Source organism: Desulfovibrio sp. (genome assembly GCF_019424165.1).
Classification (GTDB): domain Bacteria; phylum Desulfobacterota; class Desulfovibrionia; order Desulfovibrionales; family Desulfovibrionaceae; genus Desulfovibrio.
Genome location: NZ_JAHZAA010000010.1, coordinates 8,940 through 64,983, shown reverse-complemented (window position 1 = coordinate 64,983; position 56,044 = coordinate 8,940). Strand labels below are relative to the sequence as shown.

The following is a 56,044-nucleotide window of genomic DNA, read 5'->3' as shown; positions in this document are numbered from 1 at the left end:
CGGAGGCTTCAAAGTTTTTGAAGGCAAAAGAGATATTCATATAATCCTCCTTTTGATGGCGGCTGCCGGCATGGCAACCTCGAGGTCCCGCCCTTGGGCGGGCAGCGAAAAACCGCCGGTTTACGGCTTTTTTTCGCAATCTTGCGCGTCATCCGCCGTGGCGGCGGCCGGAACAGACGTTCCGTGACGCGGCGGAAAGATCAGAAATGCTCCTTACGCCTGGAGGATGAGGGTATGTCAAGGGCGGTGCGGTATTTGGCCACTGTTCGCCGGGCAATATTGACCTTGAGGCGTTCCTTGAGCATTTCGCCTATGCGCTCGTCGCTGAGAGGCGATTTGGCGTCTTCTTCGGCAATGAACTTTTTAATAAGCGCCTTGACGCTTTCGGAGCCGACCTGGCTGCCGTCGTCCAGCTCAAGCCCGCTGTTGAAGAAAAATTTGAGTTCAAAGATGCCGTGCGGCGTAGCCACGTACTTATTGGTGGTGATGCGGCTCACGGTAGATTCATGCATGCTGATGTCGTCGGCAATATCCTTGAGGATAAGGGGAGCCAGCCGTGTGACGCCTTCTTCAAAAAAAGGCTGCTGATGACGCACAATGCTTTCCATCACCTTGTACAGTGTGCGCTGGCGCTGGTACAGGCTCTTGATCAGCCACGTGGCCGAGCGCATTTTTTCCGTACAGTATTCTTTTTCCTTGTCCGAAGCGGTCCCCATATCCATCTGTGTCAGGTTGGAAAGCTGTAATTGCGGCAGGCCGTCTTCGTTGAGCAGGATGATAAATTCATCGCCCATTTTATACACGAACACGTCCGGGCTTACGTAGGCCGGTTCACCGCCGCCAAAACTGGCTCCGGGCAGGGGGTCAAGGCTCTGGATGATGTCGAGGTATTCCTTCAGCTCATCCATATCCAGCTTGAACTTGCGCAGCAGGGGCTTGTAGCGCTTGGCTTCAAGGTCTTCAAGGTGCGCGTTGACAAGTTCGAGCAAGATGGGGTCGCGGTCATATTTGAGGCTTCGTATCTGCACCAGCAGACATTCGCGGGCATCGCGGGCAGCTACGCCAACGGGATCAAAGAGCTGTACCCGCTCAAGCACGGCCAGTGCCTCGGCGGGTTCCGTCCGGGCCATCTGGGCGACCTCTTCAATGCTGGCCTGCAGATAGCCCGCAGAAGACAGGTTGCCGATAATGATTTCGCCGATGTCTTTCTGGGCCTCGGTAAGGGAAGAGAGGCGGAGTTGCCAGAGCAGATGCCCTTCAAGGGTGGGTTTGGCGGAGTAGCGGGCTTCAAGGGGGGAGATGTCTTCCGCGGCTTCGTATTCGCGCGGCTGTACAAGGCGGGGAGTGCTGGCGAACTCGCCAAGGTAGTCCTCCCAGTCGGCATCCTTGGCAAGATCCTTGTCGTACACTTCCTCCGTACCGCTTTCCCGCCGGTCTTCCACATGGTCCTGCGCGGCGTCGTCTCCTTGGGATTCTTCAAGAAAGGGGTTTTCCAGCAGCTCCTGCTGCACGGTCTCCAGAAGCTCCAGACGCGAGAGCTGAAGCAGCTTGATGGCCTGCTGTAATTGCGGGGTCATCACCAACTGCTGAGCTAGTTTTAATTGCTGTCGAAGTTCCAGTGCCATGTGCGTTTTCCGCCTTGAAAAATCCAGAAGCCTTATATTTGTGGTTACAAGTAGTGTGCCATAGTGGCAAAAATTACGCAATAGCCAGAGGTTGCACTATCAAAAGTAAGAAAGCACGGTTAGTTGGATCAAACTTTGCATAAAGGGCCGCCGTCTTTTTGTCTCCAGGCGATTCGCGTGAAATATGCCGTGAAAATTCATTTTTCTCAGTGTGTTGTTACGCTTTTAAACACGCCTGCAAATAAAAGCGCGGGCCAGAGGCCCGCGCGAAGGTAGCAAAGAGGGAAAGACCTCACGCCGGAGATCAGACCTTGGCGTGCTTTTTAGCCGCGCCGACGAATTCCCGGAACAACGGATGGGCATTCATGGGGCGGGACTTGAATTCGGGGTGGAACTGGCAGCCCAGAAACCACGGATGTTCCGGCAGTTCGATGATCTCCATCAAGGAGCCATCGGGCGAAGTGCCACTGAATATCATGCCTTTTTCCGCCAGAGCTTCCTTGAACTCATTGTTGAATTCATAGCGGTGGCGATGGCGCTCTTCAACCATATCGGTCTTGTACGCTTCAAAGGCGCGCGATTCGGGCATGACCTTGCAGGGGTAGGAGCCAAGGCGCATGGTACCGCCCTTGTCGCTGCCGGCATCGCGTTTTTCGACGTTTCTGGTGCGGAAGTCGTACCACTCGGTCATGAGGTAGATGACCTTGTGCTTGGAGCGGTGGTCAAATTCTTCGGAGTTGGCATCGGCCATATCCGCCATGTGGCGGGCAAATTCGATAACCGCGCACTGCATGCCGAGGCAGATGCCGAAGAACGGTATCTTGTTTTCACGGGCAAAGCGGATGGCCGCGATTTTGCCTTCCACGCCGCGATAGCCGAAGCCGCCGGGAACCAGAATGCCGTCACAGCCCTTGAAATGCTCGGCAGCGTTGCTGTCGTCCACATTTTCAGAATTGACGTAGCGCAGATCTACCTGAACACGGTTGGCAATGCCGCCGTGAATGAGGGCTTCGTGCAGGCTTTTGTAGGCTTCTTTCAGGTCTACATACTTGCCCACGATGGCAACCGTGACCTTGCCGTGAGGATTGTCGCTGTCGCTGACAAGTTTTTCCCATGCGTCAAGCTGGGCATTGCGCGCAGGCAGGCGCAGCATGATGGCCACTTTCTGATCAAAGCCTTCCGCATAAAATTTGAGCGGCACTTCATAGATATTGTTCACGTCCACCGAAGAGAACACGGCATCCTGATCCACATTGCAGAACAGGGCGATCTTGCGGCGCAGTTCTTCAGGGATGCTCTGTTCGCAGCGGCAGAGGATGATATCGGGCTGAATGCCGATGGAGAGCAGTTCCTTTACGCTGTGCTGGGTGGGCTTGGTCTTGTGCTCACCGGCGCTGCGCAAGTAGGGAACCAGGGTCAGGTGGATGTTCAGGCAGTTGTCGCGTCCCAGTTCGGAGCGCAGCTGGCGTATGGCTTCAAGAAAGGGCAGGCCCTCAATATCACCCACAGTGCCGCCTATTTCAATGATGGCGACGTCCGGAGCATCCTCGCCTTCGGCCAGGGAAAGAACCACAGCTTTGATTTCATCCGTAATGTGGGGGATGACCTGTACAGTGGCCCCCAGGTAGTCGCCGTGACGTTCCTTGGCGATAACCTGGTTGTAGATGGCCCCTGACGTGGTATTGTTCTTCCGCGACATGGGCACATTGAGATAGCGCTCGTAATGCCCCAGGTCCAGGTCGGTTTCAGCCCCGTCATCAGTGACGAAAACCTCACCATGCTGGAAAGGGTTCATGGTGCCGGGGTCAACGTTAATATACGGGTCGAGCTTCTGTATTGTTACCGAAAGGCCACGGGTTTGCAGCAGCGCGCCCAGCGAGGCGGCCGCCAGGCCCTTGCCCAAGGATGACAGTACTCCGCCCGTCACAAAGATAAATTTAGTTTTCATGGCCTCCACCTTGATTCTTGATCGCTTTTTGGTACAACCCCGAGTTCATAGCCCAAAATGATTTTTTTGGCTAGCATTGACTATCGAAAACAAGGTACGTAGTGTGATATTCCCTCTTCAGCGTGCGCGGGTACGGCCTGGCTTTACCGGCGGCTCTTGGGGTGCGGGCTCATTGCGGCCCACGGGCCGCGCGGTGCGCGCCTGGTACGCACTTGCCCGCACTCTGAAAGATCTGCTGCAAGCCAAGGAGGCTTTACCCGCATGGGCACGGTCAATACACTGGTCATCACCGGTTACGGAACAAATTCTCATCTGGAAACGGCCCATGCGGCCCGTCTTGCTGGTGCAGACAGGGCTGATGTGGTCCATTTTTCAGACATCGTAGCGGCCAAGGTGCGTCTGGCTGACTACCATTTTCTGGTTTTCCCCGGCGGCTTTCTGGATGGTGATGATTTGGGGGCGGCTCAGGCCGCGGTAATGCGCTGGCGTTATCTGAAGGATGCGCAGGGCGTTCCCCTGCTGCAGAGTTTGCGCGACTTTCTGGATGAGGGCAAGCTCATTCTCGGAATTTGTAACGGTTTTCAACTTTTGGCCAAACTGGGCCTGTTGCCCGCCCTTGGCGGCGTGCGTTTTGAGCGCCAGGTTTCGCTGGGCCATAACGATTCCGCCCGTTATGAAGACCGGTGGGTTCACCTTTTGCCCAATGCAAAAAGCCCCTGTGTTTTCACAAAAGGCATGCCCATGCTGTGCATGCCTGTGCGCCACGGTGAAGGCAAACTTGTACCCCGTGATGAAGACTGCCTGCGCCGCCTGCAGGAAGAGAGCCTCATCGCCCTGCAATACGCGGACCCCGAAACAGGGCAGCCTACGCAGGAATATCCGCTCAATCCCAACGGTTCGGCCCTGGCCATTGCCGGCCTGACCGATCCCACGGGCCGGGTGCTTGGCCTTATGCCGCATCCGGAAGCCTTCCATCATGTGACCAACCATCCCGCCTGGACGCGCGGTGAGCTGGACCCGCCCGGAACGCTTCTGTTCGTCAATGCCGTGCGTTATCTGCGTGGGCAGTAAGCGTTTTTACGGTAAGGACCATTTTCAAGGTTTTTAGGGCGGCTCATGTTTCCAATGCCCTGATCGTTTTCATTTTGCCGCCTGCGCGGCATGTGGCAGAGGGAGCCTGTCAGGGGGTAGTACCCCTGACAGGCTCCCTCTGCACTCCTTCCGGAACACCGCAAGGTCATCAACTGTCATGCAGCCGTGAGGGCAGTGTGGCTTCTGTTGTGGGAGCTTTGGCCTTTCCGCGGTGGCCTGCCTTCCTCGTGCTGCGCAATGGCAACAGCGAGACCGGTCGATGATCTGGAAAATAAACAGCAAGATACAGTGCCCACCCGCTCTCTTGTAACCATCTGAGGCATAAGCCAGGGGCGGTTACAAGGGGGAATTGCCCTGAACAAACAAAATCCCCTGGCTTTGCCAGGGGATTTTGTTTGTATGCAGTGGTGCCTTTGCTTGCGGCCACGAAGGATTCGTTTTTTAACTTTTGCCGTTGTGGAACATGTTTTGCACACTCTTGCTCAACGAGGACATGGCTTCGTCAAACTCGTGTTGCAGGCTGTCCATAAGTTCGCGTACAGACGTAATCTTGTTTACACGCGACACGTTTGCGCCGCAAAAGGCAAAACCGCGCTCAAGGTTGCCCTTCATGGCATTGATAAGCGCCTGGGCAATGCAGTAGGGAGTTTTTTCCTGTTCGCATGTGTGCACGCAGTGGAAGATGCACTTGAAGGGCTTTTTGTTGCCTTCGCGGGCGGCATGGATGAATCCGTTGTCCAGGGCGCGGCCGGGCATGCCCACCGGGCTTTTGATGATGGTGATGTCTTCAGCCGTGGCCGCCAGATAGGACTGTTTGAAGCGCTCGTCGGCATCGCATTCGTGGGTAGCCACAAAGCGGGTTCCCATCTGTACGCCTGAGGCTCCGAGGTCGAGAAATTTTTTGATATCCGCGCCGGAGTACACGCCGCCAGCGGCGATAACGGGAACGGCCTTGCCGTACTTGTCTTCAAAAGACTTCACGGCCTCCACCACTTCAGGAACCAGCACCTCAAGGGAGTGGGCCGGATCGTGCAGTTCTTCGGCCTTGAAGCCGAGGTGGCCGCCCGCCTTGGGACCTTCAACCACAAAGGCATCGGGTACATAGTTGAAGCGGGATATCCATTTTTTGGCAATAACCGACGCTGCCCGGGCCGAAGAAACTATGGGCACGAGCTTGGTTTTGAATTCTTCTTTTTTTTCTTCGCAGGCCTGAAAAAGGTGCTTGGGCATATCCAGGGGCAGCCCTGCACCGGAAAAGATGATGTCTGCCTTGCTTTCAATGGTAGTGCGCACCATCTGACTGAAAGTGGTCAGTGCCACCATAAGGTTGACGCCCACGATGCCGCTGGTCATCTGGCGTGCTTTTTCGATTTCGTTGCGCAGCGCGCGCAGGTTGGCGGTCAAGGGGTCCTTGGCCACGTCCGGTTCTTTCATGCCGATCATGGCTCCGGCGATAACGCCGATGCCGCCCTGATTGGCCACGGCCGAAGCCAGGCCTGAAAGTGATATGCCTACACCCATGCCGCCCTGGATTACAGGGATCTTGGCGGTGAGATTACCTATTTTAAGTGCGGGAAAAGACATTTCAAGACCTCCGTCCTGACTTGTAGGACAAGCCCACCCGCCCCCGTTGGTGGTTCTCAGGCATGCCCCGTATGGAAATTAGGCGAAACAATAGCCGTAAAATCCTCAAGACGCAACAGGTGAAACGTCTCTTTTGTGAAGCGCGCCAAGGGTCCGGCACTTATACAGAACATAAGCCCGCATAGGGACACCAGCGGCAATGCTTGTCCGGGCGTGCCGCAAAGCAGGGCGAATATTCCATATGCAGCAGGGGCAGAGCCAGTGCTGTGCGGCAAAAGCCAAGAGCCGCATCAAGGTCTTCGTCCACAAGGCCGCCGAACAGGGGATGCTCCCTGCCGTCATCGCGCAGCTCCACCAGGGCCGCATCGCTCAGAGGAGTCATGCCGCTGGCCTGTGCCATGGCCAGATAGCAGGGAAGCTGTAAGCTCGGCAGGCGTTCCCGCAGTTGGCTGAAGAGCTCTTCCAGTTGTTGCAGGTGGCTTTCACCGGCTTCTTGCGCAGGGGTCAGGGTGTCGCACAGTTGACCGGCACGGGAAAAAAAGGCCAGGTCTGTCCACAGGCTGCCATCAAGTTTTTTAATGCCGCCGGTTTTGTAGTCCAGCACGTAGAACAGCCCGTCACGCTTGTCCACGCGGTCCATTGCGCCCACAAAAGCATAATCGCGCCCTGCCAGCCGCAGGGGGACCTTGAGTTCTTTTTCCAGTGCCATGATGGTCACGTTGGCGGGCTGGTTTTCAAGAAAGCGCATAAGCCGCATGGGCGCGGCTTCTTCCAGCATCAGGCAACTGTCGGCGGGCAGCAGTTTGCGCAGGCCGTGCGCCTCAAGCTGTTCATAAAAACGGGCGCGGACCGTTTCGGCAGAGATATCGCCGGACCGTACCGTTTTATTCAGATACGGTTCGTAAAGGGCCTTGAGCGTGTCATGAATGCAGGTTCCCACGGCGGCGGGATCATCTCCCTCATTGATTTCCTTGGGGGGGCGCAGCCCGCACAGATACTGCCATGCAAAACGCAGGGGGCACTGAAGGTAAACGTCCAGTCTGGTGGCGGACAGCGGCTCGCGCAACAAACGCGCCAGCGCATCATTCATGTCGGCGCTGCGCTCAAGCTGTTTTTCCTCCGATGCTGCGGCGCGAACTTCGCATGCGGCGGTTTCCAGCGGCGGCTCACCGGGGGCAAGCACGGCCCCGCGGGCCTGTTCTTCCTGCCAAAGCAACTGCTCCACAAAACGGCTGCGGCTTTTTTTGCCGTCAAAAAGGCTTGAACGGCTGATGCCCTCCTGCCAGAAAAAAGAAACTTCCTGCGCTCCGGCACACAGGCGGTAAAGGGTGTGCGCGGCGGCCCTTTCGCGGCGGCGGGAATCGGGCAGGCCCAGAACCTGCCGCAAAGAATCCGGCAAAAGAGGATCCTGCGCGGGATTGCCGGGCAGCCTGTCGTCCGTGGCGTCCACGATGAATACACGCCCGAAATGCAGCAAGCGCGTTTCAAGCATGCCGAGAACCTGCAACCCCGTGAGAGGATCGGCCTCAAAAGGCACGCGCTCCTGCCCGAGAACCTCGCGGGTCATGCCGTGCAGGGTGGTCAGGGGAAAGGGCGTGCGGGCCAGCAGGTTTTCACGCAGAACAGGCACGGTCTGGCGCATGAGCCGGTACATGGCCTCGGCGTCCAGGGGAAAGTGCTTCCACAGATCGTCGCCCCGACAGCGCAGGAAGGAGCACAGACCATGCAGCACACGGGCCATGTCTTCTGTGGTTACGGCCCCGGCTGGCGCGCGCACAAGAGCATCCAGTGTTTCTTCAAGCAGGTGGGCCAGTGCTTCGGGCAACTGCCCCCGACACTCCAGAATAACCTCATCCAGGTCCACAAAGCGGGTTCCCTCGCGGATGATGCGCTCCAGCGGCCGCAGGGCGTCGCGCAGCAGCAGGGGCTGCCCGTACGCATCGCGGGTACGCAGCATGTTTACGTATGGATGGCGCAGGCACTGCAAAAGATGACGCCAGTAGTAGCGGCCTTCATCGCTTCTGGTAGCCTGCAGGCGCAGCAGGCCATCCAGCAGGCGGTTCAGCGGGGACCGCTCCAGCGGATAGCCCATGGACACGTTGACGTCTTTATGCGGCAGATGGTGCAGCACCGGCATGAGCAAAGAGCTGTCCGTAAGCACAATGGCCGTGGAATGCGCAGATTCCACAGGGCTGGAGCTGCCGTTGTTTTCAGTGCCTGTGCTCTTTTCCGTCCCGCGGGCAGTCTCGTCGGCGTGTTTCAGGTCGCGGCGCAGGGCGGCAAGCTGTGAATGACAGTCATAACCTGCAAAAAAACGGTATTCGGGACGATGATTTTTTTCATCTTCATCAAGTTGCAGGGCGGCGTTCGCCCGTGCTTTCCAGCGGCGCATCCACGTGGCAAGCTCCTCACAGGCCCAGTGCGGGCGGCCGTTTTCAGCAAGGGCCGGATCGCCATGCAGGCAGATGCCCGCCCCGGCCTGCCAAAGGCGGCGCAGCAAATGGTCTTCGCCGCCCGTGAGCAGATAAAAGCCCGCCACCAGTACGGGACGGCCATCCTGGGGGCGCAGCAGCGGAGGGATGGGGGCATCGCCGCGCGCCAGGTTGAGAAGGTCAAGGCCGGGCGTCGTCCAGTTTTTTTCCAGCAGGGCGGATTCATAAACGTGGCTGATGCGGCCAAGAGCGCCCAGCAGGGCGGCCGCAGGCGCGGCTACTTCATCCTCAACATGGGCAAGATCCCTGATTTCCACCATCTGCCCGTACATTTCTTCCAGCAGGGCAGCCAGGCGCAGCCCCCAGGGCAGAAAGAGGGCCATGTCCATACGGGCAAAACGGGCGGCAAGCGTTTCGTCATCGCGCGACAGTGTGTTGACACAGGCATGCAGCAGGGCAACGCGGTCCAGCGTATTGGCTGTGTGCAGGGGGGCGGCGCTGCCTGAGGACCGCCAGATGCCCACAGCATCGGCCAGGGGCAGAACCTTGGGCAACAGGCCCGTATAGCCATCTGCGGCGTAGAGTTGCGCCATATACCGCCAGGGGCGGTTGTGCGGCACAATAATCAGGGCGGAACCGGGGCATCCGCCCGTGATTTCGTACAGATGCTCCTTGAGGGCAGGCAGAAAGGGGCGCTGCCAGGGAAAAATCAAAAAAGGCGAACTACTCATGGAAATAATCCTCTGCGGGCAAAAGACCGTCGCAGTGAGGGGTCAGTTCCGACGCGCCGTCCGGCGTCACCAGGCGAAAACGGCGCTGGTCAAGATACACCAGCAGGCCCATGACGGGGGTATTGGTATTTTCGCGCCCCAGAAGCAGACCACCAAGATATTTGCGTACCTGCTCCACATGCGCGGCTTCGGATTGCCCGCTTTTATAATCAATGACCAGCAGTCCCCAGGGTTCGTGGACCAGCAGGTCCATGCGCAAAAGCTGCCCCTGGGCGGTCATTATGGAATGCTCGGGCCAGCCGTTGGCGAGCCAGCGCGCGCTCTGCGGCTGGCTTGCAAACCAGTACAACGCTTCAAATGCGCCGTGGCGCAGGGCCGCATCATCGGGAACTGGCAACGGGTAATGCCGCAGGCCGAAGTTCAGGGCCGCCTGGGCGTCTTCACGCAGGCTGCCGGTAAGGCGCAGGTGTTCCAGGCAGAAATGCAGCAGGTTGCCCCTGTCTTCAGGTTGAAAATCAAAAGCGGCCATGGGATTGCGAAAAATCTTCAGGCGTGGCAGCCACTGCATGGGGCGCCAGTCTTCAGCATCATCCGCCGTATGTTCCGGGGAAGAAGCGCCGTATTCCTGATCTGCACCAATGGAGGGGGTGTGGGCGGAGGCAGGCGCGGCAGCGGGTAACATCCCCGGCGCATCGGCTGTGCCGTCCGCTTGCTGCATGCCGTCCGTCGGGGATATGCCCGGGCCTGCCGTGTGGCCGCAGACGGGGCTGGCTGGCAATGTGCAGTCTGCGCTTATATCCGTATCCATAGCCGCATGCGCGTGGCTGCCCTGTGGCGCGTCAGCGGACGGGGGCAGGCTGCCCAGGGCATAGGGAGGCTGTAGCCCGGCGCGTTCCCAGAGAATATCCAGCCCCGCAAGTACCGGTGACTGTCTTTTGGCCGAAGTGCGAAAAACATACAGGGCGTCTCTTGCACGGGTAAAGGCAACGTAGAGCAGGTTCAGGCTCTCTCTGGCCTGACGGGCCAGATCTTCATAGTAGGGGCGGCCCAGCGCTTTCTGGTTGCGCACCATCATGCTCAGCCCCTGGCGTTCCGTACGCAGGGGCTTGTCCGAGGCGGAAATGTTCAGCGCGGTAAAGGGGACGAAAACCACCGGAGCCTCAAGCCCCTTGGATTTGTGCACGGTCATGACCCGCACGGCGTTCATGTTTTCCGGCATGGGAACCTTTTCTTCCTGGCTTTTGGCATTCCAGTGCTCCAGAAAGGTGGAGAGCGTCGCAAGTCCTTTTTCTTCAGCGCTGTGCAGCACTTCCATAAAGCGGCGTAAAAAGGTTGCCGCCTCGGGAAAGCGCTGTTCCACCTGAAGACGCGCATACCATTCAAGCACAGTGTCGTAGGGCGTCATCAGGCCGGACTGGCTGAAAAAAGGCGCCAGCAGGCTCTGCCATACATGCGGCCAGCGCTGGCGAAAACTCTGGTACAGAAAGCCTTTTTTCTGACGGGCGCACCAGCCGTGCAAGTCGGTATGCGCAAGCTCGGCAGCTTCGGGATGGCCGTGAAAAATCTCTCCGGTAAGGACGGTCAGCAGGGCGATATTGTCATCGGGGCTGTCAAGAAAGGCCAGCAGGGCCACGGTCTGGACAATGAGGGGATGGGCCGAGAGCAGCAGGCTGTTTTCAGTAATGACCGGAATGCCCAGCCGTACCAGATGGTCCGCAATGCGGGCCGCTCCGTCATTGCTGCGTACCAGCACGAGCACGTCCGACCAGGGGCGCTGTGGGGCCACATCATCAAGCAGGATGCGGCCCAGGCGGTCAAAAACGGCTTCGCGCAGCATTTCAGAGGAATCCGCCGCAATATCTTCCACCTGCACAAGGCCCCCGTCAGGTGTGTGCTCCGGGCATTCCTGCCGGGTTCCGGCAAAAGCGCCGAGCAGGCTTGTTACAGAGGCGTCCATTATTTCCGCAGTCAGGTCGCCAGGCATGTCGCCCGGCAGAAGGGCGCTCATGACGGCCCTAGCCGTCTCCGCCTGCTCCAGAAGGGAAAAAAGGGCATTGTTATGCTCAACCACCTGACGGCGGCTGCGCCAGTTGAACGGCAGGCTGTCGCGGGCCGTGGTGGCGGCCACGGCGGCAAGCCCCCTGTCTTCAAGGATGCCGTCAAAAAGTTCCGGGTCGCCGTCCCGCCAGCCATAGATAGATTGCTTTACATCACCCACCCAGGTGAGGGACCCCCCACGTGACAGAGCTTCTTCCACCAGGGGGCGCAGCGCCCGCCACTGCTCCTGGCTGGTATCCTGAAACTCGTCCACAAGGTAGTGGGTAAGGCGCGCGCCAAGGCGACAGAGCGTTTCCGGCACACCGTGAGCGCCGGACAGCACTTCATGCGCCATATGAGGAACAAGCAGGCCGGGGAGCGTGCCTTCCTGTTCCTGATTATGCAGGAAGGCGTCCGCCAGAATACGCGCCATGCGTATGGACGGCTCAAGGCGCAGGGCCTGCCGCAAAAGTTGCCCGTCCTGCATGCAGGCCTGGGCCGCCAGAGAAAAAGCAGTATAGGCGTGCTCCACTTCGGGGCCGGCAGCAGCGCCTTTTTTAAAAAGCTGGACCGCGGTGTCTTTGGTTAAAAAAGCCGAATGCTTATGTTCTCCACCAGCCCAGGCAATGACGGCTTTTTCCGCATTGGCAAGCCAGGGCAGCCGCGCGGCTGCGGCTGCCCGCAGCAAGTTGTCGGCAGCCTGTCTGGCGGCCCGGCTGAGAGCAATCAGCTTCTGCTCAAGCTCTTCATAAGAAGAGAGTTCTCCGTATCGGCCCAGCAGGGCGCTGTCCAGAAGCGGGCGCAACTGGTGCAGCAGCTTTTCGCCTGCCAGAAACCCCTTGCTTTGCCCGTGGTGAACCATGGCCCGGCAAACCTGCCGCAAAAGGCCGCGCATATTTTCATCCCCTTGCCAGGCTTTTTCCAGCAGGAGGTCCAGATAGGGCGTAAGCGCTTCTTCGGTGGCGAAGACGGGCTGAAAGTCCGGATGCAGGCGAAGGTCCAGAGCGGCGGCGCGCACGATAAGGTGCAGCAGACTGTCGATGGTGCGTATGTTCAGCGCGCTCATATCGCGCATGATGGCATCCACCCAGCGTCCGGCTGAAGCAGAATCAAGCTCCAACCCTTGCATGGGCTGTCCCAGGGCCGCGCTTTTAAGCTGCCGGATGACGCGTTCGCGCATTTCGGTGGCGGCGGCATTGGTAAACGTGACAGCCAGTATGTCGCCCCAGCCGCAGGGGCCGCTGCTGCTCAGGGCGCAGGCCGGTGAGGCCGCCGCGCCGGGAGCGCCGCAAGCCACAAGGCGCTGTAAAAAACAGCGTGTTAATTCATAGGTTTTTCCGGACCCGGCGGAGGCTTTGACCTGACGCAGATGCTGCATGAATATTCTCGTGTTTTCGCACCGGGCCGTTTGGCTCCGGTATATCACCACATGGGTTGCGGCCCGGGCCGCAGCCTGGATACTGCTGTATGGCTGCCGTTCTTGCACGTCCGCCCGTACTTCCTGAAGAAAAGACGTGCCGGAAAAGCAGCGTGGCACAGCGCGCTCGCCGCGCTGGCTGAAAGCGCCCGGCAGCGGCTGCATATTTATATGGCCAGTCTATTTTTGTTACAGACGGCTAGAGAAGCCTATAGTGCTGGCTGCCGGGCTACAATCATGCCAAACCACCGTCTTTCCGTCGAGAAGGAAAGTCCGGGCGGCCCTGTGACGGCGTTTACCGCCGGTTTGCCAGAAAAACCGCGCCAAGGATAAGCCCGCCGCCGAGGACAACACGCACACCCGGCGCATCGCCCAGAACCAGCCAGGCCGCCGCAATGGCGTAAACCGGTTCCAGCGTGATGATAAGGGCTGCCTGCCGCGCCTTGAGCACAGTAAGGCTGTTGATGAAAAGAACGTATGCCAGGGCGGAGCACAGAAGGCCCAGGCTGGCGATCCACAGCCAGTCCAATGCGCTTACCGTGCTGAACTGTTGCCAGACAAAGGGCAAGAGAACAACAGCCGTAACCACATTTTGCCACCATGTGGTTTGCAGCCCCGGAAGATGACCGGCAAAGCGCCGGTTGCCCACGGTCACCAGAGCGTAAGCCAGGCCGGATGCTACGCCCAGCAGCAGGCCGACCGTGCCTTCATGAGCAAATGAAAAAGATGGGGTTGTACAGACAAGACCCAGCGTTACCATGCCAAGACCGCGCACTTCGGCGAGGCTGGGGCGCTCACGGTATATGAGACTTTCGATCAGGGCAGTAAATGCCGGAAAACAGGCAAAGCCAAGCGTGCCTACGGCCACACCGCCAATTTGTATGCCCATGAAAAACATTACAAAATGTGCGGCAAGCAGTGTGCCGCTTACAGTAAGCGCCACCAGGTCATAAGCATGCAGCCCGCGCCAGGGGGGTTGCTTTTTTCCAAGTCCCGCAAGGGTGAGTGCCGCTACGGCAAAGATGGCGCGCCCGCAAACAAGCATGGGGGCGGAGCATTGGCAGAGTTTGCCAAAAATGCCCGATGCGCCGAAGAGCAGGGTGGCGGCATGCGCGCGGGCCAGGGCGGCACGGCGGCCTTTAAGCGCGGCCGCGGCGTTCGCGTTGCTCCCTTCGGCCGTTCCGGAGTGGGGCTGGCCGGCAGTGCCGTGCGTTCTGGCGGGGGGCGGTGTCATAAGTGTCCTTAAAAAAGCATGACCGGTGCGGTACGCCGGAGCGTAAATTTGCGCAAGCTGCGCACAGGCATGCGCGCGTGACGGAACTGCCTAAAATGTTTTTGAAAATAAGTCTAGATTTTATCTTGAAAATCTGCTTTAATTGATGTAGCGCTTTATAGAACATGGTGTAAAACAAGGTTCGGCTGCTCTGCCTGCCGGACGGAACATAAAAGTATAGTCTTTTCCCGGGGGCATCATGCCGCAAGTCGCAGCACGCATCAATGAAGAACAGGAACGCTGGCTCAAGGATTATTTTCGTACCAAGAGCGCTGGCGCGGAGTTTATCCTGCCTTGGGCTGTGGACACGTTTTTCCGGGCCATTACGGGCATAAAGCATATATTCAGCGGGCCGGAACTGAAGACCATTGTTGAGGCTCACAAAGATATGAAGCTCATGCCCGATCACACGCGCCTTTCGTACCTCATCTTGCGTGTTTCTGACGCTTGCGATGTCAACGGTGTGCATCTGCGCCACGGGGCCAGCAAATCAAGCCTTGAATCAAAAATAAAAAGTCTGGACGATACGCAGGCTACAGCCCTTATGGTATGGGCGTCGGCTTTTTGGGTCAGCCGCAACTGTTCGGCTGAAAATCTGGATGAGTACATCAAGGCGTATTGATCTTTGTTCGTGGAATCCGTAGGTTCAAGGCCGCTTATGCGGCCTTTTTCATTTTATGTATGTTGATTCGCCCCGGAAAGCCAAAGGTGTGTGCAGGCTGTGCCGATGCACGCCTGTAAAAGCAGCCCGTGCCGGAGGCGGCAATCTGTTCCGTCGTGCGCAAGCCCGTGCGGCACGTTTCGAAAGAGAGAAAAAGATGCTGAAGATTTTACGCGCCAAGTTGCACGGCATTCGCGTAACGGAATGCGTGCTGGACTATCACGGCTCTATCACCCTTGATCCGGAAATATGCGGGCTGGCTGGCATCATGCCGCTGGAGTTCGTTTATATCTGGAACAAGCACAGCGGGCAGCGCATTTCTACCTATGTCATTTACGGCGAAGCCGGGTCGCGCTGCTGCATTCTCAACGGTGCGGCCGCGCGTACATGCCAGAAAGGGGATGAGGTTATCATCAGCGCTTTTGAATATGTGGCCGGACCGGGAGATATTCCTGAGCGCAGTCCGGTGGTCCTGACTTTTGACGCCCATAACAGGGTGCAGGAACGCTTGCGTTATATCGTGGAACAGAAGGATGGCGGCATGTCCTTCAGTATTGCGGATGATCCCCTGCCGGATGCATGACCTGCCACCGCTGTAAATCATACAACAAAAGGCCCGGTATTTCCGGGCCTTTTGTTGTATGAGGTTTGTCAAAGAACTGTTAGGTGTTGGTACCGTTCTGACGCTTGCTGACGTGGTTCTTGTGGCTGAAGAAGTAGCTGATGCCGAGGAGTATGAACCACAGGGGCGTGGTAAGCATGGCCGTGCGTGTATCAGCTTCAAAGGTCAGCAGAACGAGCACGATGGCGAAGAATATCCAGCATATCCAGCAGGAGAATACGCCGCCAGGCAGCTTGAACTTGGAGGCCGCATGACGCTCGGGGTGCTTCTTGCGATAGACGTAGTACGACACAAGAATCATGGACCACACGAAGATGAAGCAGATGGCGGAGATGGTTGTCATGACGGTAAAGGCCGCCATAATGGTGGGCATGATAATGAGCATGGACGCACCGAGCAGCAGGCAGAGGCACGAGAACAGCAGGCCGTTGGCAGGAACCCGGTGTGAAGAAAGCTTGCCGAAAGATTTGGGGGCTACCCCGGCCAGCGACAGGCCGTACAGCATGCGGCTGGTGGAGTAGATGCCGCTGTTGGCGGAAGAGGCCGCCGAGGTCAGCACCACGAAGTTGACGATACTGGCTGCGGCGGGGATGCCCACGGCCACGAAGGTGTGGACGAACGGGCTTGTTTCGGGGTCAATGGCGGACCAGGGCGTGATGCACATGATGGCCACCAGGGCGAACACGTAGAAGAACACGATACGGAAGGGAATGGTGTTGATGGCCTTGGGCAGGTTGACTTCAGGGTCTTTGGCTTCCGCCGCTGTGGTTCCGATAAGCTCAATGCCCACAAAGGCGAACATGGCTATCTGAAAGCCCGCAAAGAAGCCGAATATCCCCTTGGGGAACCATCCTCCATGATCCCACAGGTTGGATACTGCGGCCACGTCACCCGATATGGATGAGGTAAAGCCGGTAATGACCATGACCGCTCCAGCGCAAATAATGGCCATGATGGCCACAATTTTGATGGAGGCGAACCAGAATTCCATTTCGCCGAAAAGGTGCACCGAAACAAGGTTGAGTGCCATGATCAGCAGCACGAAGAGAATGGATGGTATCCATACGGAAAGTGTGGGGAACCAGAAGTGAAAGTAAGAGGCAATGGCGATAACGTCTGCCGTGCCAGTAACAATCCAGCAGAACCAGTAGGTCCAGCCTACAAAAAATCCGGCCCAGGGACCAATGATATCCTCCGCCATGTCAGTGAAGGATTTGTACTTGAGGTTTGAGAGAAGCAGTTCTCCCATGGCTCGCATGACAAGGTACAGGAAGGCGCCGATGATTGCGTAGACAAAGATGATGGAAGGCCCGGCAAGGCTGATGGTTTTGCCGGAACCCATGAAAAGGCCTGTACCGATGGCGCCGCCGATGGCAATAAGCTGGATGTGTCTTTGGCTGAGACCGCGTTTGAGAGTGTGAGGATCTTCCTGTCCCACGGGGGGGGTGGGCTTGTCACTCATGGTACGTGCTCCCTGTTTTTTGTTGGTGCTGTGGGGCGTTTGCATTCTTGCCCCGCACAAAAAAAGCAATGTCTGTTTTCTGGTGCGGAATTGGCCTGTACGGCCTGTCCGCGCGTGGCCTGTCTGGTGTCCTCCTTACGCATCAGCGGGGGGAGCCGGTGCGTCAGTTACAATTAACTCGGTTTCGGGTCAAATAACGACCTGCTGACAGCAAAGGGTGAAAAGTCTGGGCAGCCGTGCAAAAAAGCAGCGCTGCCATGAGCCGTGAAAACAATGGGCATCCGTTGTTGTATGAATTTTTTATGCTGAAAAGCCCGGAAGGGCGTGAGCCGGGTAAGGTAATGCCTCGGCTGGAAGGTGCGGTTTTTGCCGCGCTTGCTCCGGGCAGCATGGCGTGCGCGCATGCGCGCGGAAACGGTGAAAGGCCGCGTGCCGGAGTACGCGGTAAAACTTTGTTGCCAATCGCGGCAAGTCGTTCTGAGGTAGAGTGTGCTGTCGGGTAAAAGGCAGGCAGCAGAAAAGGTGTTTTTACTGGATGGAAATAAACAATACTGGCGCGATAAAGGCTGATGCCGGGGGAGCAGGGCTGTCCTGGTAGAGGCGCGTATATGTAGGGCGGGGATGCGTCTGTTTTTGATTTTGCGGCGGAACAAGAAAGGCGGGAGAAATTAGCGCGAACACGCAGAAGCGGAGTAAAGCCGCTACGGCAGTTCGTTGCCCGCAGTACCTGCGGGGCCGTCTTGCACGGTCAGTTGTGGCTCTTGTGCTGAAGGGCCGCCAATACTGGGGCCGATGGCAAATAAAAACACGCCATGACAGTCACCTCGTCGCAGAGGTTCAACTTCTGTCATCAGCGTGCGCCAACTTCAGAGTGCGTCCGACCATGATCCTTTTGCCTGAGAGTTTCGATCGCTCTTGCCCCTTCGGCGTGCTGTCCAGCAGCAAGCTCTCTCATGGTCATCATTCGCTTTATGAATACCCAATGTGAAGTACCTGGTATGCTGATCAGAGTAGTAACTGTTTAATACAAAGATTGTCAAATAAGTTTTTTCACAATCTTTTGTGCCGTAAAATTGATGGGTTGTGAAATGTTTTCGCCTTGAAAGGTTGCGCGCAGAAATATTTTTCTATTTATTGGTAATAAAGCAGCGCTGTTAGCCGTTGTGCTGTCGGACGGCTGCGGCATGCCTGCCCCGCAGCGGGCGGGCATGGCCTATTCGGTATATAGGGTAAGATAGAGATCCCCTTGCCAGGGGCCGATGCGCTTGCCCAATCCGCGCAGGCGTATGGGTTTGCCCACGGTAAAGTCAGGAGGCAGGGTTATTTCAACCGTTTTAAGTTCTGCCTGAATTCCCTGGCGTATCTGCAGGCGCACCCGGCAGCCCGGCGCAAGGTTGGCAGCGGGCAGGGTAAGACTTTGCTCTTCGTCGATCTGCCGGCGCAGCCAGCCCCTGACCATACCGGTGACGCCCTTTGTCATATCAGATGACCATTTGGTCGTACCCCAGGCCAGGTTGCTTTTATGCAGTGGAGTGCTTCTCTTCTCTTTCTGCGCGGCCTTTGGCCTGGCCCTGCTTTGCGGGGCGGATTCCGCCGTATGGGCTTCGGCTGTTTCCTGCTGGGGCTTTTCGGCATGTTGCCGGTTCAGTTCGCTATAAATATCTTCAAAAACACGGCGGGCAAAAGGGTCGTTAAGCAGGTCGCGCAGTACGTCCTGCTCGGCATAGGCCGCGCCTGCCGTGCCGTTACGGTCTGTGGCATTTTCTTCAGAACCGGTGGTTTCTTCGTTTTGTTGCTTTTTCTTTTGTTGTTCTGTCTGCGAGCCCGCGTCTGCCCCCGCTGTTTTTGCCTGCTGCTGACCTGCTGCTTCAGCTCCGCCAGTTCCGTCGGGTGGGGGAGGAGCCTTGTCTTCAGTTTGGCCGGCATCTGCGGCGGGGCCGGGTTTTTTGTCGGAGCCATCACCCTGGGCGGCGTTTTTTTTGGCTTTTTGTGCCGCCTTTCGCGCTTCAGAGGTGGCCCTGATGCCATCTTCGTGCTTGAGAATGCCTGAGAGCGCCACATAGGCTTCGTTGAGCATCTGAAAATCCCGGCTGGCTTCGGCATTGCCGGGATTCAGGTCAGGGTGCAGCTCAAAGGCGCGTCGGCGGTAAGCCCTTTTTACGGCGGCAAGGTCAGCGTTCTTCTCAAGCTTGAGAATTTCGTAGCATTCCTTGAGGGATATCTGGCGGGAGCGGCGTCGCATGATGTCTTTTTATTTAAGGATAAGGGCGTTGGCTTCGCAACTGCAATCGCTGGCAAGCAGGCCGTGCTCGCGCAGATACTGGCGGCCCTGTCGTTCAAAGGCCGCGTGGGAAGCATCCAGGTTGATACCCGGACAAAATTCTTTAGCCATGGCAAGGCTTGCAGGGTCTTCAATATTACCGCGAAAAAAGGGCCAGGCACGGCAGATGGCAGGCTTGCCTTCGTGTACGCCGCAGCCTTTCCCCTGCTGGAAGAAAACGCAATAGCCGTCTGCACCGCTGCGAATTTTCAATTTGCCGCCCACGTAGTAGCAATACCCTTCTATAACGGCTTCGGGGGCAAGCCCCATGTGCGCGGCCAGGCGTGTAAGGTCAGTGGGGCTGACCACAATTCCGCCGACTCCTTCGCAGCAGTGACCGCACATGCGGCAGTCGAAAACCGTATCCGATGAAACAGACATGAATTATCCTTGAATAGTTGCGGCGTTGGGCAAAAGGCGGGCATGCTCGACCATGATGCAGGCGTCTTCTATCACGGTAATGTCAAGAGCGGTCAAAAGCACACGGGCTTCGGGCGAGCGGATGCCTTGCTGCATCCAGAAAACAGCGGGCCGCCAAGGCAGGGCCAGTACCTCGCGCGCGTGATCCGGGCAGTATTGGGGAGCGCGAAACAGGTTCACGATGTCCACGGGGCCGGGCAGGGACGCAAGATCGGGATAGGCTGTAAGCCCCCATACCGTCTGGCGTACCGGGTGTACAGGATAAATTTCGTAGCCTTTATCCATGAGATAGCGGCCGACACGGTCAACAGGCTGGCCGGGTTTATCTTTAGCTCCGACAATGGCAATGCGCCGCGCCCGCTCAAGCTGGGTGCGCAGTTCTTTATGATCCTGCATATGGTCCCCGAAAGGTGAGATGACAGAGAGCCGGCGGATTTTCTCCACCGGCAGTCTGCCATCCTAGACGGCTACAGAAAAATGCGCAAGCTTTCCTGACAAGGAGACCGGGTGTGGCGGCATGTTGCCGCGCAAATACTTCGGCGTGGGATTACGACAGCCCCCGGTCATAAGCCAACGGCCATTCCAGGAGGCAAATATTCTCTATTCAAGCTGTCGGCCGGGCCGGCTGCGGCATCCCCCCCTTGCCGTCCCTGGCGTTTTCGCGCACAGGCCCGGAAAATAGGGGAGTTATGGCAATAATCTTGTCTGTTTTGCCGAAAAGATAAACGATGTCACCGGGTTCAAAGATTTCGTCCGCGCCCGGCGAGGCATGGGTTACCCCTTCCCGCAGTATGGCAATAACGGTAACCCCGTGGCGGCGGCGCAATTCTGTTTGCGCCAGACTGCGGCCGCACAGGGGAGAGGCCCCGCCAAGGCGCATGGTCTGTACGCCCATGTCGGGCAGGCGGTTTACAATGCTGTCCAGCGAATCCACCGCGGAACTCATGAGGCGTATCATACGGTAGTTTTCCTGTCTGATCCGGGCGGCAAACGTGTCTATATCCTGCCTGGGTACAAGGTACTGGCTCAGTACTCTGGTGAAAACTTCAATAGAAGTTTCAAATTCTTCCGCGATAACCTCGTCTGCTCCCAGTCTGCGCAGGGCCGCCACCTCGGTAACAAAGCGGGTGCGCGCGATGATGTGCAGGTTGGGGTTGAAGCGCCGCGCTTCGATGGTAATGGCCCGTACAGCCGAGGGATCGGAAATGACAATCACCAGCACCCGCGCCCGGGTAACGCCCAGATGCTCCAGAACCACGGGTTGCGAGGCGTCGCCGTGCGCGATGGGTTCTTTATGGCGGTAGCGGCTCACGGTTTCGGGGTTCATTTCCAGAATGGTGTATTCAATGCCCGACTCTTTGGCCACATGGGCCAGGTGTTTGCCGCTGATGCCGAAGCCAACGATGATCAGATGGTCTTCCAGGCGTTTTTCCCCTTCCTGCTGCCCGGATTCTTCCTGCTGTTCGTTGTTGCGCTGCCCGGTAAAGCGGTCTGCCAGACGCGGGGCAATGGCCATAAGCCCGGGTGTAAGCATCATGGTCAGCACGCTCACGTCCAGAAAATTCTGATAGGCATCCATGTCAAAAAGCCCGGCGCTCAGGCCGGAGGCTGCCAGCACAAAGGCAAACTCACCCACCTGGGCAAGGGAAAGGGACGTGATGATGGCCGCGCGCAGGGGATAGCCCTGGACAAGTACCGCGGGCAGCGTGAGCAGACTTTTGATCACAATAAACAAGGCAGTAAGCCCGATGATGGAAAAAAAGTGTTTTCCGAAAAAATCCACATTGAGCATCATGCCTACGGAAATGAAAAAAAGACTCATAAATACGTCACGATAGGGCAAAATACCCGCAATGACGCTCATGCTGTACTGGGAGCGGGCCAGCAGCAGCCCGGCCATGAATGCACCCAGTGAAAGGGAAAGGCCCAGAGTGTTGGTCAGCAAGGCCATGCCGAGGCACAGCCCCAGCGTGGTCAGCAGCAGGATTTCTCTGGTGCGCGTGCGTACCACGGCCTCCATGAGGCGGTCGAGGCCGAAGCGCGCGAAAAGGAGCACGCCCCCAAGAGCCAGCACCACCCACAGCGTGGAAAAAAAGGCGCTTTCCAGCGAAAGGTCAAGAGTGCCGGAAAGCAGGGGTACACACAGCAGCATGGGGGCCACCATAATGTCCTGAAAGACCAGAATAGCGAGCGACAGCCTCCCTGTGGGCGTATTGGTGGAGCCACGCTCCTGCATGATGCGCAGCACGATAGCCGAGGACGAAAGGGCCACCAGGCAGCCCATAAACACCCCCTGCTGATAGGAGTAGCCGCCCAGCAGGGCCAGACCCATAACGGCCAGCACGGTAAGGCCGATCTGTAGGCTGCCTCCCAGAAATACCGGACGTTTCAGGCGGTTGAGCGCCTCGCCGGAAAGCTCCATGCCGATGGTAAAAAGCAGCATGGCTACGCCGATTTCAGCCACATGATCAATGGCTTCGCGGTCACTGACTATGCCGAGCAGGGAAGGGCCGCACAAAACACCTGTAAGCAGAAAGCCAACAGTGGCGGGCAGTTTTATTTTATTGCAGGTAACGGTGACAAAGATGGAGAGCAGAAAAATGGTTACGATCTCATAGAGCAAGGGCACGTCCATAGGACCTCCGTGCCGCGCAAAATATCACCGCGGCCATAGCCGCGCAAGCATATTTTATGGATGAAATTAAATGGGTTATATTTAATGTGCTTAGGTAGATACGGAGCACGCGGGGCAGTTTTACGGTAGGCGCTGCCGTTACACACATGGGGCCGCCGTAGCGTATTTGTGTGGTGTTACAATTATGTTGTTATTATTATTTAAAATAATAAAAAATAGTTGTTGTGGGATGATGCGCGGCGCGAAAATTTGCGCCCTCGGGCGGTTATAACTCTCCAAACATGACATTATCCATCCCGACGCAGAGTAAAGATAAAACCCGAAGTCCGTTTTAAAAAAGCACGTGGGGCTGCCCGTCGATGTGTTGCAGGCGGACTGGAATGCCGTAAACCCGGCTCAGATCGTGCTCGTTCAGGGCCGGTGTCGGCCCCTGGTACGCCGAACGTCCTTGGTGCAGCAGCATGGCGTCTTGCGCATAGCGCAGGGCGTAACTCAGATGGTGCAGAACAATGAGGACACACATGCGTCGATTTATGGCGAGTTTTGTAATGGTTTCAAGTATGTCGACCTGATTGCGGATATCCAGATGGTTGACGGGCTCATCCAGCAGCAGTACCGGGGCTTCCTGCGCAAGCGCGCGGGCAATAAGCGTTTTTTGCAATTCGCCGCCGCTGAGGCTGGTGACGCATTGTTTTTGCATGTGGGCAAGGTTCAGTTCTTCAAGAATGGCCTGTGTTTTCAGGCGGTCATCCTTGCCGGGCCGCCAGCCCATGCGGGATCGGCGCCCCAAAAGTACGGCATCAAAAACGTTGCACGGCACGGGATGGGCAACCTGCGGCAGGTAGGCCACAATCTGCGCGCGCTGGCGGCGGTTCAGGCTGGAAAGGTCCTGCCCCTGGTGAAGCACGCGCCCGGATGTGGGCCGGTCAAGCCCGGCCACAATCCGTATAAGCGTGCTTTTGCCTGCGCCGTTGGGACCGATGAGGGCCATGCAGCGTCCCGGCTCAAGGCGAAAGGAGATGCCGTCAAGGATGGTTTTGCCGGACCGCGCCACAAGAGAAATGTTTTCGGCCTCAAGCATGCGCTTTGGCCCCCCTGAAAAGGATGCATAAAAAAACCGGAACTCCGGTAAAGGCGCAGACAATGCCTATGGGCAACAGGGCGGGGTATATGATGGTCTGGGCTACAAGATCGGCCGCCAGTAAAAAGCATGCGCCAAACAGGGCAGAGCCGCCCAGCAGAAAAAAATGCCCGGCATGGGGAAATGTCAGGCGGACCATGTGAGGAGCCACCAGGCCCACAAAGCCGATGACGCCGTAAAAGGCGGTGGCAAAAGCGGCCATAAGGGAGGCCATGAACAGGGTTGCGCAGCGCAGGCGCAGCACAGGCACACCCAGGGCAGTGGCCTGGGCATCGCCCCATCGCAGCGTGTCGTAATCAAGATTGTGCCGCAGGGAAAAGACAAGCCCCGCCAGTAGCACAAAGCTTACCAGCGCAACCTCGCGCCAGCTTCCTCTGCTCAGGTCGCCAAAGCTCCAGAATACGGTCGCCGCCACCTGACTGTCAGTGGCAAAATACTGTAACGACATGGTGGCGGCCCCGAAAAGGGTCGACAATGCCACCCCCGCGAGTATGAGGCCCTGCGGCCCCATGCCCCGCACCATGCTGAAAGCCAGTATAAGCAGGGCTGCCGCGAGGGACCCGGCCAGTGCGCCCACGGCGACAATGCTCAGCCCGGCCAGGCCGCCCGCAACGGGCAGGATGATCATGGAAAAGCTGGCTCCAAAGGCGGCCCCCTGTGAAAGGCCGAGAGTAAAGGACGAAGCCAGCGGATTGTTGAGCACGTTTTGCAGCATGGTTCCGGCAAGAGCCAGCGATGCACCCACAGTCAGGGCGGCGCAAACTTTGGGCAGGCGCAGATGGAGCACAAAATAACGTAGGGACTCATCGCCGGAAGAGCTGAAAAGGGCCGAACATATGTCGGCCCACGAACGTGAAACTGCCCCAAGCTTCATGCCCGTCAGCCCCAGCAGTACGGCAACGGCCAGCAGTGCAGCCGCTGTGCAGGCGCGCACAAAAGGGCTGTCCCACGGCAGGGAACAGCAGTGCCGTTTTTCTGTGCCCTTGCTGCGGTACTCGTCCGGGTTGCCGCAGTGAGCGTGAGGCTGCGCCGCGGCGCAGATTTCGTCGTCGTGCGACTCTTTACCGGGCATAGTCCAGCCCTTGCGCTGTCAGTTGCAGCCTGCCCGGCCTGCCGGTGACGCGCGCCATGTCTTCATAAAGAGGACAACCGTTGAAAAGAATGAATATTTCATCGGCAATCGCTTCGGGGTCAAGGCTGGCATACCTTTGGGGGTAGGCGGCCTTGGCCATAAAAAACGCGTTGATGTAGAGCACTTCGGGATTGTTGAAGTAGGCAGTATGCGGCAACAGCAACCAGGCGTTGCCGCTTGTCAGGGCCGTGAGGCGTTCGTAGTAGCCCCGTTCGCTGGCCAACCCCTGCCGTATGAGCGGCAGGCCGTTGCCGTCAATGAAAACCAGGGGCGGATTGGCCGCCAGCAGGAATTCCTTGTTGATGAAAAAATGCCCAGAACGGCCCATACCGTCGGCCATGTTTTTTACACCAGACAGTGCGAACGGCAGAAAGTCGGCGGCCGTGCTTTTGATATCCTGGTTGCCGCGGTAGGAGAGACCACCCACGTAGGCCCGCGCCTCTTCGCCTTCCGGCGGGGCGGGCAGGCGGGCGGCCAGGGCGCGAACGCCCATGACCACTTCCTCGGCGCGTTCTTTCTTGCCCAGAATGCTTCCGGCAATAAGGATGGAGTCAAGAAAGACCTCACTGTCGAAAGCGGGCAGGCCTTGGCTCAGGGCAATGACGGGGATGCGCAGTTTGCGCTGGAGCAGGTCCGGTTCTGCCGGGTCGGTGGAAATGATGAAGACCACATCTGGCTCGAGGCCCACAATGCGCTCGTAGTTCGGCACGCGCACGGCTCCGGCCTTGCCGACGACGGGCAGGTCTTTGAAGCGTTCACGGTTGCAGAGCACATAGGGCTTGGCGATGGTGGTCTTGTCTATGTCTTCCACGCCCACGATTTTGTCTTGCGCGCCAAGGTAGGTCACAAAAGCCATACTGCTGCCAAGGGCCACCATGCGCCTGATGGCTTCCGGTTCCGGCACTTCCACAACGCGGCCCATGGCATCTGTGACGGAGCGCGCCCCGGCAGGGGCCGCGCCCGTCAGCAGCGCCAGAGCCAGCATAAGCAGACTCAGCGCTTTTGCCATATGATCATCTCGATAACATAGTCTGTGCGTTCCACATACTGGCCGCTTTCGTCCCTGAATGCCTCCACGTGAGCTTCCACAAAGTGCGGGTCCGGCTCCGCACCGTAGTCACGCAGGGTGGTGACGCAGGTGTCCACCAAATCTTCCCGGCTTTTTGCCACTACCCACTGGCCTTTGACCGGTATGGCCGTATACGGCACGCCCTTGCCGTCAAGCCACGCGCGCATGTCTTGGGCATTGTTGAAAATTTTTGGAGCAATGCCGTAGTGCTCGTGCAGGCCCTGCATGACATCGGAAAGCATGCGGTCGGAAAAGCCCATAAAAACCACCGTTTCGGTGGCATACTGCATAAGTTTTTCTCTGCTTTCATCACTTTCGACAGCCGGCGTCATTGAGGCAAAAACAATGTCAAAACGCTCGTCTGAAGAAAAACCATCCCAACCGGAGCATGTGGTGGTTATGTTGGTGATGCCCATTGCAGCGGCATCTTCGCGCAGCAGGCGCAGCATTTCATCGGCAACGTCCACAGCGGTGACTGATTCGGCCATGCGCGCCAGGCGCAAGGTGTACATGCCGCTGCCGCAGCCCACGTCCAGAACGCGCTTGCCGTTGAAATCCACGCCGTTTTCCGCGGCATGGCGCAGCATGCCCGCCTCGTAATTATTGTCGCCTTCTTCAAAGCGCGGAAAGGTGCGCGACCGGGCGTTCCAGTATTCACGCTGCTTTTGCTGTTTTTCGTCTACAGTTCCCATTTGATGCTGACTCCCGCGTTGAATCCCAGTGCCGGGTAGCCCCAGGCTTCTTCATACTGGGTGTTGGTAATGTTATCCGCATAGGCTTCAAGGGTCAGGTGTTCGTCCACCTTGTAGCTGAGACTTGCGCCAAGGGTGGCGTAGTCATGCAGGGTGCCTTTACGCAGTTGGGCCGTGTTGACGTAATAACTGCGCTCGCCCACATAGGTCAGCACAGTATCAAGGGTGAACTGCTCATTGATTTTCCAGGTGGTTCCCAGGGTTCCTTTCCAGTCAGGAATATACTCCAGCTTTTCCATTACGCCCCCGGGGTCGGCGGGGTCATTGGATTTTTTGCTGTCCTGCCTGGTCACGGCGGCCTTTACCGTAACATTGTCCAGCACGTCATAGCTGCCGCTCAGCGTAGCGCCGTATATTTCGGCGTCAATATTGTAGGCAGCCCACGCTTGATAGCTTTGTGGTCTGTTTACGTAGACGGGCTTGTGGACGATATAATCCTGAATATTGTAGTAAAAGCCGGAAAGCTTGAGAAATCCCTTGCCGCCGAAGCTGTACTTGTAGGCGGCGTCGATGCCGCGGGCCGTTTCTGGCTTTATGTCCTTGCCTACAAGATAGGGTACATTGACGGTATTGTCCCGTGATGATGACTGCGAGTTCCAGTACAGTTCGGGAATGGTGGGGGTTCTGTAGTTCTGGTACAAGGCCAGGGAAGCGGATTGATTTTCGGTAAACTCGTAGGTGATCATGGCTTTGGGAGAAAGCTGCGAGCCGAAATAGTTTCTGTCCTGACCGTCAGGGCTGTAGCTGAAGCTGTCGTAGCGCAGGCCGATATCCAGGTGCAGGCTGTCGGTAAGGGAAAACTTGTCGGCCAGAAACGCCCCCACTACCGTGGCCGGCGCGCCCGCTTCGGAGGATTCCATCTGGCCCGTCCACTTGTTTGGCCCGGCTTTGTTGTAGTTTTTATCCACATATTCAACGGTAATGGGGCCGGGAGTGAGCCTTTTGTATTCCACGCCGGTCATAAGCTTATGGCCGTGAACGGTGGCTCCTGTCTTGAACTTGAAGCCGTAGGTATTGTCCACAATAACGTTGCGGTCCAGTACGAGGTCACCGTTTTTTGTCTTGGATGGATCGAAACCGTCCGGGCCTTTTTTAATCTGCATGCGGGCGCCAACATCCGCATAGTTTTTTTCGCGGCGGTTTTCGCTGTTTTTGAAACCCGAAATTTCAAAGTAGGCTGTTTCCAGAAATTCCTGCCGGTAGGTGAAGTCCATCAGATGGCGGTATTTGGTCCAGTGCGCGCCGTCGCCGATAACGGTCATCGAGGGCGTGGGGGATCCCCCGGCAAAGCTTTCGCCGCTGGCTGTGGGATAGTTGGAGTCTATGGGAGAATCAAAGCCGGGCATATCCGGGTTGGAATCGCTGGTGGGGTTGCCGTCGTTTCTGTTGGTGCGGATAAGCCCGCGCCGGGTCTGGCTATAATTGTAGCCCAGGGTAAGTTCGGCCCGCCAGGGCAGGTCTACGTACAGTTTGGGATTGAAGTGAAAGGAATCATAGTCGTTGTTGCGAAAAAAGGGGTCGGCGTGCTGATGGCTCAGGCCCACGCTCAGGCCGATGGCGTTGAATTTCTGGGCATAGCTGCCGCGCACGTTATGAAAGTCATAAAAGTCCTTCCAGCCGCCCATGGTGGCGTAAACGCTGAAATAGGGCTGCTCGGTGGGGCGGCGGGTGTAGGCATTGATGACGCCGCCCAGAGCGTTGTTGCCGTATTCAACCGAACTGCCGCCCTTGATCACTTCGATCCGCTCGATATTGTCCAGCGGGATGGTGCCAAAGTCGATATAGTTGCCGCCGGACATGCCGGTAGAACTGATGTTGCGGCCATCAAGGTTGAGCATGATTCTTTTGGATTCCATGCCGCGTATGGAAATGATGTCGCTGCTGTCTCCCATGGCGGCCTTGCGCTTGAAAGAAATTTCAGGGTCGCGCACCAGGTAGTCGGCCACGTTATTGCTACGGTTTTTTTCCACCACGATGGCGGTGGTTCTGTCCAGCTTGTCTTCTTCCATACGCCCGGTAACTTTTACCGGGTCCAGAACAAAGACGTCCTGCATGAGATTATCGGAACCGGCTGCGTGGACTGCCTGGGGAATGGCCGTCACAGCCAGCAGGCACAGGCAAAGGATGAGTTTCATACATACCCTCTGGCAGCGCCCGTGCTGAAGGTTGGTGTCAGGTCGGCGCATGTGATGTTTTTTAAAAAAGTGCTATCAATCAATGGAAAAAAAGGCTGCTCCGGGCAGCCCGTAAGCACATTCCCGCGTTACCAGCGCCGGGCGTAATGCCGCTGGCAGTCCAGACAGACTTTTTTGCCGTCCTCAAAACGCAGCATGGGTTCAGCCACCCCTTCGCCGCATGTTTCGCAGGGTACGGAAGTGAAAATACGCGGTCTTTCAGGGGCTTCATACTCCGGGGCAGATGCGCTGAACATTGCTTCAAGCGGCATATCCATAAGGAATTGCTGCCATTCATCTCTACTGGTCTGCTCGTTCTTGCTCGCGCGCAAACACAGGCGCAGGGCCGCGCCGCTTTCTCGGTCGAAGAAAGAATACGCTTGCTTGCCGCGCGGGCGCGCAACCAGGTTGCCTTTGCCGGCGGAACAACCAAGCAGGCACTGAATGGCATCTACGCCACAGGCATCGTTTTCTGTGATGCAAACGAGCTTGCCGTAGTCGGCCTGCCCAAGCACAGGGTGGGCCATTACAGCCTCCACAGCGCGCAGGCCGATGACAAGCCCGGGGCAGAGGTGGCCGTGAAAGGCGACGGCCCTGTTGAGTCTGTCTGAAGCTGACTGATCCATAATGCCTCCTGCATGGCGGTGTAAGTCCCCTTTCCTTCTGGCCGGAATATGACCGAGATCATTCGCTGGCCGCGGTTTTGCCGTTGCGTGGAAAGGCTGTGATAATGTTGATCCGCCCGGTAGTATTATTTTTAAAATCGTAACACCATCATAAAAAGCAGGCAAGAAAATACTTATAAGAAGTACGTTTTTCGCTTGTTTTGTCCTGACCTTGTCAGCCGTGATTTCAGGCAGTCAAAAGCAGGACGGCACACAAAAAAGCTGAAGCCGGAACTGCCCGCGTCCAGGCAGTTCCGGCTTCAGCTTTTGCAGCAGGTTACAATCGTTTTCAGGCTTGCATACTTCTAGGCGGCGCAAGGCGGGGCCAGACGTCCGGAGACTACAGCCTGATGAGTTCGTAGGCTCGGTTGCCCAGTCCGATTTCTTCGCCATACTGCAACTGAACGGGTCCACGGGTGTGGGGCCAGCGCGCGGTGAACTTGTCCTGTTCCCCGTTTTTTTCCTGCGCGCTACCACACAGGCTGGGCGCGCTGTTGACCAGATCAAGGCACGCCTGGTCCAGGGCTACGGGGTCTGTTGAAGCCAGAATGCCCACATCGGGTACCAGCGGCATATCGCTCCAGGCCACGCAGTCGCAGTCCGGCGTTACGTTGAGCACAAAGTTGATATAGCAGACGCGCCTGTTCCTGCCCTTGACCGTGCCGTAGGCGTATTCGGTCATGCGCTCCATAAACGGCTCCATTTCCGTCGCCCAGTCCATAACAATGGCCTTGGCCGGGCAGACTGTCATGCATTCGAAACAGCCGATACATCGCGCCGTTTCCACATGGCTTTTATGGTCGCGCATGCTCAGGGCCTGCTGCGGACATGAATGCACGCATTTGGCGCAGCCGATGCAGTCATCCTTGTTGACGCTTACATGGGTGGCATGCTGCTCCCGCTTGCCCCGTACTGATGCGCCTCCCATTGCCAGATTTTTGACGGCCCCGCCAAAGCCGGCCATCTGATGCCCCTTGAAATGGCTGAGCACCACCATCGACGGTGCGCGGCGTATTTCAGTAGCGATATGAACTTCCTTGAAGTGCTTGCAGTTGCTGCGCACCGGCACGTCGTTGCCGCCGAACAGACCATCGGCAATAATGACGGGAGCACCCACCACCGAAGGGGCAAAGCCGTTAAGGTAGGCTGTTTGCAGGTGATCAACCGCATTGTGCCTGCTGCCGGAGTACAGGGTTGTGGTGTCGGTCAGAAAGGGTTTGCCCCCGGCGGCAATGATTTTGTCCACCACCTGCCGCACCAGGGTGGGGTTCAGGTGTGTGTCGTTACCGTATTCTCCAAAATGCAGCTTGACGGCAGCCAGTTCATTTTTTTTGACAATTTTTTTCAGGTTAAGAGCATCGCACAGGCGGGCTACCTTGACCATCTTGCTTTCTTCATGTGAGCGCGAATGCGTGTCGGTAAAATATACTTTGGCAGGCATGCTGTCCTCCATAGCTGACTTTTTTACGCTGTAACCATAGGGGTTTTTTATGCCGCAGCCTGGGGGGGCGCAAGTAAAAATCCAGGCGGCGTCATCAAAAAATGGCTTGTGGCGCGGCTGGGCGCTTGACAAGACACTCACTCAAGAATAACCTTAACAAGTTTTATACTTCATGAAAACAACGGGTTAGCTCATGCCCTGTAAGGAGGCTCCATGGCCGTTTATGTTGTAGATCATCCTCTTGTGCGCCACAAGATTGGTATTTTGCGTATGGAATCCACCTCCACCAGCGAATTTCGCAGTGTCTCCAATGAAGTGGCCCGCCTGCTTATTTATGAAGCCACCAAGGGATTCCGTACTGAAAAGCATACTGTGCGGGGTTGGGCCGGCCCTGTGGAAATTGAAGCCATTTCCGGCAAAAAAGTTACTGTTGTTCCCATTTTGCGCGCCGGTCTTGGCCTGATGGATGGCGTGCTCGACATGATCCCCGGTGCCAAGATCAGCGTTGTGGGGCTGTACCGCAACGAAGAAACCCTGGAGCCTGTGGAGTATTACGTCAAGCTTGCCAGCGATATGGATCAACGCCTCGCCATCATTCTTGATCCCATGCTGGCCACGGGCGGTTCGCTTATTGCCACCATTGAGCTTCTGAAACGTCACGGCTGCCGCCAGATTTGCAGCCTCAATCTTGTATGCGCGCCCGAGGGTATTGCCAAGGTGGAGGCCGCGCATCCTGATGTGGACATATATACCGCCGCCATTGATGATCATCTCAATGAGCAGGGGTATATTATTCCCGGCCTTGGCGATGCCGGGGACCGCATTTTCGGCACCAAATAACACCCGCACACCTTTAGAACAATCGAGGCAGGGTATGAGCTTGAACGGCTCGCGGCGGGAATTTGCGCCCACCGACTACAATCTGCGTTTCAGGGATTGCCTGATCGGCGCACAGATGCTTTTTGTGGCCTTTGGCGCACTGGTGCTGGTGCCCATACTTACCGGGCTGGACAGTAACGTGGCCTTGTTTACCGCAGGGGTGGGGACGCTGCTTTTTCAGATATGCACCAAGGGGAAAGTGCCGATTTTTCTGGCATCATCCTTTGCTTTTATCGCTCCCATCATCTACGGCGTGCAGACCTGGGGTGTCGCCCAGACTCTGGGCGGGCTGGTTTGCTCCGGCTTTGTCTATTTTATTCTGAGCGGCCTTATCCGCTGGCGCGGCATCGAGGTGGTTTTGCGTGTGCTGCCCCCGGTGGTGACCGGCCCTGTTATCATGGTTATCGGCCTTATTCTTGCTCCGGTGGCCGTGAACATGGCCCTTGGCAAAACCGGCGATGGGGCGGTGCAGCTGATTCCCGAAGAAACGGCCCTGTGGGTTTCGATGACTTCGCTTCTGGTTACGGTGCTGGTTTCCCTTCTGGGGCGGGGTTTTTTACGGCTTATGCCCATACTGTGCGGTATAACGGCGGGCTTTCTGGTTTCGTTGTATCTGGGGCTCGGCGACTGGACAAAGGTTGCGGCCACACCCTGGATGAGCCTGCCGCAGTTCACCTTTCCGGAATTTGCCTGGGAACCCATACTCTTTATCATGCCCATAACCCTTGCCCCGGCCATTGAGCATTTTGGCGACGTGGTCGCCATAAGCTCCATCACCGGGCGTGACTATCTTAAAGATCCGGGCGTGCACACCACCATGTTTGGCGACGGCATTGCCACCATGGCCGCAGGTTTTGTGGGCGGCCCGCCTTGTACCACCTATGCCGAGGTTATCGGCGCGGTGAGCCTGACCCGCGTGTTCAACCCGGCGGTCATGACATGGGCGGCCTTGTGCGCCATTTTGCTTTCCTTTGTGTCCAAGATCGGGGCTTTTTTGTCGTCCATTCCCGTTCCCGTCATGGGCGGCATAATGATCCTGCTTTTCGGGGCCATCATGGTGGTTGGGCTGAATACCTTGGTACGTGCCGGAAAAGACCTGATGGAGCCGAGAAATATGGTTATCGTGGCTCTCATCATTATCTTCGGTGTGGGCGGGATGCAGTTCAGCATCGGTTCTTTCAAGCTCGGCGGCATAGGCCTTGCGGCAGTGACGGGCGTGGCACTCAACCTCTTTTTACCGCGCAGCCGCAGTTGAGCCCGATATAAAAACACCTGCCCCTCGCGGCAACTGCCCAAGAAAATACAAAATACAGTGGCAGGGCGTGACGCGGCAGTGCATTTGCATGCGAATATTCTTCAACCCGCCGGGCGGCATGAGGCTGCCAGGCGGGTTGTATCTTTTCCGGCAAGCATGCTAGGCTTTACTTCAGGGCAAGCCCCGGCCGCCGTATAACTTTCATCCGGTGGCGGCAAGGCAAAAACGCTCAGCATAGCGTTGCTGTTTGGGACTGGCTGCCTTGCTCATGCCCGGCCAAAGCAGTGTTTTTTAAAACTGCCCAGATGTTTGGTTTCGTGAATGTACGGTTGAAAAACCAGCTCCTGTTGCCGAGCTGCCATTGAGTCGTAAAAGGAGGATTCCTATGGCTGATAAAAAAAATAATGACGATTATACAGTGTGCCCTGCCTGTTCTGGTACAGGCAAAAATCAGGACAATACCCCGTGCTTTGAATGTAACGGTACCGGTAAACGCCAGAGCGCCTGCACCGTACCCGTTGGCGCTGAAAACGATGGTGTATGCGACTAGAGCATTTTAACTTTGAAAAAGTTTAACGGCTCTAACACTGCACAGGAGTGCAGCGCGCCGCAACGCGGCGTGGATTCTGCCGAAAATCGCATTTTTCGGCAGAATGACAATTTTGAAATGTAAAGCATTTCAAAATTAATCCGCTCCTGGGCGCATGATTCAGGCATCTGTTGCTATTACTGAAAGAACCCCGGCCAAGGCCGGGGTTCTTTCATGTGCGCGCAGGGCTGCGCGAGCGAAGTTGTTTTTTTACGTTACCTGTTGGGCAGGTGGCCTACAGGCTGCGTTCTTCAAGACCGCCCCTGGCGGGATCTTTTTTAGGCGGCTCCGTTACGGGTTGCAGGCCGGGTACGACATCGTGCACTTCGGTGGGCGGTGCAAGCGGATTGGAAGCGGCCCTTTCGATAATCTTGCTGTCGCGCACAAAAACTGTGCAGGACAGGCCGAAGCATTCATTGATGGCGGCCACGGTTCCTTTGAGCATTTCCTGATCGTTCTGCGGCGGGGGAACAAGAAGGTAATAGGTGCGCGTGCGTCCACCCATGCGCGGCTCAACGGTGCAGGCCACTATCCATTCATCCTGCCCGTCGCCGTTCCAGTCCGCGATGGCCACCATGTTGGCGGTAAGGGTTTGTGTGGCATGCCTGATGCGGAAGCCGTTATCCCAATGCGTGACGCGGCTGTCTGGCTGCATGGTGGCGGCAAAGGTACTGCCCAGATACACATCGTGGCTTGTTTCACCGGCCATGAAGGAGGGAGAAAGCCGCCGGAAAAGCGTTTCGCCATAACTTTTATAACCCGCAAAAGACATGGGGGCCACGTAGGAACCTTTGTCGTCCAGCAGGTTGCGGGCTTGAAGTTCTTTGGGCATGGCTCTGGCCATACGGATGAATTGATCTTTTTCCACAACGACCACAGGGCGGGTGGAGCAGCCGAAAAGCAGAACGCCCAGGCAGAGCAGGGCGCAAAAACGCGTGATAAGCATGATGACAGTATTCTCCTGGCGGAGTTTTGACATGGAGCCGGGGTGTGCGGCAATGCAGCCTTTGTATGCGCAGGCCAGCACCTTGTAAAGTGGGTTGTTCTGTCGTTTCGCTTCGCATGGTATGGTATCTGCATATTTTTTACCGGCTGGTTCGTTCATGCTTCAAGCCAAGGAAAAATCATGTCCGAAGCTCTGTATATTGAAATGCCTCCGCGCAAAAGCGGGAAAAAATCCCTGTGGCTGCGCCTGTTGCCGCTATGGGTGCTTGTGTTGCTTCTTTTGGGCTGTGCCTGGCTGTGGCTGGCTCAGGGCCGCATAATCAGCGAGCATGCCTTTCTTGATGCCATGGTGCATGTGGTTGCGCCGGAATTTTCCGCGCCTGTGGAAGGTTTTTTTGTGCGCGAGGGTGACAGTGTGCGCCGTGGGCAGCCCTTGTTGCGCCTGAATGCCCGCGCCTATCATGACCGTCTTGCCGAGGCCGGCCGCGAAGGTGCATCCTTGCGCGGCATGGCCGGGCAGGCTTCCGGCCCGCCCACGATGGAAGAAGCCGCCGCGCGCCTTAAGGCCGCGCAGGAGGCAGAGCAGGATATGGTGCGCCGTCTGGCCCTGGCACGCAACGAAGAGGATGCCAGGCTGCGTCTGCAGCAGGACAGCGTGGCCCTGCACGTGCGCCTGCAACTGGATGTGCGCTCGCTTGATGCCCAGGGCGGCGAGCGGGCAGTGGGAAAAAACAGGTATGCCGCAGCCGTAAAGTCCGAGACGCAGGCGCGCAGGCAGATGGAACTGTCCAGGGTGGAACACGAAGAAGCCAGCCGCATGCGCGCTGCCCTGGAGCAGGAGCTGGGCCGCATACGGCAGGAAATGCTGCGTTACAAGCAGATGTCCTCGCGCCAGCGCTATGCGCCGGTGCCTTCAGCCATGCCTGAGGTAACACGAAAGGGGCATTATGGCACTCCGGCAGACGCCAGCCTGTATGCGCCCGTTGACGGGCGTGTACTGCGCATAACTGGTGCTGCAGGGCAGATGGCCCGAAGCGGTGAAGCTCTTGTGTTGCTTTTGCCGGAGGGAGCAGCCGTGTCGGAGAATTACTGGCTGCTGGCGTATTTTGCGCAAGACAGGGCCGAGGGCATACTGCCGGGCCTGCCTTGCCGTATTGAGCTGGAAGATGGTCAGACCCTGCGCGGAACGGTGCTGGACGTGCTTGCGCCACAGGTTCTGCCCGGCGGCAAACAGGAGAAGCAGGGCGGCACAACGATGCAAAGCGGGATATCTGCGGTACTGTATACGCCTGTGCGCATCAGCATTGAACCGGGCGACAAAGCCCTGCCGCCGCCCGGTACACAGGCCGGATGCGTAGTATTTACACGCAATTTGTGGGGATTTTACGGCTTTTAACGCACGTTCGTTGCGCGGCGATATGCCGGAATGCGCGTCATATGAACGCCGTAACAACGGTAACTATCTATAATTTTAGTAATACAGTGCGGCCTTTCGCACAGTGAGGGCAGACAGCACAAGAGGCAGCGCGGGGGGTGATAGTGCGCGCCGTCTGTGCTGTTCTTTGCTGCCATCAGGCGCAGGGCTGTAGACGATACGCTTCAGAAGCAGAACCCCGGTCTTTTGCAATAAACGTGTACATAAAGCACACGTCCGGAGCAAAAGGCCGGGGTTCACAGTTTGTTATACACAGGCTCGTTAAAAAACAGCCATTACCCCTGTGCGTCCATCTGTGTCAGATGCTGGCGGGCAAAATCAAGGTTGGGGTCCAGTTCCAGAGCCGCCGTCAGATGGCGGCGGGCATCCTCATGCTTGCCCATAAATTTTTCGCACAGCCCCAGGTTGGCAAGGTCCATAGCTGAACCCTTGTCCACGCGCAGAACTGCGGCAAAGGCCTCTGCCGCTGCCGCATAATCGCCGGTTTTAAAGCGTGCCACGCCAAGCAGATTGCCGTATTCTTTCATTTCAGGACACAGGTTCACTGCTTCGGCCAGGGCGGGTATGGATTCGGCCCAACGCCCCTGAAGGGTGTCGGTATATGCCAGGTAAAAGGCTGCCAGAGCCTGGGCATCGGCATCCGGTTGCAGGGGCAGGGCCTGGGCGAAAAAGGCGCGGGCGCTATCCCATTCTTCAGCCCGCAGGGCCAGCATGCCGTGAAAAAAGGGCAGAAAGTGCGCGCCGGGGTAGCATTGTTCAAGTACGCGCAGGCCCTCGATGGCGGTAGGAGCGTCAGCTTCTTCCACCAGCTTGCGGCCGACAAAAAGCCCCAGGCTCTGGTTGCGGTCACGCTCTCTGAAAGCCATACCGGGTATGATGTTGTAATGGGCCGGAATGCCCAGGCGCGGATGGGTGGTTTCTACAGCATACATGGTCAGCGGGCGTATGCCTTCAAGGGCGGTAAGCAGTTCCTGCCTGATGTCGCTGTTTTCCACTGTGGGTAGGCTTTCCAGGCTCACGGTGGGGCCGTCAAGCAGCCATGCGGCCTCTTCAAGGGTATTGAATTTGGGCAGGCCGGATGCCTCGTAACAGGCATTGGTGCAAAAATCTCCGGCAAGCTGGGCCACTTCAGTTACCGCACGGATGGCTGCCTTGGCCGGCGACGCAGCCGTACCCGCTGTGAACACTATTTCAGAACTTTGGCCGAGGGTGGCCGGGTCCCACGCGATGGCGGCCACTGTAGGCAGGGGCATGCCGAGAGAAAAATCCTTGAGCACCAGATGGACGCCTTCTTTGGCAAAGGCTTCAATCAACTGGCGGAGCACCGGATCCTGGCAGGTAGCTGGGTCAATGGTGGGGGTGGCGGAACGGCCGCGGTCAACAAGGCAGCACACGTGGCGTTCAATAAGCTCGCTCAATCCTTGAAGAAGGGATTCTTCAGGGCTGTTGCCAGCAGAGGTGCCGTTGAATTCACCCAGCAGCTTGAACCAATCCAGCGGCAGCCATACCGTGGCTTCATCGGGCAGGCGCGTGGCCGGATAAAAGCTCCAGCTTATAAGGTCGAGTACACGGCGGGCCTTGTTTTCATCAAGCTCTTCGTTGACTGAGCGCAGCATTTCGGCAAGCGGAATCAGGGCGTTGCCGAAACGCTCTTCGGCTTCGCTCCACGTGGCCCGTTCCATATGGGGCCGTTTCTGCCAAAAGCTGAAAAACGCGTAGCGTTCCATAAGCTCCATAAGGGCAGATGCTTCGGCCTGCTCAGGAGACGAGCCTTTGCCCATCTGCTTGCGTGTGGGCATGATGCGCCGGGCATCAGCCCCGCATATGCTGAGAAAAACGGGAATGCCCAGCCGGTCCACGTCCACCCTTTTGGTACTGGCAAGGATGTCCAGATCGGCCACGGTCAGCCGCTGGCGCACACGGGCGATGGTTTGCGGCGGGCTCATGGTTTTGTCCAGATCACGGGTATAACCCTTGGGGCAGGGGGCCAGTTGTATGCGGGGAAGGTGCGTGTTCATGGGCGCTCCAGAATCAGAATGCTGTATATGCGGCGTTGTTCTTCGCCATTGTCGTCGTTGGTTTTGACGCCAATGCGGCCTTCAGTAACCTTGAATGTTTTTGCCGCCAGCTTGGCAAAATGAGGCTTGGCGCGGGCCATGTCAGTGCAGAACAGGGCCTTGCCGCCGGGGGCCAGATGGCGGTCTACAAATTTCACCAGAGGTCTGTGCAGGTCGTCAAGGTAAAGAATTTCCGAAGCGGCCATAAGGTCGAATCCACCGGCAAAGCGCGGGTCACGCCCCGGAGTGGTCACATCAACACGGGCAACCTCAATGATATCCTGAAGATTGTTGCGCAGCACGTTGGCTTTGGCAAAGCGCAGGGCCTCATCCACCACGTCGCTGACCACAACACGGGTAAATCCGTAACGGGCAGCCACAAGACTGAGCACGCCACAGCCCGCGCCCAGTTCCAGCAGGCTTTTGCCCTGCGGCTCATATTTTCGCAGCAGGCGGCCAAGCACGAAAGAACCGGGCCAGACCTTGGCCCACAGGGGCAGGTCTTTGAGCGGATCGCGGATGGCACGCTTTTGCAGCAGCCTGTCCAGATGCGATTGCATGTTGCTGATGGATAAAATGTGCAGGGGATTTTCATCAACCTGCAACGGCTCGAAATCCACATCAAAGTCGGCGCGGATCACGGCGAGAATATTGTCGAGTTCTTCCGTGCTTGTTGGCATGTACTTTCCTTAAAAACGTGAATTAGAGCAGAGGAACACTGAAAATGTTTCTGCTCTGCGCGGAGTTTTGTAAAAAAACGCGCCATGAAATGTTTGCAGGGCGAACTTGCTTCACCCGCGATGCAAGCATTTCAAAATAAAGATGCTCTGTTGGCGGAGTGCAAATTATCTTTTTACTAAGAATCTTCGCGCATGGCAATGTGCAATCTGCTGTGGCGCGTATGCCGGGCAGTGCGCGAAATCCAGACAATCCTGAGAGGGGAAAAGGATGCGGCATTGGTGCTTGTAGCACCCTCGACCACAGGAAAAAAGTCTGGCATGCTGGCCTGACTTTCCGGCCTGTTACAGTAAAAGAGACGTAAAAAGAGACGCAATATGAAGAAGATTTTTCAGCTTGAAGTTATCGTGCGTGAAGACGCCTATGATCAGGCCCTCGGCCTGTTGACCCTGGAAGTGCCTTTCGGGTGGGAAGAAGAAAGCCTGCCCACAGGCGAAAGCCGCTTTCGTGTGCATTGCGAGAACGCCGACTTTATCCGGAACCTGTGCAATGCCTTTGAAGCACGCCTGCCCGGGGCCAGATGCGCTGTGCAAAGCCTTGAAGAGCAGGACTGGGTAGCCGCATGGAAGCAGTTTTTTACTCCTGTACCCTGCGGGCGGCGCTTTGTTGTTCTGCCCCCCTGGCTGGCGGACAGTGAGGAATTTTCTGAGCGCGTCAAGGTACTCATCGAACCCAAAAGTGCCTTTGGCACCGGCCATCACGCTACTACGGCCCTGTGCCTCATGGTGCTGAGCGATCTGCTGGACGCTGGGCGGCTGTCGCCCGGCGAAACATTTCTGGACCTCGGCACCGGGTCCGGGGTGCTGGGCATCGCCTGCTGCAAGAGCGGTTTGCAGGGCGAGGGACTGGATATTGATTCCCTTGCTGTGGAAAACGCCCTGGAAAACCGTACGCTCAATAAGGTGGAGGAATTTGCGGTGGGGCAGGGCAGTATAGATGCCGTGCCTGGCAAAACGTATGACCTCGTGCTGGCAAATATTCTGGCACGGCCCCTCATTGAGCTTGCTCCGCTTATCGTGCAGGCCTGCAAGCCGGGGGCGTGCCTTGTGCTTTCGGGGTTGCTGGAAATTCAGGCCGACAGCGTTGAAGCGGCCTACACCGCCCAATGTCTGCCCAAGCCACGGCGTGTGCTGGACGGCGAATGGTGCGCCTTGGTGTGGGACTAGGCTGTGACCGGCGGCACGGCTGCATCGCCTGTTGAAGGCATGCTTGCCGTCCCTGAGTACGGATCGGGCATTGTGGCGGCGGGCCAGTCAGTAATCTGGCTGCCGCCGGACAGTACCCTGCTCTGGGCGTGGGGCCTGATGCTGGCCCTGGGGGTGGCTGTTCAGCTTCTGGGGCTGTTGCGACGACGCAGGTTTTTTCTGGGGGCCGGAGCCTGCCTTGTATGCGGCGCGGCCTTGCTGGACCGTGATCCGGCTCTGTTCACAGGGCAGATTCTGTTGCTGGTGGGCCTTTTATGGTTGTGCGCCCCTGCTGCGGAATCCCGGTCTGGCAACGTGCATGAAATATCCAGGCCTAAGCCCAGATTATGAGACACATTTTGCGGGCAGGTCATAATATTTGCGCATGGGCAAAAAATCTTTCGCTGCAACGCTATCCGCATCATTTATTCTGCCAGTGGCGGATTTTTTAACGTCTGTGCGACACTAAAACGGCCCGACCGCGCTTGGCGGGGCCGTGTTTTGACTGGAGGCCCTGCGTCCATAGGCATTTTGCATGCAGTCGGGGCTGTCCAGCCATTTCAGTTACAGTATGGCCGCCCTTGTGGGCCTGCGCGCTTTGTGGGCCGTCACTTCGAGGGTTTTTCGCCCCAGCCCGGAATGGGCGGCGGATTGTAGTTTTCCAGTTCTTTCAGGCTGCGGCCCGGGCGTCCATTGCGTCCCCGCATCACGGGGCCGCAGCTTTGCGGCGTAAGCTCATCCGGGATAGCGTCGGGAGCCGGGCGTAGAACATCTTCCGCCCTGGACAAAAAGGGCAGGGGGTCCACCAGGTTGCCCGCGGCATCCCGCAGGCCGAAATGCAGATGAGCCCCCGTGGTGCGCCCCGTGCAGCCTACAATACCTATTTTTTCGCCCCGCTGAACTTTTTGCCCCTTGCGCGCCAGCGTTTTCTCAAGATGTGCATAGCGGGCGGTCATGCCGTCATCCTGCCGGATATCCACAACGATGCCTGAAAGGCCGTCTTCGCCGGAGCGGATGACCTCGCCGCCTTTGTAGGCCACCACAGGCCAGCCCAGCCGGGCGCGCAGGTCAACGCCGCTGTGTTCGCGCACAACCATGCCCCGGCGGCTCAGCCAGGTGGGCATGCGGCGCGGGCCAAAGGGCGACGTCACCATTTCTTCAAGCGGTGGTAGATGGCGAACCTGCAATGCAGCAGGCAGGGCTTCTGCGATGGAATCTGTTTCTGCAGCGGTTTCATTTTGTTGGGGAGCTGCCGGTGGTTCGCTTTTGTCTGACGACAGGGCAAAGGCCCTGTGCGCCTGTTCGTGCGCCGGATCGGAAAGGTGGCCGGGCGCATCCGCAAAAGCGGGCAGTTGGCTCCAGGCTGCCGTTATAAGCAGCAGGTTCAACAGGAGTATGACATTGCGCATAGATGATATCACTGAACGGCGTGTTGCACCGGCAAAATGTTCGTTTGCTGTTTGGAAGGGCATGCCCCGTAGAGGGGCGCTGTTGCTTCCTGCGCTGTTTTCTGCTTACCTGTAAAACGGCACAGCAGAAATTGCGCGTCGCCGGGGTAAAGGCGTGCCGGTTTCAGGTACAGCATTCCGTTGGCGGCAGCAAGTTTTCCATATATAGGCGGGTATTGCCCGCCAAAGGAGATGGCATGAAAAAACGCGCTATTGCTGAACTGGTCACAGGCCGCAAGGCTGTTGACGGTGCGGGCGTACACCTTGTGCGTGTGCTTGGTTCTCCCACAGTCCGTACGTTTGACCCTTTTCTTATGCTTGACGCTTTTGATTCCCACAATCCTGACGACTACATCAAGGGTTTTCCCACCCATCCGCATCGGGGCATAGAAACCTTCACCTATCTCATGAAAGGGCGCATCGACCACGAAGACAGCCTGGGCAATGCCGGGAGCATTGTTGACGGCGGCTGCCAGTGGATGACGGCGGGCAGCGGTATTCTGCATCAGGAAATGCCGCAACCTTCACGCCAGATGCTTGGCTTGCAGCTGTGGATCAATCTGCCAGGCGACCGCAAGATGGTGGACCCGGAATACAGGGATATCAAGGCCGATATGGTTCCTGTAGTGGAAGAAAGCGGTGCCCGTGTGGCCATTGTGGCCGGAGAATACAAAGGTGTGGCCGGAGCCACGCGCGGCGACCATGTGGACGTGACTTTTCTGGATGTAAGCCTTAAGCCCGGCGCGCTCTGGAGCATGGAAACCAGCCCTCAGGAAACGGTCTTCGCCTATGTGGTGGAAGGTGAATGTGAGCTGCCCGGCGATGGCGGGGTGATTCCGCACAGAAACGCCTGTCTGTTTACGCCCGGCGACAGCCTGAGCCTTGTGGGCGGGGGCGAAGGCGCGCGCTTTGTGCTGGTTTCCGGCACGCCCCTGCGTGAGCCGGTGGCCTGGGGCGGCCCCATTGTCATGAACACGGATGAAGAGCTGAAGCAGGCCTTTTTTGAGCTGGAGGACGGCACGTTCATCAGGCATGCCCCGCACGGCAAGTCTGGCTGATGGTGCAAGCAGGGGTATCCTGCGGGGTGAAGCTGCCCATGCCGGGCATGTTTCACCCCACAGGGAATACGCTCCGGTACATGTATGCGGCTGTTTTTCTGTGATTTACCCGCTTGACAGGCATGTGGCGCGGGCTTAACGAAAATACGGACCCGGTAAAAATGGAGTAAAGCCATGCATACATCTTTTTTTGTACTTTTTCGTCATGGCGCTGTGGCGCTTCTGGTTGCGGCAGTCATGATATGCGCCTCTGTTGCGCCGCAAGCGGCCCCGGCCAGGGCACAGGAACAAGGGCAGGGCAGCCTGCGCGTACTTGCGACAACCTACCCGGTCTATCTGCTGGCGCGCAACGTGGCCCAGGCACAGCCCCACGTTCAGGTGGACCTGTTAATCCCGGCCCAGACCGGCTGCCCCCACGATTATGCCCTGAGCCCCGGAGACATGAAAAAACTTGCCGGGGCGGATGTTCTTTTGCTGAACGGTCTGGGTATGGATGATTTTTTGCAAAAGGCGCTGCCTGCCGGCAAACCGGGGCTGGTTGTGGTCGACAGTAGTGAAGGTGTTATTCCCTTACGCTCCGCAGGGGCCGGGTCTGAACATGCTGATCACGATCATGCTCACGATGGCTCCGGACATGGCGGCCACAGCCATGCCGGGCATGCGGCCCACAGCCACGGTCCGGAAGAGCATGGGCACGACCATGTCCACGAACACCATCACGGCGGCCTCAATCCGCATGTCTTTACAAGCCCGCGCCAGGCCAGCATTATGGTAAACAACATGGCCCGGGGGCTCGCCAAGGCCGACCCGCAGAATGCCGCCGCCTACGAAGCCGCCGCCCGGTCTTATGAAAAGATTCTGCTCAACTTGGGCAGACGTCTTGCGGCGCTGGGGGGCAAGGCGCCCAACAAGGGCATAGTGCTCATGCATGACGCCCTGGCCTACATGGCCCGCGATGGCGGCCTTGAAGTCATTGCCGTCATTCAGGAAAATGAAGACGCACAACCTTCGGCCGCGCGCCTTGTCCAGATTGCCAAAACCATACACGAGCACAGGCCCGCCCTGATCATAAGCGAACCGCAATATACGGATAAGCCCGTGCAGGCGCTTGCGCGTGAAACGGGAATTCCCGCCGTTTCGCTGGACTCTCTGGCTTCCGGCCCGGCCTCTCCATCGCTGGATTACTATGAGAAAACCATGAGCAACAACCTTGATACCCTTGAGAAGCACCTTGAGCAGCGCTGACACGACCGCCCCTGATATTGTTTTTGACCATGTGCATGTGTGCCGGGGAGGACGCTCCATTCTGGATGATGTGTGCGCCGCTGTGCCTGCCGGAAGCAGCACGGTGATTGTCGGGCCTAACGGAGCGGGTAAGACGACGCTTCTGCTGTGCCTTATCGGTGAAATGCCCTATGCGGGGCGCATTGTTGCGGCAGGCCGGACAAGCCTGCCGCGTACTGCGTATGTGCCGCAACATCTGTATCTGGATGCCAGCCTGCCCTTGCGAGTGGGTGAGTTTTTGGCGCTCAACCGTCAACGCCGCCCGCTGTGGCTCGGCCTCTACGGTCCGGAACGTGCAAAGGCTCGGGATCTTTTACGTATGGTGCGGGCAGAACAGCTTGAAGAACGCCGCATGAGTGACCTTTCCGGCGGCGAAACGCGCCGGGTACTGCTGGCCGCCGCTCTGGACAGGGCGCCTCGTCTGCTGGTGCTGGACGAACCTGCCGCCGGGGTGGATGTGCAGGGGGAGCGCCTGTTCTGGGAGGTGCTTGACGAGGCCCGCAAACAGCAGGGCTTCACCCAGTTGATGGTCAGTCATAACCTGTCGCTGGCGGCCCACTATGCCACGCATATAATCTGCCTTAACAAAAAAGTCTGCGCAGAAGGTGCGCCCCATGAAGCCCTTGGGGCCTCCACACTGATGCAGCTTTTTGGTGTGCCTATTCACCTTTATCCCGACCAGTGCGATCCGGCTGATCCCTCCTGCCCGCAATGCGGGGCCGTATGCGCTCCGGAACGTCTGCTGCCGGACTATGCCAGCGTCAAGCGCCGGGCCGAAGCGCATCGATCGCAGGATGCCTTGGCAGTGCACGCATCGCAGGATGCTGTGCAGAAAGGGAAACCCCATGCCGCAAGGGAGGGTGACCATGCCTGAGCTTGCATGGGCGTATGATCTTTTGGGCCGTTTGCCGCTGGACTGCCTGCAGTTGCGCTTTATGCAGCAGGCCCTGTTGGGTCTGCTGTTGCTGGCGCCAATGGCTTCTGTTCTCGGGGTGGAGGTCATCAGCTTTCGCATGGCGTTTTTTTCAGACGCCATCGGGCATTCCGCCTTTGCCGGCGTGGCCCTGGGGCTGATTCTTGCCGTGGACCCGCATATATCCATGCCGTTATTCGGCCTGCTGGTGGGGCTTGGTATCATGGCTGTCCGGCGGCGGAGCAGCCTTTCCTCGGATACGGTCATCGGCATAGTGTTTTCTGCCGTGGTGGCCTTCGGTCTGGCTGTGGTCAGCCGCGCGCCCGGTGTGGCCCGTGATATGCAGCGTTTTTTGTACGGCGACATTCTTACCATCACAGAAGGCGAAACAGGTTTTTTGCTGGTGCTTTTTCTGGTCATGCTGCTTTTTCAGGCTGTTGGCTATAACAGGCTGTTATATATTGCCCTTAATCCGGTCATGGCCAGGGTACACGGGGTGCGCGTGGCACTGTGGCAATATACCTTTGCGGGCCTGCTGGCTTTGGTGGTGATGTTTTCCGTATGGGCCGTGGGTGTGCTGCTTGTCACGGCACTGCTTATCGTGCCTGCGGCCACGGCCCGGAATCTGGCCCGCACGGCGGGGGGCATGTTTTGGTGGGCCTTGTTGGTGGGGTTGAGTTCGGCTTTTATCGGCCTGGTTCTTTCGGCACAGGAGTGGATGGCCACAGCCAGCGGTGCTACGGTTATTCTTGTGGCCTGCTGCTGGTTTGCCATCAGCGCGCTCGTGGCAGGGCTGCGCGGCGGCAGAAAAAGCGCCTGATTCGTGCCTGAAACAAAAGCCTCCCCTGCCGAAAAGCGGGGGAGGCTTTATTCATGCGCCGGGCGCGGAAGGGAACGCCCCGCGCGTCAGGCCAGTTTCTTGATGGCCGCCAGCGCGGCGTCATAGTCAGGCTCGCTGGAAACTTCGGGGACAAGCTGGGTGTAGGCTATGGAGCCATCCGGGGCCACAACCACGATGGCGCGGGCCAGCAGGCGCAGTTCATCGATGAGCAGGCCATAGTTTTTGCCGAAACTTGCTTCTTTGTGGTCAGAAAGGGTTTCAACCGCCTGTACGCCTGCGGTGCCGCACCAGCGGGCCTGGGCAAAAGGCAGGTCGCAGCTCACGGCCACAATGCGCACTTTGTCGGAAAGGGCGGCGGCCTCCTTGTTGAAGCGGCGTACTTCCATATCGCATACGGGAGTATCAAGGGACGGCACGCTGACCAGCACGAGCACCTTGCCAGCGTAATCCTTAAGGCTGCGCGGGCTCAGGTCATTGGCGGCCAGGGTGAAGTCAGGGGCTTTTTGCCCGACGGCAGGCTGCTGGCCGACCAGATGCAGGGGAGTACCCTTGAAGGTAACTGTATTCATACGTAACTCCTTGTGTCCTTGTTAGTGGAACCAATGTGCTACAGGAAAATTTAGTAGTCAATAATTATTACCAATAAAGTCCGGGCTGCCGTAGCTAAAGTCCGGGCTGCCGTAGCGCGGCTTGATGCACGCGGCAGGCCTGTCCATTCTGCCAAAGATGCCGCGTCCGGTCGAGCAACCAGTATCCGTTATTTTGTAAATACGGGCAAGCTTCAGTCAAACCGGTCAGTTGTCGCACGGTAAATTTGCCCGCCGCCATTGCCATCACGGCGGCAATGCCTATATTGACAGACAGGGCAGGCGTATAAAGGTTTTTTCAATGAGGGTTTGCCCCGAGGGTGGCAGCAGGCTGGTTCCGGTTTTTTAGAAAAGGCTGCCCTTGATGTTTTGTTTGCACCTTGCAAGCAAATGACGCGTGCGCTTTTTGAGCGACATTTGCCCACGCCGCAACGCGCTTGTGTATGCATTCTGCGCGTAGGCGCGTAGGGCGTTCTACGCCTCGGCGGCGGGCAGGTTTGAACCCGCCGGGGCATACCGCTGTTTTTTCCTACCGGCTTGCCCAAAATCAGGAGCGATTGATGAGCACTTTGACACCGCGTGAGATTGTGGCTGAACTCAATAAATTTGTCGTGGGCCAGGAGCAGGCCAAGCGCATGGTTGCCGTTGCCGTGCGCAATCGCTGGCGCAGGCAGCATCTGCCGGCAGAGTTGCGCGATGAAGTTTCGCCGAAGAATATTATCATGATGGGTCCCACCGGCGTGGGTAAAACAGAAATCGCCCGCCGTCTGGCCCGGCTCTCCGGTGCGCCCTTCATCAAGGTTGAAGCCACAAAGTTTACCGAAGTGGGCTATGTGGGACGCGATGTGGAGTCTATGGTGCGCGACCTTATGGAAATCGGCATCAATCTTGTGCGCGACGAAGAAAACGCCCGTGTGCGCAAGGCAGCCGAAGCCGCTGCAGAGTCGCGCCTTATGGATCTTTTGCTGCCCAGCTCCTTTGGTCAGGAAGACCGCGCGTCTACCCGCGAAAAACTTTTGCAGCAGTTTCGTCTGGGCTTTCTTGATGAGCGCGAAGTGGAAATGGAAGTGACGGAACAGGGCGGCGGTGGTGTGGATATTTTCGCCATCCCCGGCATGGAGCAGATGGGCGGCCAGGTCAAGGACATGTTCAGTAAGGCCTTCCCCCCCAAACACAGCCGCCGGAAAATGAAAATTCGCGATGCTTTCAATGTGCTGATCCAGGAAGAATCGGGCAAGCTGGTGGATCAGGACGCTCTGAGCGAACGCGCCAAAGAACGGGTGGAGCAGACAGGTATTATCTTTATCGACGAAATAGACAAGATTGCCAGCTCTTCGCAAAACCGCACCTCGGACATCTCGCGTGAAGGGGTGCAGCGTGACCTGTTGCCCATAGTGGAAGGCAGCTCGGTCAATACCAAGTACGGCATGGTGCGTACCGATCACATCCTTTTTATCGCCGCCGGGGCGTTTCACTTCAGCAAGCCGTCAGACATGATCCCCGAACTGCAGGGGCGTTTTCCGCTGCGGGTGGAGCTTCAGGCTCTGGGCCGCGAGGAATTTTTGCGTATCCTGACCGAGCCTGATAATGCACTCACCAAGCAGTACGAAGCCCTGCTCGGTACAGAGCAGATACGCCTCAGCTTCACCACGGACGGGCTGGAAGAGATTGCCGCCTTTGCCGAAGATATCAACTCGCGCACCGAAAACATCGGCGCGCGCCGTCTGTATACCATTATGGAAAAAATTCTGGCCGACATTTCATTTGAGGCTCCGGATATGCCGGGTGCGCAGATTGTGGTCAACAAGACCTATGTAGCTGAACACTTGCAGGATGTACGCGGCGACCAGGATTTGACGCAGTATATTCTCTAGATCCAGAGCATTTTTATGTTGAAATGCTTGCGTAACGGCGAAATGTCTCTGCTGCTTTCGCCGTTACTTTTTTTATTGCAACTGTCGAAGTACATTCGGCTTGCAAATGCGTTTTTGTTGCCTGCTTTTCCATGGTGCTGTGCAGCCGGACAAAATACCCGATAGACCGGGTACGCCTTGCACGCCTTGATGGTGCTGATTGTTACAAAAATTTGCACAGAACAGATAAACAGCTTCAGTATGAACCTGTTTTACTGTGTCCATATGCTTTTCGTATGTGTGAAACCAGAAACCGGTCTCAGGGCCGGTTTCTGGTTTTTCAATTGGGGCATGCATTCTGTGAGTACGCCTTTTTCTCCGGTAGCCATAAAATGTATCGGAGTATCCCGAGCCATGCCAAGATGTTTTAATAGGAATATGTATATTGCTGGCATAAAAATTGCTTGGTTGTGTCAAGCGTCAAAAAAATCTCGTAACCTGCCGCTATGCCTCTGTCTTTGAAAATAATAGGCATGGCGTGGAACCTCCGGGGAAGATACGATGGCGATTTCAGATTTTATCAAGGGAGCGCCCATGCGCCCACCATCCCATTTTATCGGACCCCTGGCATGGTGGAGCGATTCTTTGACATGCCGCGGTGTTGAAAGGCAGGTTGTGCACAGTGCCAGGTATTTTCATCAAAAAAAGAAAAATATTACATTGCTCTGCCGGACCATTGCATCTGGCGGCGGCAATGATTTTTTTCTTGAAGATGCACGATCCTGCAGCCGCGTACTGGGATTTTCACTGGATGTAGTGGACCGCGATTTGTTTGACGAGGCGCGCGGTATTATCGGGGCGTTTGTGTCTGGCGCTTCGCCTGTTTTTATAGACAGCATTTCTGCATATGCGGCATGGCTGTTGCGTGTGCGCCCCAGGTTGCTGCACATCTGGAATGCCGATCACCTGGAGCCGTTGCTGGCTGCTCTGATTGCCGGTGTACCCAATATTGTTATTGCCGGGCAGAGCCTTTCGCCTGCCCAGCGTGCTCCTCGCGGGTTTGAAAGCATCAATGACCGCACCGCATTTATGATTCTGGCAAATGCCATGCGGTTTCCTCATGTGGTCATGACAAATAACAGCCGTGCGGGATGTACCGCCTACGAAGAATGGCTTGGGCTTCCGCCGGGAACGGTTCGCCTTACCCCCAATATTTTTGATCTGGCAGTATGGCCGCGTCCGGCAGGCGCCCAGGTGGCCGACCTGAAGGGAGCGCTGGGTATTCCGGCAAATGCACGTGTGCTTGGGGGGCTTTTCCGCTTTGTTTCCATCAAGGATCCGGAGTTGTGGGTCAGTACTGCCATCCGGGTTTGCGCAACCGTGCCGGACCTTTATGCAGTTGTAGGCGGAGACGGCCAGGAACTGGAGGCCATGAAGTCCCGTATTGCAGACACGCCCTTTGCAGAACGTATCCTGTTTCCCGGGCCTATCAGGGATGTACCCGCGTTTTTGTCCATGTGTTCTGTTTTTTTGCATACTGCCCATGTGGAGGGGCTTCCAAATGCTCTTCTGGAAGCCCAAGCCTATGAAGTGCCTGTGGTCACCACGCACTGTGGCGGGGCTGCGGATGTGGTGAAACATGGCAAAAGCGGCTTTGTGGTGAAAGAAAGGGATGCTGTCGCGCTTGCAAAACATGTAGAATATCTGCTGGATCATCAGGATTTTGCCCGTAGCGCCGGTCGGGCCGGGAGGCAACGTGTGACGGAGAATTTTTCTCCAGAGCGCACAATGGGTATGCTGTGGGATGTCTATAGCGATATTTTTCCCGGAGATTTCCCGGCCAGAACGGCAGCGAAGGAAGGCACAACCTGTTCCGGGTTGGAGGTGGTGGGTAAGACCTGCCCGCTGGTCAGTATTGTGTTGCCGACCTACAATCATCTTTCGTTTCTTCCTCTGGCCATTGAATCTGTTTTGGAACAGGATTACCCTAATTTTGAACTTGTCATTGTTGATGACGGCTCTACAGACGGCACGGCAAATTATCTTGAAACGCTTGATTCACCCCGCATACGGGTTGAAAGCGGGCCAAACACCAAGCTTCCTGCCGCGCTTAACCGCGGATTTGCGTTGGCGCGTGGCGAGTATCTTACGTGGATTTCGGCAGACAACATCTGCCTGCCGCATTTCTGCAGTTCTCTTGCCGGTGCGCTGAGCGCATTTCCCCAGGCGGGATTTGCTTCAGGGGGCTTTGCGCGTGTCTCCCCGCAGGGGTGGATTCTTGACCATCTTGCGGGGGCAGTTTCCCTGGACACACTTCTTTGCAGTAACAGCGGTATAGCCGCTTTTATGTATCGCAGGGATGTGGCCATGCAGGCGGGAGAATATGATCCCAGGCTCGAAGGGGCTGAAGATTGGGACATGTGGCTGCGCATGCTGGATGTAACACTGCCCGTATCTGTGCCGCATGTTCTTTACCACTACCGCCTGCACGACAATTCCATGACAGCAAGGCTGTCGGAAAAAGTTCGGGAAAGTTCGACCAGAACGGCATTCAAGGCGCTGCATCGGTTGGAGCAGGGCGGCGGCATACGCAAGATTGAAGATTGCCAAAATCGGGAGCGTGCTCTCTTTCATGCCAATCTGGTGATGGGGAGCCGTATGATACAGCCGGGGTCATTTCTGAAGCATGCAGCGGCCGGATACCTGGCCGTTGCGCATGGTATGCGCCCTGACGACCTGCTGGCCCTGGGCAACTATGCTGTTGCGCTGTTCTGGCAAGGGCAGCACAATATGGCAAACGAGCTGTTTTGCCGTGGAAAAGCGCAGGCTGCCGAGCTTTTCGAAGCCCTTCAATCTGCATGTGCAAAGCAGCAACGTAATATCGGCAGGCATGAATTCACTTGCCCGACGCTGCAATGCCCTGGGCCTGAAGAAAGTGAATTGCTGCGGCGAGTTGCCGCATCCCAGCTCAGATTTACTGACTATTAATCGTGCCACAAAGGCAGGAATTTGTATGGTCTCATCCCGAAATGCCAAATCAGAGGTAGAATTTTACCTCGTTGATGCCTTTGAGATATTTCACTATCTGCCAATCTGCCAGGAACTTGTGCGGCGTGGTGGTAACGCAGCAATTGTTGCGGAGCCGTGCGCTATAAATACAAGTGGAAACTGGTTTGACTACAGTACAGCCGTAAAAATTTTAGAAGAAAATTGCATTGACTATTCAGTAGAATGTAATCCTGATGCGTTTGTTGCCATTACAACGCAGATGTCAAGTGTTTTGAAGAAATATAAAAATTACAAGATAAATCTTCCGTATGGAATCAGTCTGATCAAGTCTGTTTTCAGTCTCAACGACAGGTCTTGTCGTGGCTTTGATGCCAAGATTGTGCACGGCCTTTTTTCAAAAAACAATCTTCTCGCTTACATGGATCGGGATGCGCTGCATCCTGTCGGCTATCCGAAGCATGACAGTTACTTTACGAATAAACCGCATAAAAATGCTTTGTTACAGCAGTTTGGTATTGAAACGGACAAACCTGTTATTGTTTATTTGCCAACATATGACGACGATGCTTCCATATCAATGTTCGGCGATGAAATTGGATCGCTGCGCGACAGGTTTTACATACTTACCAAGCCGCATCACTGCACGGCCAGATTGCCGGAAAAGAAACATGATCTTGACAGGCTTTATACCATTTCGGACAAGGTTCTTGATGGCAATTTTTCTTTTTCGGATGTTTGCAGTTGCGCTGATTTTTACATTGCTGACGCAAAGAGTGGCGCTGCCCTGGAGTGCCTTTACCTCAACCCTAAGCAGGCAGTTTTTCTTACTCCGCGAAAGGAGGCAGACCTTGCCCTGTTTTACCCGGAACTCTTTGAAATCGCGCATGTAATCAACACCAATGGGCTTTTGTCTGCATCTGTAGAAAAAAGCTTTAAAGAGAGCACCTCTGTAGCTACAGAAAATCTGGAATACTTTTTTGGCAAAAGAGACGGGTCTTCCAGCGAACGCGCAGCAAACATTATTATAAAATATTGCCGGATTTGTGCAGGGGAAAAAATGGCAGCCACTACAGAAACGAATACAGTTGCTACAATGCCTTCAGATTCAACCCCAGTGTCCGGCAACATCGGTGAGGACCCGAGCGCCCGCAAGGCCATAGACTGGCTACATGCACATTCTTTGCATGGTGGAGCCAATGTCAGTCATACAAATACCGTTTCTTATCCGGAAGTTACCGGTTATTTGATTCCAACCCTGTTGCAGTGGGGCGAACCCCAGCTCGCCATGCGTTATGCCCGTTGGCTATTGACCGTTCAACGTACCGACGGGTCTTTTTCCGGGCCTGGCATGGCAACGCCTTTTGCCTTTGATACGGGGCAGATCATCCGGGGGCTCGCAGCTATTGCTCCCCATTTGCCAGAGGCGGAAACAGCCCTGCAAAAAGCCTGCGACTGGATTATCGCTACAGCCACCCCAGAGGGGCGCCTGGCCCTGCCGGAAAATCTGAGCGGATGGTGCCTGCCCGGTGGGCGCGGATATGTCAATGAGGCTATCCATCTCTATGTCTTGCCTGGCCTCGTTGCGGCAGGCGAGGTGCTTAACCGGCCAAAGTATATTCAGTTTGTTCGGCGCTCTCTGCATTACTACATCACGCACTGCAACCTGACCAATTTTCTCGCCCCCAACATGCTGCTGCATTTTTACTGTTACATTCAGGAAGCGCTTTTTGATCTTGGCGCTGAAGATGTTTGTCGCCTTGGTATGCGTGTGCTGGAGGACATTCAGGATGAGAGCGGGTTTGTACCCGCTTATGCGAATGTTTCGTGGATATGCTCACCGGGCCTGATTCAGGCGGCCCTGGTCTGGCTCAAGCTGAAAGACATGACGCACGCTCTGCCTGCCTTGCACCTGGCACGCTCACTTCAGACAGCATCGGGAGGATTTCCCGGCAGTGTCGGGGCAGGGGCGGAATATTTTCCTGATGAAGAACTGTCCTGGGCTGTAAAATTTTATCTTGATGCCCTGCATCAGCACGAACAGCGCGGTGTTTCTTCTGAACAATCCGGCCCTGTGGCGGTGTATGGCGAAGGTATCCGCATTTTTTCAGAAAAGGAAATTCCCATCATCGGGCTTGAACAGATGGCTATAAAGCATCTTGAATCAGAAGCAAGCCTGTTGGCACAAAGTGCCACTTCTACCACGGAAGAGGCCGCATTCGGCAAGGTGCCGACGCTTCTGGACTGGGGGCGCAGAGAGCAGGCACTGGTACTGGCAGAAAGCGTTGCCCGGTCGGCCTCAGACGCAGATGCTTGGCATGCCCCCGAATCATTGTTTCATCTGGGTGACCTGATCCGCGTTTTCCGTCAGCCCGAGGTGCTCACGCAACAAGGCGATGCTCCGTTGAAACAACTCTGCCTGAACGTGTTTCGTCGTCAGCGGCAAAATGCGCATGACGCCCCTGGTCTTTTTTACTGCTTCAGCGAACTGCTACAGGCAGGAACCGTTCTACATGAAAAGAGTTGGACGGATTGCGCTTGCAGTTGGGGGGCTCGTCAGGATGAATTGCCGGAGCAGCCTGCCTCGGTAAATCTGGTTGCAGAATCTGTTGGTGTGGGGCAACTGCTTCTCCCAGCCAATGGCCTGGCTTTGCTGCGCAAGATAGAAGAAAGTATCGGTCTGCCGCCTCAGGAACCGCAGGCGCAACAGGCGTATGCCGCCATTTCCCTTGCGCTTGCGGAAGGCGCATGGATTTTGGGAGATGATGAGCTTGGGCAGGCAGCTTTTTGCCGGGGCTTGTCAGCTCTTGCCAACGGCAGGAGCAGTGCGCTGCAAACCGATATTTTTGATACAGGGACGGCAAGGGGCTTTCTGAACGCTCTTTCTGCAATGCAGCGCTGCCGCTTTGCCTTGGAATTTCCCCAGTTCCAGGATGACATTGCTTCTGATGACGGGCGACTGCTTTTTGTTCATGAGGCTCTGCCGCGCACCCCAGATGCACGCATTCTTGACCTCGGCACCGCCAAAGGCCGCTACTTGCGCAGACTGCGCGCAATGGGTCTGACAGCGCACTTGACAGCGCAGGATGTGCATCCCAGCTTTTTTGCCTTCATGCCCAAAGGGGTTGCAAAAGGTGTGGGTACGGTGTTGCGCTCCGGCTGGAAGGACGCGTCCTTTGATGCCGTGACGCTTTGTGAAGTGCTTGAGCACTGCATTGATCTGCCCGCAGCCATCCGGGAATTGCACCGCATCCTGGCCGATGGCGGCAAGTTGATTCTCATTGACAAAAACATGGCTCGCCTTGCCGACTGGCCTGGCGGCATCCCGCCATGGGAACAGTGGTTTGACCGGGAAGCGCTGGCGGGCCTGCTGAACAATAATGGCTTTGCTGTTGAAAGCATTGCGGCTAACCTGCCTTATGAAAACCGTCAGGACGGCCTGTTTTTCGGATTGTCGGCTGTCCGGACAAAGGCATAGTGGTTGCGCCTATGAAAAAGGTACTTGTTATCGCCGGTACGCGCCCCGAGGCCGTAAAGCTGGCCCCGCTGGTACACGAATTGCGCCGCAGGCCGGATGATTTTACGGTTCACCTGTGTTCCAGTGGCCAGCATCAGACCATGCTGGAGCAAACATTGGCTGACTTTGATCTCAAGCCGGACTCATCGCTCCATGTCATGACAGGCAATCAAAGCCTTGCGGGGCTCAGCGCCCGTCTCTTTTCCGAGGTGGACTGCCTGCTTGATAGTCTTGCTCCTGATGTGGTCCTTGTGCAGGGTGATACAACGACGGTTCAGGTTTCGGCTCTGAGCGCATTTTACAGGCATATTCCTGTTGGACATGTGGAAGCGGGTTTGCGCACCTGGAACCTGAACTCCCCGTTTCCTGAAGAACTGAACCGTCGTGTGGTAGGCCTGGCGGCGCGCTGGCATTACGCACCCACGGAGCTTGCCAGACAAAATCTGCTGGCAGAGCGCATCAGACCAGAAAATGTTATAGTTACGGGCAATACTGTTATTGATGCGCTGCATATGACGCTGGCCGCCTCCCGCCGTCATCCGCCAGCTCTGCCGCCTCGAGTTGAGGCCGTTCTGTCGCAAAAATGTCCGGTTATTCTGGTTACGGGCCACCGGAGAGAAAGTTTTGGCGATGGCTTCCGGCGTATTTGCGCGGCCCTGAAAAACATTGCCCTGGCCCTGCCTCATGTGTGGATCATCTTTCCCGTGCACCTCAATCCGCATGTTCATGGCCCGGTTACTGAAATGCTGGGTGGCGTACCCAATATCTTACTTGAAGCGCCGCTGCCCTATACGGCGTTTGTGCGCCTGATGGATGCCTGCATGCTGATTCTTACAGATTCCGGTGGGATACAGGAAGAAGGCCCGTCGTTGAACAAGCCTGTTCTCATCATGAGAGACACTACCGAGCGGCCGGAAGGCGTGGAGGCCGGAGTCAACAGGTTGGTGGGAACAGACACGCAACGCATTTTTGATGAAGTGCTCGGTCTTGTGGGCAGCCCATCACGCATTGCTGAAATGCAGAGCGCTGCCAATCCCTACGGCGATGGCAAGGCGGCGCAACGTATTGCCGACCATCTGAAAATACAATAATATATTTAATTAATACGCTAAATTATGTGTTGCGTTGTGCATAAGAGCGGAGGTTTTCTATGCCGGCTTCTCCCACTGACATGATTCTGAAAAAACTTCAGCGTAAAATGTACGAAGCGGAGCACTATAAACGGCTCTGGCAGAGCGCCCAGGCACAGCTTGACTATCTGAAAGAACATGCCGACATCACCCGGTTAAAGCCTGCAACGGGAAAATTGCGGCAGGAGCAGTTGGAACTGGTTGATGTTTGTAATAATTTTTTTGAAGAGATCAAGGAACTCGATATCAAGCCGTTTTTAATCGCGGGAAACTTGCTGGGGGCCGTGCGCCATAAAGGTTTTATTCCCTGGGATGATGATCTGGATTTTGGGCTGATGCGAGAAGATTATACGAAGCTGGTCAATTTTTGTAAAAAAAAGTATGTTGTTACTGATTATACAAAAAATTATAAAAAGAGTGAGTGGAACTACGTTACCGGGTACAGCCAGTTACGCCCATACCTGAAAAAATATCCCAATCAGTATATTCTGGATATCTGGCTCGATCAGATACAGATTTTTTACGGAACATCCCTGGCTGACAGAAAGGCGATTGATTTTTGGGTATATGATTTTTACGACGAAAATTATACCTTTGCAGAACATAAACAGTATCTGGAACAGATTACGCAAAAGAAGTCAGAAATCGATAATATTGGCGAAATAATTGATTTTCTAGATGAAGAAGTAAAG

At 56.6% G+C, this 56,044-nt stretch carries 45 protein-coding genes, 1 pseudogene and 1 riboswitch; of the genes and pseudogenes, 21 read left to right on the top strand and 25 right to left on the bottom strand.

Features of this window, described 5'->3' with window-relative positions; genetic code table 11:
* Positions 1–200: 200 nt before the first annotated feature.
* Together rpoN and QZ377_RS05720 are read right to left on the bottom strand one after the other, a co-directional pair.
* The gene (gene rpoN, locus QZ377_RS05725; RefSeq protein WP_291440237.1) at positions 201–1,625 is read right to left on the bottom strand and encodes an RNA polymerase factor sigma-54; all 1,425 of its coding nucleotides are present in this window, start codon (positions 1,623–1,625) and stop codon (positions 201–203) included.
* 304 nt (positions 1,626–1,929) lie between these two features.
* Positions 1,930–3,573, bottom strand: a complete 1,644-nt coding sequence (locus tag QZ377_RS05720) for a CTP synthase (protein ID WP_291440236.1) — start codon at positions 3,571–3,573, stop codon at positions 1,930–1,932.
* A 261-nt stretch (positions 3,574–3,834) separates the two neighbouring features.
* On the opposite strand from QZ377_RS05720, the gene QZ377_RS05715 reads away from it, so the two are divergent.
* Positions 3,835–4,644, top strand: a complete 810-nt coding sequence (locus tag QZ377_RS05715; protein ID WP_291440235.1) for a phosphoribosylformylglycinamidine synthase subunit PurQ — start codon at positions 3,835–3,837, stop codon at positions 4,642–4,644.
* Positions 4,645–5,106: 462 nt separating this feature from the next.
* Here QZ377_RS05715 and QZ377_RS05710 read toward each other — a convergent pair whose 3' ends face one another.
* The 4 genes from QZ377_RS05710 to QZ377_RS05695 form a co-directional block, all read right to left on the bottom strand.
* On the bottom strand, positions 5,107–6,249 hold the full coding sequence (locus QZ377_RS05710) for a nitronate monooxygenase (protein WP_291440234.1): 1,143 nt from the start codon (positions 6,247–6,249) through the stop codon (positions 5,107–5,109).
* 160 nt (positions 6,250–6,409) lie between these two features.
* Entirely contained in the window at positions 6,410–9,412 is a 3,003-nt protein-coding gene (locus QZ377_RS05705; protein WP_291440233.1) for a PD-(D/E)XK nuclease family protein, read from the bottom strand.
* Positions 9,405–12,827, bottom strand: coding sequence for a UvrD-helicase domain-containing protein (locus tag QZ377_RS05700; protein WP_291440232.1), 3,423 nt, complete (start codon positions 12,825–12,827; stop codon positions 9,405–9,407). The genes QZ377_RS05705 and QZ377_RS05700 overlap by 8 nt, the downstream gene beginning before the upstream one ends.
* Before the next feature lie 334 nt (positions 12,828–13,161).
* Positions 13,162–14,100 carry a DMT family transporter gene (locus QZ377_RS05695; protein ID WP_291440231.1) on the bottom strand — a complete coding sequence of 313 codons (939 nt, stop codon included), beginning with the start codon at positions 14,098–14,100 and terminating at the stop codon, positions 13,162–13,164.
* 238 nt (positions 14,101–14,338) lie between these two features.
* Between QZ377_RS05695 and QZ377_RS05690 the strand changes: the two genes are divergently transcribed.
* Together QZ377_RS05690 and QZ377_RS05685 are read left to right on the top strand one after the other, a co-directional pair.
* Positions 14,339–14,761, top strand: coding sequence for a hypothetical protein (locus QZ377_RS05690; RefSeq protein WP_291440230.1), 423 nt, complete (start codon positions 14,339–14,341; stop codon positions 14,759–14,761).
* A gap of 196 nt (positions 14,762–14,957) precedes the next feature.
* Positions 14,958–15,383, top strand: a complete 426-nt coding sequence (locus tag QZ377_RS05685) for an aspartate 1-decarboxylase (protein ID WP_291440229.1) — start codon at positions 14,958–14,960, stop codon at positions 15,381–15,383.
* Between the two features lie 79 nt (positions 15,384–15,462).
* Here QZ377_RS05685 and cycA read toward each other — a convergent pair whose 3' ends face one another.
* On the bottom strand, positions 15,463–16,884 hold the full coding sequence (gene cycA, locus QZ377_RS05680) for a D-serine/D-alanine/glycine transporter (RefSeq protein ID WP_291440228.1): 1,422 nt from the start codon (positions 16,882–16,884) through the stop codon (positions 15,463–15,465).
* A gap of 257 nt (positions 16,885–17,141) precedes the next feature.
* Here cycA and QZ377_RS05675 point away from each other — a divergent pair, with 257 nt between their 5' ends.
* Positions 17,142–17,387 carry a hypothetical protein gene (locus QZ377_RS05675; protein ID WP_291440227.1) on the top strand — a complete coding sequence of 82 codons (246 nt, stop codon included), beginning with the start codon at positions 17,142–17,144 and terminating at the stop codon, positions 17,385–17,387.
* 198 nt (positions 17,388–17,585) lie between these two features.
* Here the strand turns inward: QZ377_RS05675 and QZ377_RS05670 are convergent, their stop codons facing one another.
* The 12 genes from QZ377_RS05670 to QZ377_RS05615 form a co-directional block, all read right to left on the bottom strand.
* Positions 17,586–17,735, bottom strand: coding sequence for a hypothetical protein (locus QZ377_RS05670; RefSeq protein WP_291440226.1), 150 nt, complete (start codon positions 17,733–17,735; stop codon positions 17,586–17,588).
* A 23-nt stretch (positions 17,736–17,758) separates the two neighbouring features.
* Positions 17,759–17,848: riboswitch (glycine riboswitch) on the bottom strand.
* A 249-nt stretch (positions 17,849–18,097) separates the two neighbouring features.
* Positions 18,098–19,126, bottom strand: a complete 1,029-nt coding sequence (locus QZ377_RS05665) for a J domain-containing protein (protein WP_291440225.1) — start codon at positions 19,124–19,126, stop codon at positions 18,098–18,100.
* Between the two features lie 9 nt (positions 19,127–19,135).
* On the bottom strand, positions 19,136–19,585 hold the full coding sequence (locus tag QZ377_RS05660; protein WP_291440224.1) for a YkgJ family cysteine cluster protein: 450 nt from the start codon (positions 19,583–19,585) through the stop codon (positions 19,136–19,138).
* A 3-nt stretch (positions 19,586–19,588) separates the two neighbouring features.
* Positions 19,589–20,020 (bottom strand): CoA-binding protein, encoded by a 432-nt coding sequence (locus tag QZ377_RS05655; RefSeq protein ID WP_291440223.1) that lies wholly within the window; start codon positions 20,018–20,020, stop codon positions 19,589–19,591.
* Positions 20,021–20,228: 208 nt separating this feature from the next.
* Positions 20,229–22,259, bottom strand: a complete 2,031-nt coding sequence (locus QZ377_RS05650) for a cation:proton antiporter (RefSeq protein ID WP_291440222.1) — start codon at positions 22,257–22,259, stop codon at positions 20,229–20,231.
* A gap of 331 nt (positions 22,260–22,590) precedes the next feature.
* Positions 22,591–23,340 (bottom strand): ABC transporter ATP-binding protein, encoded by a 750-nt coding sequence (locus tag QZ377_RS05645; RefSeq protein ID WP_291440221.1) that lies wholly within the window; start codon positions 23,338–23,340, stop codon positions 22,591–22,593.
* The gene (locus QZ377_RS05640; protein WP_291440220.1) at positions 23,333–24,472 is read right to left on the bottom strand and encodes an iron ABC transporter permease; all 1,140 of its coding nucleotides are present in this window, start codon (positions 24,470–24,472) and stop codon (positions 23,333–23,335) included. Before QZ377_RS05640 ends, QZ377_RS05645 begins: the two co-directional genes overlap by 8 nt.
* Positions 24,462–25,541, bottom strand: coding sequence for an ABC transporter substrate-binding protein (locus QZ377_RS05635; RefSeq protein ID WP_291440219.1), 1,080 nt, complete (start codon positions 25,539–25,541; stop codon positions 24,462–24,464). Before QZ377_RS05635 ends, QZ377_RS05640 begins: the two co-directional genes overlap by 11 nt.
* On the bottom strand, positions 25,526–26,293 hold the full coding sequence (locus QZ377_RS05630; protein WP_291440218.1) for a class I SAM-dependent methyltransferase: 768 nt from the start codon (positions 26,291–26,293) through the stop codon (positions 25,526–25,528). Before QZ377_RS05630 ends, QZ377_RS05635 begins: the two co-directional genes overlap by 16 nt.
* Positions 26,281–28,488 (bottom strand): TonB-dependent receptor, encoded by a 2,208-nt coding sequence (locus QZ377_RS05625; RefSeq protein ID WP_291440217.1) that lies wholly within the window; start codon positions 28,486–28,488, stop codon positions 26,281–26,283. Before QZ377_RS05625 ends, QZ377_RS05630 begins: the two co-directional genes overlap by 13 nt.
* A 128-nt stretch (positions 28,489–28,616) precedes the next feature.
* Positions 28,617–29,153 (bottom strand): FmdE family protein, encoded by a 537-nt coding sequence (locus QZ377_RS05620; protein ID WP_291440216.1) that lies wholly within the window; start codon positions 29,151–29,153, stop codon positions 28,617–28,619.
* A gap of 379 nt (positions 29,154–29,532) precedes the next feature.
* Entirely contained in the window at positions 29,533–30,633 is a 1,101-nt protein-coding gene (locus QZ377_RS05615; RefSeq protein ID WP_291440215.1) for a DUF362 domain-containing protein, read from the bottom strand.
* A 213-nt stretch (positions 30,634–30,846) separates the two neighbouring features.
* Here QZ377_RS05615 and upp point away from each other — a divergent pair, with 213 nt between their 5' ends.
* The 3 genes from upp to QZ377_RS05600 all read left to right on the top strand — a co-directional run bounded on the left by upp (position 30,847) and on the right by QZ377_RS05600 (position 33,317).
* Entirely contained in the window at positions 30,847–31,473 is a 627-nt protein-coding gene (gene upp, locus QZ377_RS05610; RefSeq protein WP_291440214.1) for a uracil phosphoribosyltransferase, read from the top strand.
* Between the two features lie 34 nt (positions 31,474–31,507).
* Entirely contained in the window at positions 31,508–32,767 is a 1,260-nt protein-coding gene (locus QZ377_RS05605; protein WP_291440213.1) for a uracil-xanthine permease family protein, read from the top strand.
* Positions 32,768–33,152: 385 nt separating this feature from the next.
* Positions 33,153–33,317: a chaperone protein gene (locus QZ377_RS05600; RefSeq protein WP_291440212.1), complete on the top strand. Its 165-nt coding sequence runs from the start codon at positions 33,153–33,155 to the stop codon at positions 33,315–33,317.
* Positions 33,318–33,591: 274 nt separating this feature from the next.
* On the opposite strand, the gene QZ377_RS05595 is transcribed toward QZ377_RS05600, so the two are convergent.
* On the bottom strand, positions 33,592–34,461 hold the full coding sequence (locus QZ377_RS05595) for a hypothetical protein (RefSeq protein WP_291440211.1): 870 nt from the start codon (positions 34,459–34,461) through the stop codon (positions 33,592–33,594).
* A gap of 21 nt (positions 34,462–34,482) precedes the next feature.
* On the opposite strand from QZ377_RS05595, the gene QZ377_RS05590 reads away from it, so the two are divergent.
* Positions 34,483–35,697 (top strand): biotin/lipoyl-binding protein, encoded by a 1,215-nt coding sequence (locus QZ377_RS05590; RefSeq protein ID WP_291440210.1) that lies wholly within the window; start codon positions 34,483–34,485, stop codon positions 35,695–35,697.
* Positions 35,698–36,011: 314 nt separating this feature from the next.
* Here QZ377_RS05590 and QZ377_RS05585 read toward each other — a convergent pair whose 3' ends face one another.
* From QZ377_RS05585 to QZ377_RS05575, 3 genes are all read right to left on the bottom strand, one after another.
* Positions 36,012–37,754 carry a YcaO-like family protein gene (locus QZ377_RS05585; RefSeq protein WP_291440209.1) on the bottom strand — a complete coding sequence of 581 codons (1,743 nt, stop codon included), beginning with the start codon at positions 37,752–37,754 and terminating at the stop codon, positions 36,012–36,014.
* Positions 37,751–38,473 (bottom strand): 50S ribosomal protein L11 methyltransferase, encoded by a 723-nt coding sequence (locus tag QZ377_RS05580; RefSeq protein WP_291440208.1) that lies wholly within the window; start codon positions 38,471–38,473, stop codon positions 37,751–37,753. Before QZ377_RS05580 ends, QZ377_RS05585 begins: the two co-directional genes overlap by 4 nt.
* A 176-nt stretch (positions 38,474–38,649) precedes the next feature.
* Entirely contained in the window at positions 38,650–38,793 is a 144-nt protein-coding gene (locus tag QZ377_RS05575) for a hypothetical protein (RefSeq protein ID WP_291440207.1), read from the bottom strand.
* A 55-nt stretch (positions 38,794–38,848) separates the two neighbouring features.
* Between QZ377_RS05575 and QZ377_RS05570 the strand changes: the two genes are divergently transcribed.
* Positions 38,849–39,697 carry a 50S ribosomal protein L11 methyltransferase gene (locus QZ377_RS05570; protein WP_291440206.1) on the top strand — a complete coding sequence of 283 codons (849 nt, stop codon included), beginning with the start codon at positions 38,849–38,851 and terminating at the stop codon, positions 39,695–39,697.
* A 3-nt stretch (positions 39,698–39,700) separates the two neighbouring features.
* Positions 39,701–40,066, top strand: a complete 366-nt coding sequence (locus QZ377_RS05565; RefSeq protein WP_291440205.1) for a hypothetical protein — start codon at positions 39,701–39,703, stop codon at positions 40,064–40,066.
* A 257-nt stretch (positions 40,067–40,323) separates the two neighbouring features.
* On the opposite strand, the gene QZ377_RS05560 is transcribed toward QZ377_RS05565, so the two are convergent.
* Positions 40,324–41,124 (bottom strand): M23 family metallopeptidase, encoded by an 801-nt coding sequence (locus QZ377_RS05560; protein ID WP_291440204.1) that lies wholly within the window; start codon positions 41,122–41,124, stop codon positions 40,324–40,326.
* A 236-nt stretch (positions 41,125–41,360) separates the two neighbouring features.
* Here QZ377_RS05560 and QZ377_RS05555 point away from each other — a divergent pair, with 236 nt between their 5' ends.
* The 4 genes from QZ377_RS05555 (at position 41,361) to QZ377_RS05540 (ending at position 45,238) form a co-directional block, all read left to right on the top strand.
* The gene (locus QZ377_RS05555) at positions 41,361–42,221 is read left to right on the top strand and encodes a pirin family protein (RefSeq protein WP_291440203.1); all 861 of its coding nucleotides are present in this window, start codon (positions 41,361–41,363) and stop codon (positions 42,219–42,221) included.
* A 174-nt stretch (positions 42,222–42,395) separates the two neighbouring features.
* The gene (locus tag QZ377_RS05550; RefSeq protein ID WP_291440202.1) at positions 42,396–43,466 is read left to right on the top strand and encodes a zinc ABC transporter substrate-binding protein; all 1,071 of its coding nucleotides are present in this window, start codon (positions 42,396–42,398) and stop codon (positions 43,464–43,466) included.
* A complete protein-coding gene (locus tag QZ377_RS05545; RefSeq protein WP_291440201.1) occupies positions 43,453–44,379 on the top strand; it encodes a metal ABC transporter ATP-binding protein in 927 nt (308 codons plus the stop codon). Before QZ377_RS05550 ends, QZ377_RS05545 begins: the two co-directional genes overlap by 14 nt.
* On the top strand, positions 44,372–45,238 hold the full coding sequence (locus QZ377_RS05540; RefSeq protein ID WP_291440200.1) for a metal ABC transporter permease: 867 nt from the start codon (positions 44,372–44,374) through the stop codon (positions 45,236–45,238). The genes QZ377_RS05545 and QZ377_RS05540 overlap by 8 nt, the downstream gene beginning before the upstream one ends.
* Before the next feature lie 86 nt (positions 45,239–45,324).
* Here QZ377_RS05540 and tpx read toward each other — a convergent pair whose 3' ends face one another.
* Positions 45,325–45,828 (bottom strand): thiol peroxidase, encoded by a 504-nt coding sequence (tpx, locus tag QZ377_RS05535; protein ID WP_291440199.1) that lies wholly within the window; start codon positions 45,826–45,828, stop codon positions 45,325–45,327.
* Between the two features lie 578 nt (positions 45,829–46,406).
* Here tpx and hslU point away from each other — a divergent pair.
* From hslU to QZ377_RS05510, 7 genes and pseudogenes are all read left to right on the top strand, one after another.
* Positions 46,407–47,720, top strand: a complete 1,314-nt coding sequence (gene hslU, locus QZ377_RS05530) for an ATP-dependent protease ATPase subunit HslU (RefSeq protein WP_291440198.1) — start codon at positions 46,407–46,409, stop codon at positions 47,718–47,720.
* Positions 47,721–48,260: 540 nt separating this feature from the next.
* Positions 48,261–50,687: a glycosyltransferase gene (locus tag QZ377_RS05525; protein WP_291440197.1), complete on the top strand. Its 2,427-nt coding sequence runs from the start codon at positions 48,261–48,263 to the stop codon at positions 50,685–50,687.
* Positions 50,590–51,462, top strand: a pseudogene (locus QZ377_RS12645) (CDP-glycerol glycerophosphotransferase family protein); the annotation flags it as partial. The gene QZ377_RS05525 and the pseudogene QZ377_RS12645, both read left to right, overlap by 98 nt.
* 215 nt (positions 51,463–51,677) lie before the next feature.
* On the top strand, positions 51,678–51,842 hold the full coding sequence (locus tag QZ377_RS12640; RefSeq protein ID WP_365854342.1) for a hypothetical protein: 165 nt from the start codon (positions 51,678–51,680) through the stop codon (positions 51,840–51,842).
* A complete protein-coding gene (locus QZ377_RS05520) occupies positions 51,766–54,183 on the top strand; it encodes a methyltransferase domain-containing protein (protein WP_365854339.1) in 2,418 nt (805 codons plus the stop codon). Before QZ377_RS12640 ends, QZ377_RS05520 begins: the two co-directional genes overlap by 77 nt.
* 11 nt (positions 54,184–54,194) lie before the next feature.
* Positions 54,195–55,313 (top strand): UDP-N-acetylglucosamine 2-epimerase (non-hydrolyzing), encoded by a 1,119-nt coding sequence (gene wecB / locus QZ377_RS05515; protein ID WP_291440195.1) that lies wholly within the window; start codon positions 54,195–54,197, stop codon positions 55,311–55,313.
* 59 nt (positions 55,314–55,372) lie between these two features.
* A partial coding sequence (locus QZ377_RS05510; RefSeq protein WP_291440194.1) for a LicD family protein occupies positions 55,373–56,044 on the top strand: 672 nt, incomplete at its 3' end.

What these genes read in the sequence shown, in the direction of transcription:
- rpoN (WP_291440237.1), bottom strand. Translation starts at nt 1,625, where the DNA reads ATGGCACTGGAACTTCGACAGCAATTAAAACTAGCTCAGCAGTTGGTG.
- QZ377_RS05720 (WP_291440236.1), bottom strand. Translation starts at nt 3,573, where the DNA reads ATGAAAACTAAATTTATCTTTGTGACGGGCGGAGTACTGTCATCCTTG.
- QZ377_RS05715 (WP_291440235.1), top strand. Translation starts at nt 3,835, where the DNA reads ATGGGCACGGTCAATACACTGGTCATCACCGGTTACGGAACAAATTCT.
- QZ377_RS05710 (WP_291440234.1), bottom strand. Translation starts at nt 6,249, where the DNA reads ATGTCTTTTCCCGCACTTAAAATAGGTAATCTCACCGCCAAGATCCCT.
- QZ377_RS05705 (WP_291440233.1), bottom strand. Translation starts at nt 9,412, where the DNA reads ATGAGTAGTTCGCCTTTTTTGATTTTTCCCTGGCAGCGCCCCTTTCTG.
- QZ377_RS05700 (WP_291440232.1), bottom strand. Translation starts at nt 12,827, where the DNA reads ATGCAGCATCTGCGTCAGGTCAAAGCCTCCGCCGGGTCCGGAAAAACC.
- QZ377_RS05695 (WP_291440231.1), bottom strand. Translation starts at nt 14,100, where the DNA reads ATGACACCGCCCCCCGCCAGAACGCACGGCACTGCCGGCCAGCCCCAC.
- QZ377_RS05690 (WP_291440230.1), top strand. Translation starts at nt 14,339, where the DNA reads ATGCCGCAAGTCGCAGCACGCATCAATGAAGAACAGGAACGCTGGCTC.
- QZ377_RS05685 (WP_291440229.1), top strand. Translation starts at nt 14,958, where the DNA reads ATGCTGAAGATTTTACGCGCCAAGTTGCACGGCATTCGCGTAACGGAA.
- cycA (WP_291440228.1), bottom strand. Translation starts at nt 16,884, where the DNA reads ATGAGTGACAAGCCCACCCCCCCCGTGGGACAGGAAGATCCTCACACT.
- QZ377_RS05675 (WP_291440227.1), top strand. Translation starts at nt 17,142, where the DNA reads ATGAGCCGTGAAAACAATGGGCATCCGTTGTTGTATGAATTTTTTATG.
- QZ377_RS05670 (WP_291440226.1), bottom strand. Translation starts at nt 17,735, where the DNA reads ATGACAGAAGTTGAACCTCTGCGACGAGGTGACTGTCATGGCGTGTTT.
- QZ377_RS05665 (WP_291440225.1), bottom strand. Translation starts at nt 19,126, where the DNA reads ATGCGACGCCGCTCCCGCCAGATATCCCTCAAGGAATGCTACGAAATT.
- QZ377_RS05660 (WP_291440224.1), bottom strand. Translation starts at nt 19,585, where the DNA reads ATGTCTGTTTCATCGGATACGGTTTTCGACTGCCGCATGTGCGGTCAC.
- QZ377_RS05655 (WP_291440223.1), bottom strand. Translation starts at nt 20,020, where the DNA reads ATGCAGGATCATAAAGAACTGCGCACCCAGCTTGAGCGGGCGCGGCGC.
- QZ377_RS05650 (WP_291440222.1), bottom strand. Translation starts at nt 22,259, where the DNA reads ATGGACGTGCCCTTGCTCTATGAGATCGTAACCATTTTTCTGCTCTCC.
- QZ377_RS05645 (WP_291440221.1), bottom strand. Translation starts at nt 23,340, where the DNA reads ATGCTTGAGGCCGAAAACATTTCTCTTGTGGCGCGGTCCGGCAAAACC.
- QZ377_RS05640 (WP_291440220.1), bottom strand. Translation starts at nt 24,472, where the DNA reads ATGCCCGGTAAAGAGTCGCACGACGACGAAATCTGCGCCGCGGCGCAG.
- QZ377_RS05635 (WP_291440219.1), bottom strand. Translation starts at nt 25,541, where the DNA reads ATGGCAAAAGCGCTGAGTCTGCTTATGCTGGCTCTGGCGCTGCTGACG.
- QZ377_RS05630 (WP_291440218.1), bottom strand. Translation starts at nt 26,293, where the DNA reads ATGGGAACTGTAGACGAAAAACAGCAAAAGCAGCGTGAATACTGGAAC.
- QZ377_RS05625 (WP_291440217.1), bottom strand. Translation starts at nt 28,488, where the DNA reads ATGAAACTCATCCTTTGCCTGTGCCTGCTGGCTGTGACGGCCATTCCC.
- QZ377_RS05620 (WP_291440216.1), bottom strand. Translation starts at nt 29,153, where the DNA reads ATGGATCAGTCAGCTTCAGACAGACTCAACAGGGCCGTCGCCTTTCAC.
- QZ377_RS05615 (WP_291440215.1), bottom strand. Translation starts at nt 30,633, where the DNA reads ATGCCTGCCAAAGTATATTTTACCGACACGCATTCGCGCTCACATGAA.
- upp (WP_291440214.1), top strand. Translation starts at nt 30,847, where the DNA reads ATGGCCGTTTATGTTGTAGATCATCCTCTTGTGCGCCACAAGATTGGT.
- QZ377_RS05605 (WP_291440213.1), top strand. Translation starts at nt 31,508, where the DNA reads ATGAGCTTGAACGGCTCGCGGCGGGAATTTGCGCCCACCGACTACAAT.
- QZ377_RS05600 (WP_291440212.1), top strand. Translation starts at nt 33,153, where the DNA reads ATGGCTGATAAAAAAAATAATGACGATTATACAGTGTGCCCTGCCTGT.
- QZ377_RS05595 (WP_291440211.1), bottom strand. Translation starts at nt 34,461, where the DNA reads ATGAACGAACCAGCCGGTAAAAAATATGCAGATACCATACCATGCGAA.
- QZ377_RS05590 (WP_291440210.1), top strand. Translation starts at nt 34,483, where the DNA reads ATGTCCGAAGCTCTGTATATTGAAATGCCTCCGCGCAAAAGCGGGAAA.
- QZ377_RS05585 (WP_291440209.1), bottom strand. Translation starts at nt 37,754, where the DNA reads ATGAACACGCACCTTCCCCGCATACAACTGGCCCCCTGCCCCAAGGGT.
- QZ377_RS05580 (WP_291440208.1), bottom strand. Translation starts at nt 38,473, where the DNA reads ATGCCAACAAGCACGGAAGAACTCGACAATATTCTCGCCGTGATCCGC.
- QZ377_RS05575 (WP_291440207.1), bottom strand. Translation starts at nt 38,793, where the DNA reads ATGCCAGACTTTTTTCCTGTGGTCGAGGGTGCTACAAGCACCAATGCC.
- QZ377_RS05570 (WP_291440206.1), top strand. Translation starts at nt 38,849, where the DNA reads ATGAAGAAGATTTTTCAGCTTGAAGTTATCGTGCGTGAAGACGCCTAT.
- QZ377_RS05560 (WP_291440204.1), bottom strand. Translation starts at nt 41,124, where the DNA reads ATGCGCAATGTCATACTCCTGTTGAACCTGCTGCTTATAACGGCAGCC.
- QZ377_RS05555 (WP_291440203.1), top strand. Translation starts at nt 41,361, where the DNA reads ATGAAAAAACGCGCTATTGCTGAACTGGTCACAGGCCGCAAGGCTGTT.
- QZ377_RS05550 (WP_291440202.1), top strand. Translation starts at nt 42,396, where the DNA reads ATGCATACATCTTTTTTTGTACTTTTTCGTCATGGCGCTGTGGCGCTT.
- QZ377_RS05540 (WP_291440200.1), top strand. Translation starts at nt 44,372, where the DNA reads ATGCCTGAGCTTGCATGGGCGTATGATCTTTTGGGCCGTTTGCCGCTG.
- tpx (WP_291440199.1), bottom strand. Translation starts at nt 45,828, where the DNA reads ATGAATACAGTTACCTTCAAGGGTACTCCCCTGCATCTGGTCGGCCAG.
- hslU (WP_291440198.1), top strand. Translation starts at nt 46,407, where the DNA reads ATGAGCACTTTGACACCGCGTGAGATTGTGGCTGAACTCAATAAATTT.
- QZ377_RS05525 (WP_291440197.1), top strand. Translation starts at nt 48,261, where the DNA reads ATGGCGATTTCAGATTTTATCAAGGGAGCGCCCATGCGCCCACCATCC.
- QZ377_RS05520 (WP_365854339.1), top strand. Translation starts at nt 51,766, where the DNA reads ATGGCAGCCACTACAGAAACGAATACAGTTGCTACAATGCCTTCAGAT.
- wecB (WP_291440195.1), top strand. Translation starts at nt 54,195, where the DNA reads ATGAAAAAGGTACTTGTTATCGCCGGTACGCGCCCCGAGGCCGTAAAG.